This window comes from Bradyrhizobium sp. Bra64, from assembly GCF_024519875.1.
In the GTDB taxonomy this organism is placed as follows: Bacteria; Pseudomonadota; Alphaproteobacteria; order Rhizobiales; family Xanthobacteraceae; genus Bradyrhizobium; species Bradyrhizobium japonicum_G.
Map to the genome: position 1 here is coordinate 57,672 of NZ_JALJRD010000007.1, position 56,006 is coordinate 113,677.

Sequence of the window (56,006 nt, forward strand, 5' to 3'; positions counted from 1 at the left end):
GAGGAGATGATCTCGAGCAGCGCATGGAAATGCGCGCGCACGAGATCGAAGGCGGCGAGATCACCGACCCGCTCGTATAGCGCGGTCGAGCCCTTCAAATCCGTGAACAGGAAGGTCAGCGACGTGATCTGGAGCCGCTGGTCGAGACTGAGATTGTCCGCCTTGAACACATCGCGAAAGGTCTGGTTCGACAGCATCCGCTTGGCGGTAAGGAATGGCTTGCGCTTGCCGATCAGATGGTGGAGCGCCTCGGCCGCGATGAACACCGACGGCAGCACGCGCACGCCGGCCTGGTTTTCCAGCGACAGCCGCAGCGGCCCCGGCCGCATCGTCGTGGTACCCGTCGGCGCCTGCACCTTGTTGTACATGATGGCGAATTGCTGGCGGTCCTTCGTCGGCTCGCCCTGGACGTCGATGAAATGGGCGGCGTGCGTCACCGGCTCGAAGATGATGATGAAGTCGTTCGGCAGTTGCAGCGACATGGTCGCCTTCTCGCCGGCCGGCAGCTCCATCGTATCCAGCGTCACCTCGTTGGCCAGCGTCGCGAACGAATCCTTGTTGAAGTCGACGCCGGAGCTCCAGAACACCTGCTTGAAATATTCCCACACCGGAAGCGTGTCGGGATCGTGCGCGGCGATGCGCCGGACGCGCGGATTCACGGTGAATGAGACCTCGACCTGGTCGTCGACCGAGGCCTTGTAGCCGCAGGCACAGAGCGCGCAATGATAGTCGCCCGGCTTGAGCGCCTTCAGGGTCGAGTGCGCCCCCAGCACGCCGCCGCAGCCCGGGCACAGCACGTTCCAGCCGAGATCGAACAGGCCGAGCCGTGCCGAATGCAGGAAGGCGGAAATCACGCGCTCTTCGTCGAGGCCGTGCTGCCTGGCGAAGTCGAGGACATTGACGCGGTTGAGCGCGTGATCCTCGCCGTGCTCGATGAGGCGCGTAATCGCATCGACCACCTTGGCATCGGCGGTCTGCTTCAGAACGGAAAACTGGGCCTGGATGTCGCTCATGGCGCAACTCTGTCTCGGTTGATCACGCGATCGGCCAGGCGAACGCCTGTCACCGACGCGTGATGCGGAACATGGGTGAATGGTCCGGCTGGGTCGTGACGACGCCGAGCGGGATCACGGGATTTGCCGTATCGGCAAGCTCGACGCGGAACGCGCCGATCAATCGGGCCAGCGCCAGCACGGATTCGGCTTGCGCGAACGGCGCGCCGATGCAGACACGCGGACCCGCCCCGAAGGGAAGATAGGCGAACCGATCGGGCGCATCCGCCGACATGAAGCGCTTTGGAATGAACGCGTTGGGCTGATCCCACAGCTTCTCGTGCCGGTGCAGCAGCCAGGGCGCGATCATGATGATGTCGCCCTTGCCGATCTCGACGCCGGCCGCGTTGTCCTTCTCGCGCGCCGCGCGGGCGATCAGGAAGGCGGGCGGATAAAGCCGCATCGTCTCCTCGACCACCGCGCGGGTGAATTTCTGGCGATCGATGTCCGCCATGCTGTCCAGATGCTCGCCTCGGGTCTCGGACGCCACCTCCTCCTGCGTGTCCGGATCGAGCGCGAGCAGATAGAGCGCCCAGAACAACGCAGTTGCGGTGGTCTCGTGACCCGCGAGGATCATGGTCGCGACCTCGTCGACGAGCTGCTCGTCCGAAAAGCCCTTGCCGGTTTCCGGATCGCGCGCCTCGTCCATGAGATCGAACAGGTCGCGCGGCGGCGCGCCGTCCTTCTTGCCCATCGCGCGGCGCTCGGCGATCAGCACCGCGACGAATTCGGTCCAGCGCTTGCGGAAGCGCGCCCGGGCACGGTCCATCGGGGTCGGCCAGGACACGGGCAGCACCATGTCGAGGAAGTAGGGCCGGCCAAGCCGCTCGCCATATTCCATGACGAAGTTGCGCAGGGTCGGACCGTGCCGGTCCATGCCGAACGAGAACATGGTGCGCCCGGCGATCTCCAGCGTCATGCGCTGCATGATCTCACGCAAATCGACCGGCTCGCTTGTGCGCGTGTCGAGCTTCGCGATGGTTTCGTCGAGCACCGCCGTCATGTGCGGGACCAGATTTGCAGTGGCGCGCGGCGTGAAGGCAGGCGCGAGGGTGCGGCGCTGAAACGTCCAGGAATGACCTTCCGCAATCAGGAGGCCGTCGCCAAGCACGGGACGTAGCATGCGGATTCCCGCCGGCGTGCGCGTGTAATTCTCGTAATTGCTGAGCAGAACATGCCGGATCGCATCCGGCCGGTTCAGGATGAAGCTGTTGCGGAGGAAGAAGCGGCCCTTGATGATGTCTTCCTCGTAGGCGCGCTGCCCCCAGGTCGCGATCATGTTGTGCCGGAGGACAGCGAGCCGGCCGAGGAACGACATGTCGTCGGGCGCACGCGGCGGGGTCGGAGGGATGATGGGCCGACGCACGCTGGCGATGTTCATTGCTCTCTCCCGCAGATGTGACCCAGGCAAATAGCTAGTAAGTCAGCTCGGCAATCGCAATCCTGTTCTCGGAGGCGGGCCAGGCGCGCGCCACAATTCGTTCTTCGCCGAACTGAGCCACGACGTTACGCCCGACCTCGCTGGCCGGAAGCCGCAGGGTCGCTGCCGAATCCGTGGGCACGCCCGGCTTCACGTCGGCCGGCTGCTTGCCGTCGAGCAGCACCACGTCCCGCGGCAGGCCGAAATAGCCGCGCGGACGCGACATGATCACGACAGCCCCGGCGTCCTTGTCCCCGGCCCCGAGCGGGCGCGCGGCGCGCAGATGCACGACGTCGGACGAGCGCGGGAAGGGCGAGCGATAGATGTGCGTCGTCGGCGCACCCGGCGAAGCGAGGACGAGTTCGAGCGACCAGGAAGGCTCGACCTGCGCCGGCCCCCAGCGGCCGTCGGCGCCGGTCTTGGCGCTGTACACCGCATTGCCCTTGCGCTCTCCGGTTTCGGGATCGACGCGGAAGACATCGACGGTTGCGCCCGCGACCGGACGATTGGTCGGCGCGCCGCCCGGCATGCCCGTCACCAGCCCGCTCAGCCTGACGCTCTGCTCCGGCACGATCGCGATCCGCGCGGGCTCGCGGCCGGCGATGAATTTGTAGATCTCGCGGAAGGCTCGCGGGTGGAACGCCACCTCGCGATGATCGAGCGCGCCGAGCACGAGATTGGTGGCGCCCTTCAACTCCGGACCTTCAACGGTGACGCCGGTCGGGGTGCCGGGCTTGCCGATGAAGCGGCCGTCGGCCTGCGCGTATTTGTCCATGCCGTCGCTGCGCAAGGTGAGGAAGGCAACACCCGGGGTCACCTCGCTCTCGCCCTCGTTCAGGCCGCGCAAGAACGTGCCGCGGCCGTTGAACTCGCTGTTGGGCTGGTCGTCGGTCGCGAACACGCCGTGATTGGGCGTTCCGCACAGGACGGCGTGGCTGACATCGCCCGCGCCATCGCTCTTGATCACGTTGCGGATCGCATAGCCGCCGCGGGAGCTCCCGACCAGCGCCACGCGGGACGCGCCGGTGCGGCGCTTCAGATCCGCGATGGCGGCGGCGAGCTCGCGGCGCTGGTCCTCGGTCGAGGAGCGGCCCGCCTGCTCGACCTTGTCGTCGCTGCGCGCCAGCGGATCGGTGAAGTTGATCGCTGCCATGCGATCTCGGGCGATGCCATTGGATTCCATCCGCCACATCGTGGTGATCCAAAGCGCGTCGTAATCGCCATTGCCGTGGACGAACAGGATCGGGGGCGCCTCGGTCGTCTGTGCCGCGGGCGCGCTCTGGGCCAGCGCACCCATCCGCAAGCTCGCAACCGCGAAAGGCAGGCTGCCAGCACCTTGCAGGATCGTCCGTCGCGACAGCTTCATTTGTTCCTCCTCCGGCAAAACCACGTCTTTGCACCGCTTATACCGGCCTAACCACTGGACAGCGAAGGACTTTCGCGGGCATCACTGAACTTGCCGGAATCACCCAAAGACCACTTCTGCCAGCCCATTTGGAAGGGGATATGACCGAGCAGACGAACCGTCAGAAAATTGCGGCCGACGGCATCACCGCGCCGCTGCGCTACACCGTGTTCCGGCGCATCTGGCTCGCCAGCCTGCTCTCCAATCTCGGCCTGCTGATCCAGGGCGTGGGCGCCGCCTGGGCGATGACGCAGATGGCGGCCTCGGCGGACAAGGTTGCGCTGGTGCAGACCGCCCTGATGCTGCCGATCATGCTGATCTCGATGCCGGCCGGCGCCATCGCCGACATGTATGACCGCCGCATCGTCACCCTGGTCTCGCTCTCGATCGCGCTGACCGGCGCGAGCGCGCTCACGGTACTGGCCGGACTGAACCTGATCACCCCGGAAACGCTGCTCGCCTTCTGCTTCGTGGTCGGCAGCGGCAACGCGCTGTTCGGTCCGGCCTGGCAGTCCTCCGTCAGCGAGCAGGTGCCCCCCGATGCGCTGCCGTCGGCGGTCGCGCTGAACGGCATCAGCTACAACATCGCGCGCAGCTTCGGTCCGGCAGTCGGCGGCGTCATCGTCGCCGCGCTCGGCGCTGTCGCCGCCTTTGCCTGCAACGCGATCCTCTATCTGCCGCTGCTGGTGGTGCTGTTGCTGTGGCGGCGCAACACCGAGCCCTCGCGGCTGCCGCGGGAGAAGCTCAACCGCGCCATGGTCTCGGGCTTCCGCTACATCACCAATTCCCCGCCGATCAAGATCGTGCTGTTGCGCACATTGGTGATGGGCCTGATCGGCGGCGCCATCATGGCGCTGATGCCGTTGGTCGCACGCGACCTGCTGCATGGCGGCGCGCAGACCTACGGCATCATGCTCGGCGCCTTCGGCATGGGCGCCGTGGTCGGCGCGCTCAACATCCACGAATTGCGCAAGCGCATGAGCGGCGAGGCCGCGATCCGCGCCTGCACCATCACGATGGCGTTCGCGATGGCCGCCCTGGCCGTGAGCACCGAGCCGGTGCTGACGGCGGCTGCGCTGGTGCTCGCGGGCGCGGTCTGGATGGCCGCGGTCGCGCTGTTCAACATCGGCGTGCAGCTCTCGGCGCCGCGCTGGGTCGCGGGCCGCTCGCTCGCGGCGTTCCAGGCCTCTATCTCCGGCGGCATCGCGATCGGTGCCTGGGGCTGGGGCCATCTCACCGACTATGCCGGCGTCGAGGTCGCGCTGCTGACGGCCGCCGGCCTGATGCTGATCTCGCCGCTGCTCGGACTCTGGCTCACGATGCCGCGCGTCGGCGCACGCAACGAGGATGCCGATCTGCTGGCCGATCCGGAAGTCAAGCTGTCGCTCACGGCGCGCAGCGGGCCGCTGGTGGTCGAGATCGAGTACCGGGTCGCCCAGGAGAACGCGCGCGGCTTTCACAACGTGATGCAGGACGTGCAGCTCTCCCGGCAGCGCAACGGCGCCTATGGCTGGTCGATCGCGCGCGACATCGCCGATCCCGAATTGTGGACCGAGCGCTATCATTGCCCGACCTGGCTCGACTACTTGCGCCAGCGCAACCGCTCGACACAGTCCGAACGCGCACTGCATCAGGAGGCGATCGCCTTCCACATCGGTCCCGATCCGGTGCGGATCCGCCGCATGCTGGAGCGTCCGTTCGGCTCGGTGCGCTGGAAGGAGGAGACGCCGGACCAGGCGGCAAGTGAGGTGCTGCCCGTGGTCGCGAGCGCGGCGGGGAGCAGCACGTAGGTTTTGTCAAACACTCTGCCGTCGTCCCGGCGAAGACAATTACTGCCCGTTATCCGTCAGCACCTTCTCACAGCCCTTGCTCAGCCGCGGACGATTCTGCTTCAGGCAGGCGAGCACGGCCTGGTCGCCATTGTTCATCACGGCGCGGCAGAAGCGCGTGACGTCGCGCGCGCAGGCATCATGTCCAGGCTGCTGTTGCGCTGATGCGCCCGATGCGCACAGGAGCAAAGAAATAACGAAAAGAAATCTGGTCATCGCGCAATGCCTCTAACCCGGAAGATGTGCGGGCGAAGCTAGTGCGACGATCCCTTAGCCGCAACGGCTTTATTGGCAGGCTGAATGGCGCCATCGCGTGGCCCCGGCTTGTGGCCGGGGCACATCGCGAGGGGAGCTGACCGACGCAACGATTATTGTGTTGCGCGCTTACTGGCTGTCCTGGGCGTCGGCGACCTTGCGTGACGCGCCCTTGGCGAGATCCTTGTCCATCACTGCGCGGCAGCCGGCGCTCAGGTCGGAGCGATGCTTCATCATGCACGCCGTGATCTTCGGGATGTTGGGGATTTCCGACGAGCACAGGCGGAAGGCGTCGCCGGTGCACTGCTGCTGCGCCTCGGACGAGAAGGCGAAGCTCGAGGTCGTCGAAACGATCGAAACGATGGCGGCAAAGCCCAGAGCCAGGCTGGTGTCGCGGATCTTGCTACTCAGGGACTTGGTGTTCAGCGAGTTGGTCATTTGAAGCTCCCATTGGCACCGCTCGGCGGGCCCGTTGTTGATGGGACCCAAGATGCTCCAACAAACTCCTTTCCACTGTGATGATGGTCACAGGCGCTCCTGTCACTGTGACATCAGTCACACAAGCCGACCTATCTGAAATTCCTCCGTAAACGCTGTCGTGTTGGTGTCACGTTAACCGCTCCTTCGCATTAATGGCTCGTCGCGCGGGAAATTCCGCAGGTTTGGTTGCGTAATTGGAAAGAGTAGCGATGCGTAATGCGTTGGGCCTGATGTTGGCCAGTGTCCTTGCGGCGGTCGTGATCGCGGCCGGCGGTTGGTTTTATTATTCCTCGCGCGCCGATCAGGCCGCTCCCAAAACAATGGCCGCCCGTACCGCCGATCCATTGCCGGCACCGGCGAAGCTCGCCGCCAAGGACGACGTCGAGACCACCGCCGCACTCGCCGGCAAGCCGGCGGCCCCCGCTCCGGCGCCAGTGCCGGCCCCGGCCATGCCGGTGCAGCAGAAACAGGTCTGCGCCAATCCGAACGCGCTGGGCGTGTCCCGCGTGGTCGAGATCGACACCACGGGCGGACCCGGCTTCGGCTTCGACCATTTCAAGCAGTTCGACTTCCTCACCGACAAGGAGGTCGTGCTGACCTTCGACGACGGTCCCTGGCCCGTGAACACGCCCGCGGTGCTGAAGGCGCTCGCGGACGAATGCACCAAGGGCCTGTTCTTCTCGGTCGGCAAGCACGCGACCTATCATCCGGAAATCCTGCGCCAGGTGCTGGCGCAGGGCCACACGATCGGCGCCCACACCTGGTCGCACGTCAATCTGAACGGCAAGAAGATGACGGAGCAGCAGGCCCTGGACGAGGTCGAGAAAGGCTTCAGCGCCGTGAAGTTCGCGCTCGGCACCAATCCGGCGCCGTTCTTCCGCTTCCCGCAGCTTCAGCACAATCCGGCGATCGTGACCTATTTCGGCACCCGCAACGTCGCGATGTTCTCGACCGACATCGACTCCTTCGATTTCAGGAAGGGCGCCACCCCGGACAAGATCATCAGCAACGTGATGACCAAGCTCGACAAGCTCGGCAAGGGCATCATCCTGATGCACGACTTCCAGAAGCACACCGGCGAAGCCATGCCGGCGCTGCTCGCGCGCCTCAAGGCCGGCGGCTACAAGATCGTGCAGATGAAGGCCAAGACGACTTTCCAGACGCTGCCGGAATATGACGAAGCGCTGCTGAAGGAATTGAAGGTGCCGACCTCGAGCGCACGCCCGATCGGAAGCGTGGTGCAAACGGTTTCGCAGTAACGAGACCACCGCTTCAATACGCGCATGGCCGGGCTTTCGCCCGGCCGTTTGCTTTTCAAGGGGACGCGGCCTGCTTACCAATAGATGCCGTGGCGATGCAGCTCGCTGATGATGCGGCCTTCGGTCCAGGTGCGCTTGTGCTTCGGCTTGTCCGCCCTTGCGGTCTTCGCGGGCTTGGTCGTCCCGACCGGCACTGACGCGGTCGTCGTGGTCGCGGCGGGAGCTGTCGTCGCGACGGGCGCAGGGACAGGGGCAGGGACAGGAGCGGGCGCCGGGATTGCCGGCGGACGATCGACATATTTCGGAGCTTCGACGGCCGGCGCGACCTCGCTGACTTGCGTCGTCGTGGCGGCTTGCGGAGCGGCGGCACGCTCACTCGCCGCGGACAGCGACAGGCTGCGTGCGCCGTCTGCCTGGGCAGACGCGGAAGCCAGGACCATGGCGGCGATCAGAATGATCTTGCGCATATGAAATCTCCCCGTGTTGGCGTGGCCGCGACACTACGGAAGTCATGCCTGAAGTTATGTGATCGCGATCACCCGGGCCGCTGCGCGACCTCGAACGCTCCCACGGTGATACAACGGCCGCGCTCTGCGCGACCCATCTGGACCGTGCACTCGTGCGGGCTGGATGCGCCGGCAAAAACACCGGGCTTGCGAGGAGCCGCGCTTGCGAGGATCGGATGAACCTGAGTAGACGTTCGGAGCGCTGGTGCCGCAAGAGGGACTCGAACCCCCGACCCCGTCATTACGAATGACGTGCTCTACCAACTGAGCTATTGCGGCGAACCCTGCCGGGACCCAAGCAAAGCCGGTCCCGTTACGCGCGCTCCTGATATCGGGCATGGCCCGAATTGGCAAGGTGGCGCCGGCTTCGAAATGCCCCTCACGCGCCCCAGCGGGACCAGAATCCGCGCCAGCCGCCGGCCTGGGCCTTTGCAGCGTCCCTGGGCGTGCCGATTTGTTCCGTGAATTCATCGCTCGGACCCTCGTCATCGATCCCGGGATCATCCGGGGCGCGGATGATCGGGATGACGGCGGGAATCGGCGCCGGTGAGGGCTTGCCGAGGTCGGCGCGGGTCCGGAACACCGGCGTCGCCGCCACCGGCGATGATTCGGCCGGCTCGGGCGCTGGTTGGACCGGCTCGGCGGGCGTGGCCGCGGGCTCTTCCTCGGCAACGGGAGGCGAATTGTCCTGTGCCGCCGGCGCTGGATCGGGCGCCGTCGCAGGCGGTTCCGCGGGGCTTTCGATCGGAACTGCGGTCACCCGCTTCGGGGGCGGGGCCGCCAGCATGGCTTCCTCGAAGGCCGATGACTCGATAATGTCGCCCTTGCCGGACGGAAGGCTTGCGACCGGCGTCTGCCACTGGAACGCGTCGAGCCGGCCGGTGACCGGGGAGACCGGACGCCAGCGGTCACTGACATAGCCGTCCGCGGTCCAGGCCGGGTCGTGGCGGGCGCGCACCGCGCGCAAGGTCCAGGCGCGGGCGCGGCCGCTGTCGCCATGCTCGGTGCGCTCGAGCTCGGCCATCAGCAGCGCAACGCGCTGGGTCGGATCGTTGACGTAAGGCGCCAGCACCGCGCGCGCACGGGCGAACTCGGACGCATCGATCGCGGCGCGCGCGATCGCGAGCTGGCCCTCGACATGGCCGGCCCTGTCGGCAGGAACCTTGGCGGCGAGTGTCTCGACTCGCTGCAAGCGCTGCCGCGCGGAATCGCCGAGCTTCACATGCGCATAGGCATCCGCGAGATCGGGATGCGGATTGGCGAGCCAGGCGGCTTCCACCAGCTTCATGGCGCGGCGCACCTGATGCGCCTCGCTCTCGAATTTTGCGGCGAGCACTGCGGCCGGGACCAGCGTCGGCGCGAGCTTGACCGCCTCCATCACGCTCTCGCGTGCGACGTCGCGATCCATCGTTTCCAATTCCAGCGCGCGGGCGGCAAGCAGCACGCCGCGCTGGCGGCGATAGGCCTGCCTGTCGATCAGGCCCGAGGACAGATTCGAATCGAGGATCGCGAGCGCGCCGCTCCAGTCGCCGCGCGCGCAGCGGAAGCCGAGCACGGCATGCGAGGCCCAGGTCGAGGACGGCGACAGCTTGATCGCTTCCTCCGCGATCATCACGGCACCGACCGCATCGTCGGCGCGCTGCGCCTCGATGAACAGGCCGCGCAGGCCGAGCAGGCGCGTGTCCTCGCGCTCGGCCATGGCGCGGAAGACGCGCTGCGCCTCGTCGCGATTGCCCTCGAGCTGCGCGGACTGCGCATGCAGGAGCAGCGCGAGCGGATCGTTCGCGGCGAGCCGCCGCGCGGTATCGGCGTGGCGGCGGGCGAGCGCGGTGTCGCCATGGCCGATCGCGAGCAGGCCGTGGGTAATGGCGTGGCGGCCGCGGGCGTGGCGCTTGTCGTGACGGCGGCGGCGCAGGCGTCCCGGCGCACGCCAGACCATCGTCACGAGGCTCCAGACCAGCACGACCGCCGCGGCAAAGAGGCCGAGCAGGAACACGAATCTCGGAAGCGTCGTCGTGGCGCGGAAACCGCCCGCGGTCAGGACGAGCTCGCCGGGTTGATCGGCAACCCAGGCCGCGCCGGCCGCCGCCAGCGCGATCAGGACGAGGAAGAGGACGATGCGAAGCATGGCGATCCCTATACGCGCAGATTGTTGCGCGAAGCTTTATTGAGCAGGCTTGACGAGATCCGCCATGGCATCGTCGGCGAATTTGCGTGAGGCGGCGAGCGCAGCGTCGCGGGCATCGGTCTTGTCGAGCCAGGCCTGTGCCGGGGCGCGATCGGCCTCGGGCAGCGTCTTCAGCTCGCGCCGCGCCTCCACGAAATCGTTGCGGAGCGCCGCGGCCGTCACCCGTGAGACGATGGCACCGCGATCGTTGCCGACCCCGTCGGTGCGCTCGATGCGGACGAGTTTTGACGCTCCCGCCTGGAGGCGCTCGACGATGCCGGCGCCGCCGGTCTGGGCTTCCGCCGGCGGCGACAGTTTTGGCACGATGTTGAGGAGCTCGCGGCTCAGCGCGACCGGCGTCGGAATGCCTGACGACGCGAAGGTGTCGAGCGGCTTCAGTCCATCGGGTTTGGCCGCGAGCGACCGCGCCGCGGCCAGTTGCGGCCCGTAAGCGTCTCCGTGGCGAACGGCGACGTCGAGCAGGGCCGCGGCCACCACATGGCGCAGCGCCTTGTCGTCCATCGTCCTGGCGTCGGCGATCTTCTCGCTTTGCTGCGCGAGTTCGGCACGGTCGGTCTTGCTGGCGCGCTCGAGCTGCGCGATGCGATTGGCGAGATCGGCGGAAGCAGCATCGCGCGGCGCGGATTTCGCGTCGTTCAAGGCGCTCGCGGTCTTGTCGGATTGCGCGCGCAGACTGGCGATGTCGCTGCGCAGGCTGCTTGCGGATTTCTCCAGCGCGTCGATCCGCGCCAGCAGGGCCGGATCGGCAGCGGGCTTGCCAGCCTTGGCCTCGACCGCGGCAACGCGCCCGTTCAGCGCATCCACGGTTGCGCTCGTCACTTGCGGCGCGGCCGGCGGCGCCTGCACCGCCGGCCAGCCCAGCATCCAGCCGACCCCGATCACGACCGCGGCTGCAGCAGCGCCGGAGACCGGAGCGATAACCCAGGGCGAAATCGAAGGCGATACGGGCGCGGCCGCAACGGACGGCCGCTCGGAGGCCTCGGGCTGAGGTTCGGCCTTGGTCTCCTCGAACTTGGTCTCCTCGAATTTGGCCTCTTCGAATTTGGCCTGCTCATCCCCGGCCTGGCCGGTCGCCGGCTGAGCCTCCGGCTCGCCCGCAACCTCGTGCGGCTGGGTGGAGACTTCGGTTGCCTCGAGGTCGATGGTGGGCGGAGTGCGCTTGGCACGGCCGGACTCGGGAGCCAATCCTGTGTCTTCAGGCTTGTCGTCGGCCATCGTGACGGTTCCTCACACTTACATGCCCTGAGCGGACCCGATTGCGTCGGATTCGGCCCGTTCTCTTACGCCAAACGGGTCCGCAAAGCACGCTCCAAGGTCTCAAACAAGGCATTTTCGTCCGGCATCGCGGCCACCAGAACCTGCGTGGCGCCGGCCTCGCGCAGCACGCCTGCGACCGTCTCGGACAGGCAGCATTGCGGAATTGCCAGGGCCGAGATTTCGACGCCTTCGCCTCGCGCCGCATCCAGGAAGGCGCGCGCGCTGCGCCGGGAGTAATGCAGCACCGCCTCGATCCCATGGGCGGCAAAGCCCTCGCAGACCTCGCGCGGCAACAGCTTGACCGGCGCCATGCGATAGGTGGTCTGCGTGACGACGTTGAATCCCTCGGCGCCGAGCTCGCCGCCGAGATCGCGCGACAGATCCGCGCCCGCCAGATAGAGCAGCGTACTCTTCTTCTTCAGCACCTTGGCTCGCACGCTCTGCATGACCTTGTCGCGCAAGGCCGCGGCATCGCCGCCGGCGACGATCACTTCGGCAAAGCCGGCGTCGCGCGCGGCGGCGGCGGTATGCTCGCCAACCGCGAACAGCGGCAGCTGTGACAGATCGAGGTCCTGCAACTGCGGTGCGACGGCGCGGATCGCGTTGGCCGATGTCACGATGATGCCATCATAATCGGCCTCGCTTTCATCGTGGAAAGCGACCGGCTCGAACTTGAGCACCGGGGCGAGCAGCACCAGATGACCCCGCGCGCGCAGATTTTCCGCCGTCGCCTCATTGTCGGGATGCGGCCGTGTGACAAGAATGGACATCGCTTGTGTTCCCGAACCGCGTGGCGGTGACGCATTCACGAGGAGAGCTGCGCGTGACGATTGCGCAGGCCGACCCCGGAATGCTACCGGACGTACCAGAACTCTGCTTTACGAATGAGCGCAAGGCCGCAAATTGGATAACAATTCGCCAATGCTGGTATTGGGCATCGAGACCACCTGCGACGAGACCGCCGCGGCGGTGATCGAGCGCGCGCCTGACGGCAGCGGCAAGATCCTGTCCAATATCGTGCGGTCGCAGATCGAGGAACATGCCCGGTTCGGCGGCGTCGTGCCGGAGATCGCCGCGCGCGCCCATGTCGACTTGCTCGACGGCATCATCGACCGCGCCATGCAGGAGGCCGGCATCGGCTTCGCCCAGCTCAATGGCGTCGCCGCGGCTGCGGGGCCGGGGCTGATCGGCGGCGTCATTGTCGGGCTCACCACTGCGAAAGCGATCGCGATGGTGCACGACACGCCGCTGGTCGCAGTGAACCATCTTGAAGCGCACGCGCTGACGCCGCGCCTGACCGACGCACTCGAATTTCCCTATTGCCTGTTCCTCGCTTCGGGCGGCCATACCCAGATCGTCGCCGTCACCGGCGTCGGCCAGTATGTGCGCCTCGGCACCACCGTGGATGATGCGATCGGCGAGGCCTTCGACAAGGTCGCGAAGATGCTGGGCCTGCCCTATCCGGGCGGGCCGCAGGTCGAACGGGCGGCGAAGAGCGGCGATGCCACGCGCTTTGCGTTTCCGCGGCCCATGCAGGGACGCCCCGACGCGAATTTCTCGCTGTCGGGATTGAAGACGGCCGTGCGCAACGAAGCGAGCCGGCTCACTGAAATCACGCCGCAGGACGTCAGCGATCTCTGCGCGAGCTTCCAGGCCGCGGTAATGGACTCGACGGCCGACCGGCTGGGCGTCGGCCTGAAGCTTTTCCGCGAAAAGTTCGGTCCCCCCCGCGCGCTCGTTGCGGCCGGCGGCGTCGCCGCCAATCTGGCGATCCGCGGTGCCTTGCATGACGTCGCGCGACAGGCCAAGACGCAGCTCATCATGCCGCCGCCCGCACTCTGCACCGACAACGGCGCGATGATCGCCTGGGCCGGCGCCGAGCGCCTTGCGCTCGGCATGACCGACACGATGGAAGCGCAGCCCCGCGCGCGCTGGCTGCTCGATGCCAACGCCACGGCGCCGGCCGGCTACGGCAACACGCGAGCGGGATACTAGCAATGACCGCGTTCCACTCCGTCGCGGTGATCGGGGCCGGCGCCTGGGGCACGGCGCTGGCGACGGTCGCCGCGCGGGCCGGGCGCGCCGTGGCGCTGTGGGCGCGTAACGCCGAGCACGCGACGCGGATCGCATCGACCCGCGACAATCCGCGGCTGCCGGGCGTGATGCTCGCGCCGGAGATCATGGTCACGAGCGACCTGTCCCTCGCAGCGCGCGCGGACATGCTGCTGATTGCGACGCCGGCGCAGCATCTGCGCGGCGCCGTCAACATGCTGGCCTCGCATCTGGCGAAACCGGTGCCGATCGTCGCCTGCGCCAAGGGCATCGAGCACGGCACCCATAAGTTCATGACCGACGTCATCGCTGAAGCCGCGCCGCACGCGCAGCCGGCGATCCTGTCGGGCCCAAGCTTTGCCGACGATGTCGCGCGCGGCCTGCCGACGGCGGTGACGCTGGCGGCGAAGGACGAAGCCATCGCCAGCCGCCTGGTGCAGGCACTGGGCTCGGCGACGTTCCGGCCCTATCACACGACGGATGTGCGCGGCGTCGAGATCGGCGGCGCGGCCAAGAACGTGCTGGCGATTGCGGTTGGCATCGCGGTCGGGCGCAAGCTCGGTGCTTCTGCCCAGGCTGCGCTCACGACCCGCGGCTTTGCCGAGCTGACGCGCCTTGGCCGCGCGCTCGGTGGGCGCGGTGAGACGCTCATGGGTCTTTCCGGCCTCGGCGATTTGATCCTGACCTGTTCGAGCCTGCAGTCGCGCAACTTTGCACTCGGGCTGGCGCTCGGCCGCGGCGAGCAACCGCCCGCCGGCAAGCTCGCCGAGGGCGAGTTCACAGCGCCGGTGCTAATCGAACTCGCAGCTTCGCAAAACATCGAGATGCCGGTGTCAGAGGCGGTCGCGGCGATCCTGAGCGGAAAGAGCACGATCGACGCCGCGATCTCGGGGCTGCTGACGCGCCCCTTCAAGGCAGAGGAATGAACATGGCGTACTGGCTGGTGAAATCCGAACCGTCGGTGTGGTCCTGGGACCAGCAGGTGGCGAAGGGCGCCAAGGGCGAAGCCTGGACCGGCGTGCGCAATTACACCGCGCGCATCAACCTCGTGAACATGAAGAAGGGCGACAAGGCGTTCTTCTATCATTCCAACGAGGGCAAGGAGATCGTCGGCATCGCCGAGATCATCAAGGAAGCCTACCCCGACCCGACCGACAAGACCGACAAATTCGTCTGCGTCGATATCAAGGCCGACAAGCCGTTGAAGACACCGGTGACGATGGCGGCGATCAAGGCCGAGAAGAAGCTGGCCGACATGGCGCTGGTGAAATATTCGCGCCTTTCGGTGCAACCGGTGACGGCGGAGGAGTGGAAGCTCGTCTGCAAGATGGGCGGAATGTAATTCGCTCCATCTTCGCTACGCTATCCGGGCCTGCGGCTCCGGCAGCGCAAAGACCTCGCATGGCGCGGCGATGCCGCGCAGCGGATGCGGACCGAGCGCGACGAGCGGCATGTCGGTCTCGGCGGCGAGCGCGCCCGACACCAGCACGGTCCTGCCGAGCGGCTTGCACAATCCTTCGAGCCGGCTGGCGAGATTGACGGCGGGGCCGATCGCCGTGAAATCGAGCCGGTTGGCAGCGCCGATATTGCCCCACAGCATCTCGCCGAGATGAAGGGCGGCGCCGAACGCGAGCGGCGGCAGTCCCTGGGCACGGCGCTCTGCGTTGAGATACACCATTCCGGCTTCGGCCGCGCCCGCGGCGCGCAGGGCCGAATCGCAGGCGCGGCGCGGTGAAGCCTCGACCACCGGAAAGATCGCGAGCACGCCGTCGCCGATGAATTTCAGCACCTCGCCGCCGAAGGCGTGGACCGCACCGGCGATGCGGTCGAACCAGGCGTCGAGCGACGCGATGACATCGGCGGGCGGCGTGGTTTCCGACAGCAGCGTGAAGTTGCGCAAATCGGCATAGAGCAGCGCGGCCTGAATGGTCTCGCCGAGATCGCGCCGCAGGGGTGCCGCGAGCACACGCTCCGCGCTGCGCTTGCCGAGGTAGGCATCGAGCGTCGCGCGCAACGTGGCACGCGCGGCAAGCACCGCAAGAGGCGTCGCGGCGAAACGCGCGGCCTGGCGCAATTGCTCGATCTCGTCCGCGGTGAACGGACGCGGCCCGATCCAGCCGAGCAATGGACCATCGGGCCGTCCGACCGCGTCTTCGTGCACCTTGCCGTCCGCGATGTCGCGCAGCCAGCGGCGGCCGGCATCGTTGGGCGGATCGGGCGCAAGGCCCCCCGGCGCGAAGCCGAGCGCCTCGATCACGCGGCCGCCGTCTGCGCGCCACAGCCAGGTCCGCTTCGCGATCAGCGGGTGCGGCACCTCCAGCGTCAGGCTGCCCGCCGCAAGCGGCACGCCGTCGGCGAGCAGGTGCGCGCCGAGATCCGCGAGCAGGCGGTCGGCGCCGGGGCTGTCCGAGGCAGCATCGACAAGCCAGGCGAGGGTCGGGGAGAGTTGCATTGTCCGATGATGGCGAAGATGGGCCGTCTTTGTCACGGGCAATCCTTGACGGGCTGCTTTGGGGCCGCCATGTGCCAGTGTCAGCCCAGGAATGATCGCCAATGACCGAGCCGTTCGTAGTGCGTCGCGAGACCCAGATCGCAGCCCCGCGCGCCACCGTCTTCGCGTATTTGACCGATCCCGAGAAGATTCTGAGCTGGATGGGCTCCGACGCCACCACGGAGCCGCATCCGGGCGGGCTGTATCTGCTCAAGGGCATCGGCCCGCGCGGCGGCGACGCCCGCGGCGCATTCCGCGAAGTCGTGCCCGTGCATCGTCTGGCCTACACGTTCGGCTGGGAGGGCGGCCAGGAAGTGCCGCCCGGCTCGAGCCTGATCGAGATCGACCTGATCGAACGCGACGGCGGCACGCTGCTGCGCATGACCCATAGCGGGCTGCCAACCGCGGAGCAGGCTGCCGCGCACGCAACGGGATGGGCGCATTATCTGGGACGGCTCACGACTGCAGCCGCAGGCGGCGATCCCGGTCCCGACAACGGCGTTTCCACCAAGGCGCAACGACGCCCAGGCTAAACCGCCGCGGTCGCCACCACCTGCTGCAAGAGCTGCTCGCGCCTGGCCTGCGAACGCTGGCCCTTCATGGTCGCGGCGAAGCGCTCGAGGATACCATCCTCGAAGGCGGTGACGATGGTGTCGTGGACGTAGCTCTTGCGGCAGATCGCCGGCGTGTTGGAGAGCTGATCGGCCGCGGCGCGGATCGCCTCCAGCACCTGCTTCTTGCGGCCACGCTGGCTGGTCGCCGGCGTGATCCGCGACAGCGATTCCACGACGACGGCAGACGCCATTAGCGTGCGGAAATCCTTCAGCGAGATCTTGATGCCGGCGATCTCGCGCAGGAACGCGTTCACCTGCGTGGTGCTGACCGCGCGCACGATGCCGTAGGCATCGCGATACTGGAACATGCGCTTGCCGGGAACGCCGTTGAGGATGCCGATGGCGCGGACGAGCTTGGCCGCGTCGCATTCCTTGCGCACCGCCTTGCCGCCCTTGGCCTTGAACGTCAGCACGAAGCAATCGTCTTCCAGCGTGACGTTGGACTTGTGCAGCGTGGTGGCGCCGCGGGTGCCATTGAGGCGGGCATAGGACTCGTTGCCGGGACGGATCGCGGTGCGCGCGATCAATTCGATCACCGCCGAAAGCGCGAATTCACGCGTCGGCTCGTCGCCCGACAGGAACGCCGAGACCTTGCGCCGGATCTTTGGCAGTGCGCCGACGAGCTTTTCCAGCCGATGCGCCTTGCGGTGCTCGCGGACCTTCTCCCAATCGGCGTGATAGCGGTATTGCAGCCGGCCCGCGGCATCGCGTCCCACCGCCTGGAGATGCGAGCTCGGATCAGCCGAATAGCGCACCTCGCGATAGGCCGGCGGTACCGCCATGGCGTGCAGCCGGCGGATGGTGCGGGCATCGCGGATGTGGGCGCCGTTGGGCCGCACGAAGGAATAGCCCTTGCCGCGCCTGATGCGGCGGATGGTCAGCTCGTTCTGGTCGCCGAGCCGCAGGCCCAGCTCCTTGGCAAGGGCCTCGACCGTCGCCGCAGGCGCCGTATCGAACAGTTTTTTCGGGCTGGGACGGACGGAACCGGCCCGTTTCGGCCATTGTCCGAGGGCCTTGGCCAGCGCGACGGCAGCAGGATCGGCCGAAGCGGGCCGCATCGTCCCGAGATTCTGCTGATCCATCATAGTCTTAAGCCTTGGCCCTATCTGTTACCGTTCAATGCCGCTGTTCTGATTTTTGTTCCAAGGGGTCGCTTGGACGGTCTCTTGGGACCCGGGTTAGCCACTTAGGGTGTTCCGAACCGCATTGCGAGTCCCGAATCGGTGAGAAGCGGTTTCTAAATACCGCCTGCGACGCATGGGCGCCCTGCACGGGCCTATTCCCAAGATCTGGGTAAAGAGCCGAAGACCGCCTCCCAGCCTGTTTCAGATTTGCGACAGCCAGCCTTTGCACCTTGATCCTCCGCATGGCCGGCGGCTCGCCGAAGGTCCAGCTTGTGCACCTTGTCGGGCCCGGTTAGCCCGACGCATAATCGATCAACGATCAAGTCGGCTCGCCGGTGACCTGCGCTCGGCTTGCCGTATCTGGAGGGAAACATGTCCGAGAAGATCTACGACGTCCCCGCGGAATGGGCCAAGCGTGCCTGGGTCGACCAGGCCAAGTACAAGGACATGTACGCCCGCTCGATCTCGGACCCGAATGCGTTCTGGGCGGAGCAGGCCAAGCGCATCGACTGGATGCACGCGCCGACGAAGATCGAGAACGTCTCTTTCGCGCCCGGTAACATCTCGATCAAATGGTTCGAGGACGGCGTCCTCAACGTCGCCCACAATTGCATCGACCGGCATCTCCACAAGCGCGCCAACCAGACCGCGATCATCTGGGAAGGTGACGATCCCTCGCAGTCGAAGCACATCACCTACAAGGAGCTGCACGACGAGGTCTGCCGGATGGCGAACATCCTGCGCACCCGCAATGTCAAGAAGGGCGACCGCGTCACCATCTACCTGCCGATGATTCCGGAAGCGGCCTATGCGATGCTGGCCTGCGCGCGGATCGGCGCGATCCACTCCGTGGTGTTCGCCGGCTTCTCGCCCGACAGTCTCGCCCAACGCATCAACGACTGCCAATCCAGGGTGATCATCACCGCCGACGAAGGCCTGCGCGGCGGCAAGAAGGTGCCGCTCAAGGCCAATGTCGACGCGGCGCTCGCCAAGGCCGACGGCGTCGACTGGGTCGTCGTGGTCAAGCGCACCGGCGGCAAGATCGACATGAACCCGACGCGCGACCTCTGGTATCACGAGGCGGCGGCGATGGTGACGACGGAATGCCCGGTCGAGCACATGCATGCCGAGGATCCGCTCTTCATCCTCTACACCTCCGGCTCGACCGGCCAGCCCAAGGGCGTGTTGCACACCTCCGCCGGCTATCTCGTGTTCGCCGCGATGACGCATCAATACGTCTTCGACTATCACGACGGCGACATCTACTGGTGCACCGCCGACGTCGGCTGGGTCACCGGCCACAGCTACATTCTCTACGGGCCGCTCGCCAACGGCGCGACCACGCTGATGTTCGAGGGCGTGCCGAATTATCCGGATAATTCGAGGTTCTGGAACGTCATCGACAAGCACAAGGTCAACATCTTCTACACCGCGCCAACCGCGATCCGCGCGCTGATGCAGAGCGGCGACGAGCCGGTGAAGAAGACTTCGCGCGCTTCGCTCCGCCTGCTCGGCTCGGTCGGCGAGCCGATCAACCCGGAAGCCTGGGAATGGTATCACCGCGTCGTCGGTGACGACCGCTGCCCGATCGTCGACACCTGGTGGCAGACCGAGACCGGCGGCATCCTGATCACGCCGCTGCCGGGCGCGACCAGATTGAAGCCGGGCTCGGCGACGCAGCCGTTCTTCGGCGTGGTGCCCGAGATCGTCGATGCCGACGGCAAGGTGCTGGACGGCGAGACCACGGGCAATCTCTGCCTGACGCGGTCATGGCCCGGCCAGATGCGCACGGTCTATGGCGATCACGCCCGCTTCGAGCAGACCTATTTCTCGACCTACAAGGGCAAATATTTCACCGGTGACGGCTGCCGGCGCGACGCCGACGGCTATTACTGGATCACCGGCCGCGTCGACGACGTCATCAACGTCTCCGGCCACCGCATGGGTACGGCCGAGGTCGAGAGCGCGCTGGTGGCGCACGAGAAAGTGTCGGAGGCCGCGGTGGTCGGGTTCCCACACGACATCAAGGGCCAGGGCATCTACGCCTATGTCACCCTGATGGCCGGCATCGAGCCGAGTGAGGAGCTACGCAAGGAGCTCGTCACCTGGGTGCGCAAGGAGATCGGCCCGATCGCTTCTCCCGACCAGATCCAGTTCGCGCCCGGTCTGCCAAAGACCCGCTCCGGCAAGATCATGCGCCGCATCCTGCGCAAGATCGCCGAGGACGAACCGGGCAGCCTCGGCGACACCTCGACGCTCGCCGATCCCGCCGTGGTCGATGATCTCGTCAAGAACCGGCAGAACAAGAAGTCGGCGTAGCAGGACTCTCGTGCCCCGGACGCAGCGCAACGCTCCTTGAGCGGTGCGCTGCACCTGCCTTGCGCGTCGAAGACTCGCGTAAACGCGCCTACGGCGCTGCCCCGCGTCCGGGACACGAAATCGCATCCCCGCCAAAGCCCCCGAGACAACGGCCGTTCACATCCTCACGCATTCGTCAGAGCGCTCTGCGGCACGCCTGCATCTTTCCGGCCGAGTGTTGTTTTCTTGTCATTTACTTTATTTCGAACATTTCCTTTGTTCCCTCTGCTGGCTGGCCCTTGGCGGCCGTGCGTGGAAACCATCCGGTTAACAGGCGCGGTTAAGAATATCGGGGCGCGGCGCCAATTGCCGGGTTTTGCGTAATTTTGGACGGTCCGTTCGGGGCAAGGGGAAAATCGATGTCAATGAGGATTGCTGTGGCGGTCGCCGCCACCGTTTCGGCAGGGGTCTTGATGTCGACGGCGGCGCAGGCGCGGCCGGAAATGGTGGGGGCGCACCTGGCCGATTATTCGCCGGGCACCATCGTGGTCAAAACCAACGAGCGTCGGCTTTATCTGATCCTCGATAACGGCCACGCCGTGCGCTATCCGGTTGGTGTCGGCAAGTCCGGCAAGCAATGGGCCGGCACCACCCGCATCGACGGCAAGTACCGCAATCCGGCCTGGTCGCCGCCCGCCGAGGTGAAGCGCGACAAGCCGACCATCCCCGACGTCATTCCGGGCGGCTCGCCGCGCAATCCGATGGGTGTTGCGGCGATGACGCTGGCCGGCGGCGAATACGCGATTCACGGCACCAACGTGCCGGGCTCGATCGGCGGCTTCGTCTCCTATGGCTGCATCCGCATGCTCAACGACGACATCACCGATCTCTATGGCCGCGTCTCCGTCGGCACCACGGTGGTCGTGACGCGCTGATCTCTGGAATCAACAAGCCGAGACACCAGAGCCGCGTCTTTCGACGCGGCTTTTTCGTTACCAGAAGCGCCAGCTGCGCGCGCACCAGCCATCGCGGTGGCCGCCATTGTAGCTCCGCGCGTAACCGCCGGCGAGCATCGCCGCAGATACGTCGGCCGTACGCTTCGTTGCGACGTTAGCGAGGATGCGCCCATATTTGTCGGGGCCGAGGTTGGTGATCGTGACATCGCCCTGGCGGAGCAGATCGCGCAGCGCAGCGCTCGCCGCTTCGGCCTTGTCGAGTTCTTCCCGGCATGAGGCCTTCATTTCCGGCGCATCGATGCCGCGCAGGCGAACGCGCGCGGCAAGAACGCGTCCATCGCGCTGGCGCACGCGGGCAAGGAAGGTATCGCCGTCGATCGTGCGAATGACATCGACCGGCTGACGAATTTTCGGATCGGCCTGCAGAATGATTTCGGCATCCCGCGATTGACCATCGGTCGCATGCGGGAAGGGCCAGTTCATCCCGTGCCGGAACGCGAACACCACGGCCACCACGATTCCGACCACGAACATCCACGGCAACAGCCCTGAGAACCGGCGGCCAAACGGCGAGCCGCTATACGAAGGCCGATAGGGATGGCTGGGGTCGAAACGCGACATCCGCGCACGCTAGGGCTGAGTCGGGCAGTCCGGCAAGACAGCTCAACAGCAAGCTTCAGAAATCCGAGGCGATGCCTTTGCGCTCCCAATCGCCGTAGCGGGTCGGTTCGGGTCCCTTCGGTCCCTGCAATTCCTTCGGCGCCGACTTGGCGCCGTCCCTGGCATGCGCAGCCGCGGCCTGCCGGCGCGCCTCGGCTTCGGCCAGCGCGCGCTGGGCGGCCGGCGTGAGCTGCTTGCGATCGGGAACGGAGGGCTGGTCACTCATCGTGTGGGTTCCTAGCGCAGGATCGGAACGCGCGCGACGTCCAATAAAGCATTGCTGAAATGGTCGTGACGGGATGTAAACGCCAGAGACCATTCTTACATTTGGCATATTCGCGTGCCAGAGATCGATTTGTCTAGGCATGCGCCCCTTCGGCGGAACTGCCGCTCGCTAAGAACCTTAAGCCGCATGCCATCTCAACGTTTCGCCCCTCCGTCCGAAGTGCCTGGTCTTGCGGCGCGGCGGATCGCCGCCGATATCGTCGACAGCGTGCTGCACAAGCACCGCACGCTCGATGAGCAGCTCGACGGCGCTGGCGCCCATCCCGGATTGAAGACGCTCGCCGATCGCGACCGTGCGCTGATGCGCCGCCTGGTTGCGACTGTGCTGCGCCGGCTCGGCACGCTCGGCCATGTGCTGTCCCGCCTGCTCGACAAGGGCATTCCCTCCGACGCGCCGCGGGCGCAGAGCGCACTGCTGATCGGAGCCGCGCAGATCCTCTGGATGGACGTCCCCGATCACGCCGCCGTCGATCTCTCCGTTCGCCTCGTGCAATCCGACCGGCGCGCCGCGCGCTATGCTGGCCTCGTCAATGCCGTGCTGCGCCGCTGCGCGCGCGAGGGCCAGGCGCTGGTCGAAGAAGTCGCCGCGCAATCGCTGGACCTGCCGCCATGGCTGCTTGCGCGCTGGAGCGCGCATTATGGCGAGGCGACCGCAAGGGACATGGCGCTGGCGCTCGGCCACGAGCCGTCGCTCGATCTCACCGTGAAATCGGACCCCGCGCAATGGGCGAGCCGCCTGCACGGCGAGACACTGCCGACCGGGACGGTGCGGATGCTGCTGCATGGGTCGGTGACCATGCTGCCCGGCTTTGCCGAAGGACAATGGTGGGTGCAGGACGCCGCCGCCGCGCTGCCGGCCCGGCTGTTCGGCGACATCAAGGGCAAGTCCATTGCCGATCTCTGCGCCGCCCCCGGCGGCAAGGCCGCGCAACTGGCGCAGGCCGGCGCGCATGTCACGGCGATCGACCGCTCGCCCGCCCGGGTGGCGCGGCTGCGCGAGAATCTGGCGCGTTTGTCGCTCCAGGCCGAGACCGTCGTCGCCGACGCCGCGGAATGGGCCGGCCCTGCCGAAGGTTTTGATGGTATCCTGATCGACGCGCCCTGCACCTCGACCGGCACGATCCGCCGTCATCCCGACGTGGCCTGGCTACGGCAGGAGTCCGACATCGCCGCCCTGACCACGCTCCAGCAGCGGCTGCTGAAGAAATCCGTCTCGCTGCTCAAGCCGGGCGGGACGCTGGTCTACTGCACCTGTTCGCTGGAACCCGAAGAGGGCGAGCAGGCGATCGCCGCGCTGCTGGCCGCGGAGCCCGCGCTTCGCCGGGTCCCGGTCGAGGCTTCCGAGGTGTCGGGGCTGAACGAGATCGTCACCGCCGAGGGCGATTTGCGTACCCTGCCCAGCCATCTGCCGAACGCCGATCCCAAGCTCGGCGGGCTCGACGGATTTTTCGCGGCCCGGCTCGTTAAATCCTGATTTTGCACCGGATTTTCCCGCCCCGTCGCTGATTCGCGCCGTTCAAGGTGGTGTCAGCCGTCCGATTTTGGGATTAATAAGGATTCGTCGGAATCCTCTCCCCCTTCAAGGCAAGGCGTGTCGGTCGCTCAACGCAGACGTATCTCGACGCTGGTGATGAACCGCTTCGCGCGGAACATGCTCGCGCGCGCGAGCGGCGGTTCCGTTGCGCTGTCGCGGGTCTGGCCCGGCCGCACCGACCGACTGATCATAGCGCCGCATGATCTTCGCACCGCGGATGCGACCCGCGCCGCCGAGATCTATGCCGGCCGCTTCGTCTTCGCCGGCAAGATCGTCAATTGTCACGGCCGCTCGATCTTCGATCTCGAGCCGCCGTCGGAGGATTGGGAGGTTGCGCTGCTCGGCTTCGGCTGGCTGCGCCATCTGCGTGCCGCCGACACCGCGCTGACGCGCGCCAATGCGCGCGCGCTGGTCGAGGACTGGATCGCCAACCCCGCCAACAAGCGTCGTGCCGTCGCCCGGCGCGCCGACGTGCTGGCGCGACGCGTGATCTCGCTGCTGTCGCAGGCGCCGCTGGTGCTCAACGACACCGACAACAAATTCTACCGCCGTTACTTGCGCGCCCTCGCGCGCGAGATCCGCTTCCTGCGCTACACCATGGTCAACATCCCGGACGGGGTGCCGAAGCTCCAGGTGCTGATCGCGTTGTGCTACGCGGCGCTGTGCCTTGCCAACCAGGCGCGCCAGATCCGCAGCGCCTCGAAAAAGCTGTCGGACGAATTGCAGCGACAGATCCTGCCGGACGGCGGCCACATCTCCCGCAACCCGGGCGCGCTGATCGAGCTCCTGATCGACCTGCTGCCGCTGCGGCAGACCTTTGCCGCGCGCAACATCGCGCCGCCGCCGGCGCTGCTCAACGCGATCGACCGCATGATGCCGATGCTGCGCTTCTTCCGGCACGGCGACGGCAATTTCGCGCTATTCAACGGCATGAGCGCGACGCCATCGGACCTGCTCGCCACGCTGCTCGCCTATGACGACACCCACGGCGCGCCGATGGCTAACATGCCGCATACCGGCTTCCAGCGCCTCGACGCCGGCCAGACCACCGTGATCATCGACACCGGCCCGCCGCCGCCGGCCGGTGTCAGCCACGACGCCCATGCCGGCTGCCTGTCGTTCGAACTCTCATCCGGCATCAGCCGCATCGTCACCAATTGCGGCATGCCGACCACCGGCCGCGACAATTGGCGGCCGTTCGCGCGCGGCACCCCGGCGCATTCGACGCTGACCTATCACGACACCTCGTCATGCCAGTTCGTGGAGATGTCGGCGATGAAGCGGCTGTTGCACGGCGCGCCCGTCACCAGCGGCCCCGTCGAGGTCGAGAGCTATCGCGAAATCGTGCAGAACGGCACGCTGCTCACGACCTCGCATGACGGCTACTTGGCCAAGTTCGGCGCGATCCATCGCCGCGCACTGATGATCGCCAATGACGGCGCGCGCATCGACGGAGAGGACACGCTGTCGCCGCCGCAAGGCGGGCGCTTCAAGGGTGCCGACGCCGATTTCGCAGTGCGCTTCCATTTGCATCCGGCGGTGAAGGCGAGCCGGCTGTCCGATGCCCGCGGCGTCATGCTGGTGCTGCCGAACCGCGACGTCTGGACCTTCGAGGCCTTGGACGACAAGGTCGACCTCGAGGACAGCGTGTTCCTGGCCGGCAATGACGGGCCCCGCCGCACCGCGCAGATCGTGATCCGCCAGGATGCGCGCCAGGCGCCCTCGATCCGCTGGAGCTTCGTGCGCTCCACCGCCTCGCCCGCAGTCACCAATGCCCGCAGGAATGCGCGTCGGGAGCCGGAACTTCCGCTGTAAACGCGCACGATTCGGCCCCATCTCGTCGTTGTGAAAGCGGGCGAAAACTGCTATCGAGCCCTCGCTCGCGCGACTGGCGACCTTGGATGGAGCACCATCGGGAAGCGCGGGACATAGAAGCCGCGCGCCTGGGCATAGACACTCCTTAAGACAGAGGATCTTGCTCATGACTGACCACCCCCGCCGCGTCACCCGCGCTCTTCTCTCCGTCTCCGACAAAACCGGCCTGATCGAGTTCGCCAAGGCGCTTGCCGCGCATGGCGTCGAACTGGTTTCGACCGGCGGCACCGCCAAGGCAATCGCCGCCGCCGGGCTGAAGGTGAAAGACGTCTCGGAGCTGACCGGCTTCCCCGAGATGATGGACGGCCGGGTCAAGACGCTGCATCCGAAGGTGCATGGCGGCCTGCTCGCGATCCGCGACAACAAGGACCACACGGAGGCGATGAAGGCGCACGGCATCGCGCCGATCGATCTCCTCGTCGTCAACCTCTATCCGTTCGAGGCGACCGTCGACAAGGGCGCCGGCTTCGAGGATTGCATCGAGAACATCGACATCGGCGGTCCCGCGATGATCCGCGCCGCCGCGAAGAACCATGACGACGTCGCCGTCGTGGTCGAGGCGCAGGACTATCAGGCCGTGCTCGACGAGCTCGCCGCCAACGACGGCGCGACCACGCTGAAGCTGCGCCGGCGCCTTGCCGCAAAGGCCTATGCGCGCACCGGCGCCTACGATGCCGCGATCTCGAACTGGTTCAACCGCCAGCTCGAGATCGACGCGCCCGACTTCCGCGCTTTCGGCGGCAGGCTGATCCAGTCGCTGCGCTATGGCGAGAACCCGCACCAGACTGCCGCGTTCTATGCGACACCCGACAAGCGCCCGGGCGTTTCGACCGCGCGGCAGTTGCAGGGCAAGGAGCTCTCCTACAACAACATCAACGACACCGATGCGGCCTATGAATGCATCGGCGAGTTCGACGCCAAGCGCACCGCGGCCTGCGTCATCGTCAAGCACGCCAACCCCTGCGGCGTCGCCGAGGGATCCGACCTCGTCAGCGCCTATCGCAAGGCGCTAGCCTGCGATTCCACCTCCGCCTTCGGCGGCATCATCGCGATGAATCGCGCGCTCGACGCCGACACCGCGCGCGAGATCACGAAGATCTTCACCGAGGTGATCATCGCGCCCGACGCCAGCGAGGAGGCGATCGCCATCATCGGCGCGCGCAAGAATCTGCGCCTGCTGCTCGCCGGCAGCCTGCCCGACCCGCGCGCCCCCGGCCTCACCGCCAAGACCGTGGCGGGCGGTCTGCTCGTGCAGAGCCGCGACAACGCCGTCGTCGACGACATGACCTTCAAGGTCGTGACCAAGCGCGCCCCTGATGATGCCGAGATGCGCGATCTCAAGTTCGCGTTCCGTGTCGCAAAGCACGTCAAGTCCAACACCATCATCTACGCCAAGGATCTCGCCACCGTCGGCATCGGCGCGGGCCAGATGAGCCGGGTGGATTCAGCGCGCATCGCAGCGCGTAAGGCCCAGGATGCGGCGGCCGAGCTGAAGCTCGCCGAGCCGCTCACCAGGGGCTCGGTGGTGGCGTCGGACGCGTTCTTCCCGTTCGCCGACGGCATGCTCGCCTGCATCGAGGCCGGCGCCACCGCCGTGGTGCAGCCCGGCGGCTCCATGCGCGACGACGAGGTGATAAAGGCCGCCGACGAGCACGGCATCGCCATGGTGTTCACGGGAACGCGGCACTTCAGGCACTGATTGATCAGCGGTAGCCCGGATTCGCTTCGCGAAATCCGGGCTACGAAGCGCGGCTACTCTCGCACCCGCATCAACAGCCCCAGCCCCGCGACGAAGAACACGACCAGCACGGCCATGCCGGCCTTCTGGCTCGCCGTCACCGCGGTGATCATGCCGACCAGCAACGGACCGATGAAGGACGTGACTTTTCCCGTCAACGCGAACAGACCGAAATACTGCGCGATGCGGTCCTTCGGCGCCAGACGAATGAGAAGTGTGCGTGAAGCCGCCTGGAGCGGACCGCCGGCCGCGCCGATCAGGCAGCCCAGCACGAGATAGGCGCGCTCTGCGGCGCTCGAGAACAGAGGCGCGCCCGGCTGGGGGGCTGCGACCTTGACGAACAGCACGCTGTCCTTGTCGACCAGAAGGATCGCCGCCACCGCGAGCAGGAGGAGCAGCAGGCTGCCGGCAATGACGCGCTTCGGGCCCAGGGAATCGTCAAGCTTGCCGCCAAGCCATGCGCCGAACGTGCCCGCGATTGCGAGCATGATGCCGAAGGTGCCGATCTGGATCGTGTGCCAGCCGAACGTGCCCGCGGCATAGATGCCGCCAAAGGCAAACAGCGACACCAGGCCGTCGGTGTAGATCATGTTGGCGAGCAGAAATGCCGCAAGCGATTGCTGCTTCGGCAGGCTTCTGATCGATTGCTTCAGCTCCGACAGACCCTCGTGCAGCGCCTCGCGCACCGGGCGCTTCGCCGGATAATCCGGCGTGAAAAGAAACATCGGGGTCACGAAGATGATGAACCAGAGCCCGGTCAACGGTCCGGCAGCGCGGTCGCCCTGATGGCTGGCGGGATCGAGTCCGAACAGCGGCGTGAGGCCGAGCAGCGTGCGGCCGGTTTCGGGATTGGCGGCGAGCAGGCCGAGCACGATGATCAGGCTGACGATACCGCCGATATATCCGGTCGCCCAGCCGGTGCCGGAGAGCCGGCCGATCCGCTCCGGCGGCACCAGGGTCGGCATCATCGCGTTATTGAAAACGGTGGCGAATTCGGCGCCGACGCTGGCGAGCGCGACAGCGGTGAGCAGCGGCGGAATGATCGAGGGATCGCCGGGCCTGCCGATCCATAGCATGCAGGACGCGAGCACCAGCACCGCACCGAATCCCGCGATCCACGGCTTCCTGCGGCCAGAGGCATCGGCGATGGCGCCCAGCACCGGCGACATCAGCGCGATCGCAAGGCCCGCGGCGGCCATCGCAAAGCCCCACAGCGATTGGCCGGTCGCCGGATTGGGCGCAATGCTGGTGGCGAAATACGGCGCGAACACGAAGGTCGTGATCAGCGTGAAATAAGGCTGCGCGGCCCAGTCGAAGAAGATCCAGCTGACGACGGCGGCGCGCGGCGGATAGGTCCGCTCGGTGCCAGCCACGCGCGTGTCCGAGGCGATCGTCGTCACCATTGATGTCCCATCACAAACAGTTTTGCCCCTCTTGGCGCAAACGGTATAGCATTATGGCGACGCGTGTGAATTGCCGGGGCCACGACGGAAGTTTGATGATGTCGTCATTTTCGACACGGCGGACATTTCTCGCCTTCATTGCCACTCTGGCGTTCGCTGTTCCGGCCGCGACCGCGCAGGATGCGCGGCGGGCCTATGTGCCGCCCGCACTCGATACAGTGCACGCCGTTCCCGCCGAGCACGGCATGGTGGTGGCGCAGGAGAATATCTCTGCGCAGGTCGGCGCCGATATCCTGCGGCGTGGCGGCAATGCGGTCGATGCCGCGGTCGCCACCGGCTTCGCCATGGCAGTGACCTATCCGCGCGCCGGCAATATCGGCGGCGGCGGCTTCATGGTGATCCATTCCGCCGAGCGCAACGAGGACATCGCGATCGACTATCGCGAGACCGCGCCGGCTGCGACCACGCCGCAGATCTTCCTCGGCGCTGACGGCAAGCCCGACGCTGCCAAATCGCGAGATTCCGCGCTCGGCGTCGGCGTGCCCGGAACCGTCGCAGGTCTTGCGCTGGCTCTTGAAAAATATGGCTCGGGCCAGTTCACGCTGGCGCAATTGCTCGAGCCCGCGATCGCGCTTGCCCGCGATGGCTTCGTCGTCAGCGACGACATCGCCGACACTTTGCCGGGCTGGCACCGGCGACTGGCACGCTGGCCTTCTTCGGCCAAGATATTCTCGCGGCCTGATGGTACGCCGCTCGGCGAAGGCGACCGGCTGGTGCAGACCGATCTTGCCGAAACGCTGTCGGCCATCGCCACACAGGGCCCGCGCGGCTTTTATGACGGCGCGGTCGCGGACAAGCTTGTCAGGGCCATCTCCGACGCCGGCGGCATCATGACGTTGGCCGATCTGAAGACCTATCAGCCGGTGATCCGCGCGCCGGTGCGCGGCACTTATCGGGGCTATGACATCGTGTCGATGCCGTTGCCATCGTCCGGCGGCGTGGTGCTGGTGGAGACGCTCAACATCCTCGAAGGTTTCCAGCTCGCCGATTTGAAGCAGGGCTCGCCGGCCTCGCTGCATCTGCTGATCGAGGCCATGAAGCGCGCCTATGCGGACCGCGCGCGCTATCTCGGCGATCCTGCCTTCGTCAACGCTCCGATCGAGACGCTCACCGCCAAGGACTACGCCGCCAAGCTGCGGGCAACCATCTCCGCCGATCGCGCCACGCCGTCGAAGGAGCTCGTTTCCGCCGCCGCCGCGCCGCGCGAGGGCAGCAATACCACGCATTTTTCCATCGTCGACAGCCGCGGCAACGCCGTCAGCAACACCTATACGCTGAACTTCAGCTACGGCGTTGGTCTCGTCGCCGAGGGCACCGGCGTGCTGCTCAACAACGAGCTCGACGATTTCACTGCGGCGGTCGGCGCTTCCAATGCCTACGGCCTCGTCGGTTACGAGGCCAATTTGCCCGGGCCCGGCAAGCGGCCGCTCTCGTCGATGTCGCCGACGATCGTGCTGAAGGACGGCAAGCCGGTGCTAGTGACGGGCTCGCCCGGCGGCAGCCGCATCATCTCGACCGTGCTCCAGGTGATCGTCAACGTGCTCGATTACAAGATGGACGTCGCGGCCGCCGTGGCCGCGCCACGGCTGCATCACCAATGGCTGCCCGACGAGGTGCGAGTCGAGCGCGGCTTTCCCGACCCTGTCCTGTTCGAGCTAAAGGCGATGGGTCATCTCGTGGTCGAGCCGATGGGGCAGACATCGGCCAATTCGATCGCGGTGACGCCGAACGGTCCGCTCGGCGCGCCCGATCCGCGCACCCGCGGCGCGGAGGCGGCGGGACAATAGCACCTGAGCCGGGCGCCGGGCTTTTGAGACAGGCTGCGGCGTGATATCGACGCAGCCTCCGATTTCATGACGAGCTTCCATGAAACGTTTCTTTCGTATCTCAGCCGCGCTCGTTGCGCTGGCGCTGCTGACAGCCGTCGCGCTCAACTTCATCTACCGGCCGGGCGACGCGATCCGGGTCGCGACCGGCTTCGTCGCGCACAACGTTTGCAGCAAGACCTTCGTCTCCGGCCTCGACCCGCAGGCCGTGTTCGCGGAGACGACCGAGCGCGACGGCATACGCCGCCTGCGCCCGCTGATGCGGCTTGATCTCGATCGCGCAGCGAAGACGGCCGACGTCACCGTGCTCGGAGGCTTTCGCAGCCACGCGATCTTTCGCGACGGCTTTGGTTGCGTGCTGCAGCATGGGACGACCATGCCCTATCTGCCGAAGATCGACCTCGTCGCGGCGAAGACGCCGAAGGCACCACCGCTGCTGCCCGACATCGCCGACGATGCCGTGGTCGAGCCCGGCGATCCCGCGCTCAAGGCCGCGCTCGACCATGCCTTCGAGGAGCCGGCGACGCCACCGTTCCGGCGCACCAAGGCCGTGGTCGTGGTGCGCGACGGCCGGGTGATCGCCGAGCGCTATGCCGCGGGCATCGGCGTCGAAACCCAGCTGCTCGGCTTCTCCATGACGAAGTCCGTCATCAACGCGCTTATCGGCATCATGACACAGCGGGGCCAGACCAGCCCGTCGATACCGGCGCCCGTGCCGGAATGGCGCAGCGCCTCCGATCCCCGCCGCGAGATCGAGGTCGAGCATCTCATGCGGATGACGACGGGTCTCGCGCTGGACGAGACCAACAGCGGCTTCGATCCATCGAGCCAGATGATTTATCTGCACGACGACATGGCGGGGTTCGCGGTACAGGCTGCGCTGATCGCGCCGGTCGGCCGTCGCTGGCACTATTCGAGCGGCACCACGCAGATTCTCGCGCGCATCGTCCGCGACGGCACCGGAGGCGTCGAGCGGAGCCTCGCCTTCGCCTGGCGCGAATTGTTCAATCCGCTCGGCATGCGCCACGTGACGCTGGAGCTCGACGGTACCGGCACGATCCAGGGCACCACCTACATGCTGGCGAGCGCACGGGACTGGGCCCGCTTCGGCCTGCTCTATCTCGACGATGGCGTGATCGCTGGCAGGCGCATCCTGCCCGAGGAATGGGTAGATTTTTGCGCGGCGGCCACGCTCGACGCCGACTATGGCGCCGGCTTCTGGACCAACCGCAGCGAACACGAACATGCGAAGGGCCGGGTCCGCGCCGGCATTCCGCGCGATGCGTTCTTCGCCTCCGGCGATCTCGGCCAGCGCGTCATCATCATCCCCTCGCAGCGCATGGTGGTCGTGCGACTTGGCGATTCCGTCGATCCAAGCGGGGACATCCGCGGCGTGGCACGGCTGATCAAGGAAGTGATCGAGGCCGTGCGATAGGCCTTACCGCCCCACCTGGTACGGCCCGCCCTTTTCCAGCGCTCTGGCGTAGGCCGGCCGCGCATGGATGCGCTCAAGGAACGCCATCGCCTTGGGATGGCCGAGCTCGAGCCCGCCCCGCGCCTGGGCAGCTTCGAGCGGAAAGCTCATCTGGATATCGGCGGCGGTGAACTCGTTGCCGGCGAACCACTCGGTCTTTCCGAGCTCGCCTTCCCAATAATCCATGTGCTGCTTCAGCTGCGGATTGACCATCGCGGTGAGCGCCTGGTTCGAGACCTTGCGCACCAGCGGACGAAGCAGCGCCGGCGCGCGCTTCGGCATCAGCGTGAACAGCAGCTTGAGCAGCAGCGGCTGCATCGCCGAGCCCTCCGCATAATGCAGCCAGTAGGTGAAGCGCAGCCGCTCCGGCGTGTTCGGCGGCGGGATCAGCCGGCCGTTGCCGTAAGTGGCGATGAGATATTCGATGATCGCGCCTGATTCGGCGATGGTGTTGCCGTTGTCGGTGATGACGGGCGACTTGCCGAGCGGGTGGATGGCGCGCAGCTCCTTCGGTGCGCGCATGTCGGGCTGGCGCTGATAGCGCACGATCTCATAGGGCACACCCAACTCTTCGAGCAGCCACAGCACGCGCTGCGAGCGGGAATTGTTGAGGTGGTGAACGGTCAGCATCGCGCGGTCCTTGGGGCTGGGCGTGGTCGGTCGGCCGCGCCGTTCGTGCCAGCCCGGGACCGCAATGTCGAGCCATCCGGTCGGATATTTTAACCCGGGTATATTGACGTTGATAATTTACCCGGATATTAAATGGGCCAAAGGTCAACAAAGATGGCAATGATTTCGATGCAAAGGACTTTCACCGCCTTCCAGGGCACGCGCCGCCTGGCGTCCGGGCCGGCAGGAGAAGTCGCGCTGGTGGTCAAGCGGATGGCACCGCGGCCGGACGAGCCCATCATCATCTTCGAGGACGGCACGGGCCGATCGATCGACTTCGATCTGCGCGGCGGGGATCGCGAGGTGCTGGCGCGGCTGGCAAAGCTCGTCCCGCCTCCGGTGGAGGAGACCGCAGCACCGAGCGAACCGCGCGGGCGCGGCCGGCCGAAGCTCGGCGTGGTCGCGCGCGAGGTGACGCTGTTGCCGCGGCACTGGGAGTGGCTCAGCGCACAACCGGGCGGCGCCTCAGTCGCACTGCGAAAACTCGTCGACGAAGCGCGCCGCGCAAGCGGCGACAAGGACCGCGAGCGGCAGGCGCGCGATGCGGCCTATCACTTCATGTCGACCATGGCCGGCAACCTGCCGCAGTTCGAGGAGGCGTCGCGGGCGCTGTTCGCGGACGACCGGCGGCGTTTCACCGGACTGATCGCGGACTGGCCCACTGACATCCGCGACCACATCGTCAAGCTCGCCTACAGCGACTGCGCCTAGGCGCACCGCTCTTTCTCTACCCCATCGACGGCCGAGCCGCGCCTTGTGCGGCAACGGCTTCGCTCGCCCTGTTGAAAGGCCAATCCATGTCCGCCGCCACGCCGCTCTGGAAAACATTCTTCCGCTTCCTCGCACCGCTGATGCTGAGCAACGCGCTGCAATCGCTGTTCGGGACGATCAGCAACGTCTATCTCGGCCAGATGATCGGCGTCGACGCGCTGGCGGCGGTCTCGGTGTTCTTCCCCATCATGTTCTTCCTGTTCGCCTTCGTCATGGGGCTGAGCACCGGCGCCACGGTCCTCATCGGCCAGGCCTTTGGCGCGGGCGAGCGCGGCAGGATCAAGGTCGTCGTGGGCACGACGCTCGCGATCGGCCTGCTGCTCTCGATATCCGTCGCGCTCGTCGGCGGCCTGTTCAGCCGGCAATTGATGACGGCGCTCGCCACGCCCGCGGACATTCTCGACCAGGCCAGCGCCTATGCCCGCGTCATGCTGCTCACGATGCCGCTCGGCTTCGTCTTCCTGCTGATGACGGCAATGATCCGTGGCGTCGGCGATGCGCTCACGCCGCTGCTGGCGCTGGCGTTGTCGACCGCAATCGGCCTGATCCTGACGCCGATGCTGATCCGCGGTTCGTTCGGGCTGCCGGTGACCGGCATCACCAGCCCGGCATGGGCAGCCGCGATTGCCAACGCGCTGACGCTGATCGCGCTGGCGATCCATCTGCTGCGGAAGAAACATGCGCTAGCCCCGGACGCGGCAATGCTGCGTCATCTGCGGCTCGATCGCGCCATGCTCGGAAAGATCCTCGGCGTCGGGCTGCCGAGCGCCATCGGCATGGTGGTGATGGCGATCGCCGAGCTGGTGCTGCTCGGCCTCGTCAACGGCTTCGGCTCGAACGCCACCGCCGCCTACGGCGCCGTCAACCAGGTGATGGGCTACACGCAGTTCACGGCGATGTCGATTTCGATCGCAGTCTCGATCCTCGGCGCGCAGGCGGTCGGCGGCGGCGACAGGGCGCGGCTCGACGGTATCGTGCGCACCGGCCTCGGGTTCAACATCGTCCTGACCGGCGGCCTGGTGACGCTGATCTATCTCGCGCCGCGCGCCGTGCTCGGCATCTTCATCACCGACGATGCCGTGCTCGAACTGGCGAAAGGCCTGCTTCGCATCGCGCTGTGGAGCTCGGTGCCGTTCGGCCTCGCGACGGTGTTTTCAGGCGCGATGCGCGCGGCCGGCGTGGCGCTGACCCCGATGCTGCTCGCGATCTTCGCCATCGTGGCGATCGAGCTGCCGGCCGCGGTGATTCTCAGCCGCACCATCGGCCTTCAGGGTGTGTGGGCCGCCTATCCGATCGTGTTCTGCGCCATGTTCCTTTTGCAGATGGGCTATTACCTTCTGGTGTGGCGCAAGCGGACGATCCGGCGTCTGATCTGACGGGATCATCAAGGTATTATGACCATCATTAAACGGTGGACCTGTGGCGCGCGCTGCGCCACAATGGATCAAAAGCGTCGTCAGGGAGAACGATTTTGACCCGCACAGCCCCGCAGTTCCTGTTCGATTTCGGCAGCCCGAACGCCTATCTCAGCCATCTGGCGATCCCGGCGATCGAGCAGCGCATCGGAGTCAAATTCGAGTACGTTCCGATCCTGCTCGGCGGCATCTTCAAATCGACCAACAACAAGTCACCGGCCGAGACGCTCGCCGGCGTCAAGAACAAGCGCGAATTCCAGGCGGTCGAGACCGAGCGGTTCATCAAGCGCTTCAAGGTCCAGCCCTACGTCTTCAATCCCAACTTCCCCGTCAACACGCTGAACCTGATGCGCGCCGCGATCGCGGCACAGCTTGAGGGCGTGTTCGAAAAATACGTCGAGGCCGCCTTCCACCACATGTGGCGCGAGCCGAAGAAGATGGACGATCCGGACGTCGCGGCGAAGGCGCTGGCGTCCTCCGGTCTCGATGCCCAAAAGCTGTTCGCCCGCGCCCAGGAGCCCGAGGTCAAGGGCAGGCTGATCAAGAACACCGAGGAGGCGGTCGCGCGCGGCGCGTTCGGCTCGCCGACCTTCTTCGTCGGCAACGAGATGTTCTTCGGCAAGGAGCAGTTGCGCGAGGTCGAGGAGATGGTGTCGGGGAAATAGCCACTCATTCCCCAGCGACAGAATGTGACCGCGGCAGCATTCTGGATTGCTTCGCTTCGCTCGCAATGACGACTATGATAGACCGCCAATAGCAATAGCAATAACAAGGACAATCCCATGCGCATCCTCGTGGTCGGCGCCGGCGCCATCGGCGGCTATTTTGGTGGCAGGCTGTTGCAGGCCGGCCGCGACGTAACCTTCCTGGTCCGGCCGCGCCGCGCCGCCGAACTTGCGAGCGCCGGCCTCGTCATCAAGAGCCCGAACGGCGACGTGACCTTGAAAAATCCGCCGACCGTTCAGGCCGACAAGCTCAGGGACAAGTTCGACATCGTGCTGCTCAGCTGCAAGGCGTTCGACCTCGATGACGCCATCAATTCGTTCGCTGCGGCGGTCGGGCCTGATACAGCGATCATTCCGATGCTCAACGGCATGAAGCATCTCGAGATCCTCGACCGGAAATTCGGCGTCGAGCGCGTGCTCGGCGGTCTGTGCGCCATCGCCGCGACGCTGAACGAGAAGCGCGAGGTGGTGCAGCTGCAGCCGATGCAATCGATCAATTACGGCGAGCGCGACGGCAAGCTGTCGGATCGGGTCAAGGCGATCGACGAGGCGTTCAAGAGCGGCATCAATGGCGCCACCGCCAGCCAGAACATCATGCAGGACATGTGGGAAAAGTGGGTGTTCCTGTCCTCGCTCGCAGCGTCCACAAGCCTGATGCGCACCTCGGTCGGCAACATTCTCGCTGCCCCCGGCGGCAGGGATTTTCTGCTCGGCATGCTGGACGAGACCAGCGCAATCGCCACCGCGTCGGGCTACACGCCGGGAGGGCCGTTCTTCGAGCGCGTGAAGGGCAATCTCACCACCGAGGGCTCGCCGATGACGGCCTCGATGTTCCGCGACATCAAGGCTGGCCTGCCGGTCGAAGCCGATCACGTCATCGGCGACCTGATCGCGCGCGCCGATGCCGCCAAGGTGCCGGTGCCGAAGCTGCGCATCGCCTATACGCATTTGAAGGCGTATGAGAAGCAGCGGGCGGGGTAGGTCGTAACCCCGCACTCCGCATTATTTGAAGTACGCGAGATAGTGCGAGACGGCGGTGATTTCCTCGTCGCTCATGTGATAGGCGACGTCGGCCATCGCAGCGCCGCCGCCGCCGACGCGTTGACTGCTCTTGTAATCATGCAGTGCCTTGACGAGGTATTCCTCGCGCTGGCCCGCGAGCCGCGCGACGGCCTTGGTGCCGGCGAAGCTATCCGTATGACATGAGGCGCAGCGGCGGCCGACGGCCACTTGCGCGCCCTTTTTCGACAGGTCCGGATCCTTGTCCTCCGCCGCTGTCGGCGGCGCCATCGCCGCGAAATAGGCGCCGAGATTGCGGACGTCCTCGTTGGTGATTTGCTCGGCGATCGGCTGCATCTGCTCGTTCTTGCGCGAGCCGGCGCGGAAGAACACGAGCTGCCACTGGATGAATTGATCCGGCTGGCCGGCGAGCGAGGGAATGTTCTCGGTCTGCGAGATGCCGTTCTCGCCATGGCAGCCGGCGCAGACCGCGGCCTTCTCCTTGATCGCGGCGTTGTCCGCGGCGTGAGAAGCCGGCGTGAGCAGAAGCGCCGCCGACAGCAGTCCGAACCGAACAATCCGCATCGATGATTTCTCCCGACTGTCGTTGCCGGGCGCAGGCCCGGCAATCCATCCCATATTCAAGGAGTTTTCTTGTTTGATGGATGCCCGGATCAAGTCCGGGCATGACGAACGTGTTCCACTACAAGCCTGCCGCACGGCGTGAAAAAGGCTGCGGCGCCAGTCGGCCACCGCAGCCTCTTTCTTACGTCGCCCTACTTCTTGCTGTAGCTGATGCGGTAGATCGCGCCGGCCCAGTCGTCGGCGACGAGGATCGAGCCGTCCTTGGCAAGGATGATGTCGTCAGGACGGCCGAGATAGCCCTGGTCGCCCTCGATCCAGCCGGAGGCGAACACCTCCTGCTTGGCGTTCTTGCCGTCGGGCCCGACGATCACGCGCATGATGCGACCGCCCTGGTACTTGTGGCGATTCCAGGAGCCGTGCTCGGCGATCAGGATGTTGTTCTTGTACTCGGCGGGGAATTGGTCGCCGGTATAGAACTTCATGCCGAGCGGAGCGACATGTGCGCCGAGGTTCAGCACGGGCGGCGTGAACTCGGAGCATTTGTGACCCATCGCGAACTTCGGATCGGGCAGGTCACCCTGGTGGCAATAGGGATAGCCGAAATGCTCACCCAACTTCGAGATCATGTTCAGCTTGTCGCTGGGCAGATCATCGCTGACCCAATCGCGCGCGTTCTCGGTGAACCAGTACTTGCCGGTGCGCGGATCGACGTCGCCGCCGACCGAGTTGCGGACGCCGAGCGCGTAGATTTCCGCATTGCCGGTCTTGGGATCGACGCGGCGGATCTGCGACACGCTGGTCGGGGGGACGCCGATGTTGAAGGGCGGTCCGAACGGAATGTAGAACCAGCCTTCCTTGTCGACCGCGATGTACTTCCAGCCATGCGCGGCATAGGACGGCATGTCGTCATAGACGACCTTGCCGTCGCCGAGCTTGTCCAGATTGGCTTCCGCGTTGTCGTAACGGATCAGCTTGTCGACGGCGATCACGTAGAGCGCACCGTCCTTGAAGGCGAGACCGGTGGGCATGTTCAGGCCCTTGAGGATGGTCTTGACCTCTTTCTTCCCGTTGTTGTCCTTGATGGCGTAGACGTTGCCGAGGCCGAACGAGCCGACGAACAGCGTGCCCTTGTCACCCCAGGCCATCTGCCGCGCCGCCAGCACGCCGGAGGCGTAGACCTCCATCTTGAAGCCTGCCGGCAGCTTCACCTTCTTGACGATGTTGGCGAGCTCGGCGTCGGACGCGCCGGTGGGCGGGCCCGAGGGCGGCGCGAGGCCCTTCTGCGCCTCGGTCTCGTCGCCGAGGAACCAGTCATCCGGCGGATGGGTCCAGAATTCCTTGGTGCCGGATTCGTACTTCTTCAGCGGTTTGCTTTTGTCCTGGGCATTGACGGTGCTGGTTCCCGCAAGAAGGGCAACCGCTGCAAGCGCCAACACGGATCGATGGATCATCGATTTCATCGCGTCACTCCCCTAAGGCAGCCGTCAGGGCTGCACATTATTTTGTTATGGCTAGTCGAGAGGCGAAGTATGGGTCTGCCCGACAGGCAGACGCAAAAAGGTTAGCACATCTGCGAGCGCTGAGAAGCGCGCCCCGTGCACTGCGGTTGCGCTCAATAAAAGTTGAGACGGATTTGCTTCAGGCGCGAGGCAGCCGACGGCAAAATGCTCTCGCTGCAACGCGGAATCGAAATGGCCCGTGGCTCATTTGCGGGCAGCCGGGGCCGGCTCGCACAAAAAATGCGAAAACAACCCCATGCACAGTAGAACGGCTCGGGCCGAGTTGCGCGCGGTGACGGCGGCCAGTCGTCTGATGCGTCGGGCAAAACGGCAATCAAGGCGCTTACGTGGCGACGGGGTAGGGCCCGCTCGCGAACACCGTGTCATGATAACCCTTCGACCCGACCTCGCGCGCCAGTGCGCTGCGAAAGTCGGTCCGCTCACGCAGGCTGTTCAGAACATGCGCGTAGTCGAACTCGGGCCGCCAGCCCAATTCGCGCCGCGCCCGCGCGTTGACATAGACGCGGTCGATCTCGGGGAATAGCCGCCAGCCACGCGCCGCATAGAGCTGCACACACTCCGGATAGAGCCCGCGCACGACACCGGCCGCGTCGCGCGCAACCGCGGCAAGATGGCGCGGCTCGAACGGGCTGGTGGCGGAGATGATGTAACGCGCAAAGCCGAGCTGCGGCGCGCGATCGACGGCAAGCAGATGGGCGCTCACCGCGTCCGCTATGTCCAGCCGGCGATAGAGCAGCTCGTTGGCCTGCGCGTTGTCCAGCGGGTAAGCCGTCCGCATCGCCGGATCGTCGTCCTCCTCCGGAAAGAAGCGCGAAGTCCTCAACACCACGACGGGCAGCCCGCGTTCGCGAAAGAACAGCTCGCACAAATTCTCCGCCATCAGCTTGGTCGTGCCGTAGATGTTCTTCGGGATCGGCGGCAAATCCTCGGTGACCCACACCGCGGCCTGTCCCGCCTCCGGCCGGAGCCGCGAGCCGAATGCGCTGGTGGTGCTGGTGAAGACAAGACTGCGCACGCCGGCCGCCGTGGCCGACTCGAGCAGATTGAGCGTGCCGGTGACGTTGGTGTCGATGAAGTCCTGCTTGCTGTGGGTCGCCACATGCGGCTTGTGCAGCGTCGCGGTGTGGATCACGGCCGTGACGCCCTCCATCTGGCGCCGCACGAAGTCGGGGTCGACGATCGAGCCAACGGCATCGGTGAAGAGCGATGGTTTCAGATCGACCCCGCGCACCGGCGACCCGCGCCCGCGCAGCGTGCGGAGAAGGGCCTCCCCGAGATGGCCTGCGCTACCGGTGACCAGAATTGTCATGTGGGATCCAACACAGCTGCCAGCAGCGTGAAAAACCACGATTCCGTCCAGATCGGCTGGATGCTCTGGCAAAAATTGGAGCGGGCGAAGGGGCTCGAACCCTCGACCCCGACCTTGGCAAGGTCGTGCTCTACCACTGAGCTACACCCGCATCCTGTGTCGGTCGCATGACTGCGCCGGCAACGGCTGTCGTATGCCAAAAGCGGAGGGCGAATGCAACAGCTACCGGCGGCATAGATTCGCATCTTCCGGCCCATATGAGGGCCCGAACCCGGCCGAATCGATCAAAAAAGCCTGGGAACCGCCGAATCGGCTGCGATGGATTGAAATTCGGCCGCCCCGGCCCAATTTTAGGGCCGACAGCGAAGCATATGAATTGGCGACGTGCTAAAGACCCGCCATTCCAGACAGACGAGGGGATCCCGTGACGATCATCGACCAGGGTAACGGAGCGGCGGGCCCGGCTGCGACCGATCTGATCAAGGACACCACCACCCAGACCTTCGTGAAGGACGTCATCGAGGAATCGAAGCGCCAGCCGGTGCTGATCGATTTCTGGGCGGAGTGGTGCGGCCCCTGCAAGCAGCTCACCCCCGTGCTTGAAAAGGCGGTCAAGGCGGCCAAGGGCAAGGTCAAGCTGGTCAAGATGAATATCGACCAGCATCCGGCGATCCCGGGCCAGATGGGCATCCAGTCGATTCCGGCGGTGATCGCCTTCGTCAACGGCCAGCCGGCCGATGGCTTCATGGGCGCTGTGCCGGAGAGCCAGCTCAACGCCTTCATCGACAAGCTCACCAAGGGCGTGACCGCGCCGGGCGAGCCGAACGTCGCCGAAATCCTGCAAGAGGCCGAGGCTGTGCTCGCCGAGGGCGATGCCGCCGCGGCCGCCCAGATCTACGCTGAAGTGCTGCAGCATGAATCGACCAATGTCGCGGCCCTTGCCGGGCTTGCGAAGTGCTACGCCGTCTCCGGCGCGATGGAGCAGGCCAAGCAGACGCTGGCCATGGTGCCGGAATCCAAGCGCAACGACCCCGCGGTGAAAGCGGTGCAGACCGCGATCGATCTCGCCGAGCAGGCGGAGCAGCTCGGGCCCGTCGCCGAGCTGGAACAGAAAGTCGCCGCAGACCCGCTCGATCATCAGGCACGATTCGACCTCGCCACCGCTCTCAACGCGCAAGGCAACCGCGCAGCCGCCACCGAGCAGCTGCTCGAGATCGTCAGGCGCGACCGCAAATGGAACGACGACGGCGCCCGCAAGCAGCTCGTGCAGTTCTTCGAGGCCTGGGGCGGCATGGATGATGCAACCGTCGACGGACGCAAGCGCTTGTCGACGATCCTGTTTTCGTAGGGCGGGGTTATTGCTGGAGCATGATCTTGTCGGAAAACCGCTGCACAGTTTGCGCCAACGCGGTCCTTCGAATCCGGATCATGCTCTAGCAGAGTCAGCGGGGGACCAGATGCCGATCAACATCGAATATCGCGGGCCCGCCGACCTTCCGGAGATCATTCCGCTGTTTCCGCTGCCGGGCGCGCTGCTGCTGCCGCGCGGCCAGATGCCGCTCAACATCTTCGAGCCGCGCTATCTTTCGATGGTCGATGATTCCTTGCGCGACGGCCATCGACTGATCGGCATGATCCAGCCCGACGCGGCGCACTCGCCGAAGAATTCCGACAAGCCGGCGCTGTTCCGGGTCGGTTGCGTCGGCCGCATCACCCAGCTCGCCGAATCCGGCGACGGCCGCTACATCCTCGAGCTCACCGGCGTCTCGCGCTTCAAGGTGGTCGAGGAACTGGAAGTGCTGACCGCCTACCGGCAATGCAAGGCGGATTTCTTCGCCTTCGTCGACGACTTCACCGCCCGCATGGGCGAGGACGAGGTCGATCGCGAGGCGCTGCTGGTGGTGCTGGCGGACTTCCTGAAAGCCAACAATCTCAAGGTCGACTGGGAAGGCGTCGAGAGCGCGCCCAACGAGGCGCTGGTCAACGCGCTGGCGATGATGTCGCCCTATGGCCCCGCGGAGAAGCAGGCCATGCTGGAAGCGCCCGACCTGAAGACCCGCGCCGAGATCTTGATCGCGGTCACCGAGATGGATCTCGCCAAGAAGCGCACCAGCGGCGATCCGCCGCTGCAGTAAGGGCCTGAACGCTCAGGCAGCGCGGACGGCTGCTCCGGCACCTCGCCGCAGCATTCTGGCGATGTCGGATGCAGGCATCGGCCGGCTGAAATAGTAGCCTTGCGTTTCTACGCACCCTTCCTCACAGAGGATATCCAGCTGCTCCTTCGTTTCAACGCCTTCGGCGGTCGTCGTCTTGCCGAGGCTGACTGCGAAACGAAGCACCGCTCGCGCGAGATGGCGCGCCTCTACCCTCGCGCTGGACAGTTCGTTGACGAAGCTGCGGTCGATCTTGATCTTGTCGAACGGGAACTTTTGCAGAAAGCTCAGCGATGAATAGCCGGTGCCGAAATCGTCCAGGGCGATTCGCACACCGAGCTCGCGTAATTGGCCGAGTACCGCGAAAACCGCTTCGCTGTCATGCATGATCACCGTCTCTGTGACCTCGATCTCAAGTCTGTGCGGCGCAACTCCCGAACTCGACAGCGCACCGATAACGACCGGAACAATCTCCGTGCTCCTGAATTGGGCGGGAGACAGGTTAACCGCGATCCTGACATGCGCAGGCCATTTGGCGGCTTCCGCACAGGCGGTTCTCAAAACCCATTCTCCCAGCGGCACGATCAAGCCGGTCTCCTCCGCAAGCGGGATGAATTCGCTCGGCATGACCAGACCTTGCTGCGGGTGATGCCAGCGTAGCAAGGCCTCGAAACCATTGACCTTGCCGGTCACGGGACTGACGAACGGCTGGTAATGGAGCTCGAACTGGCGGCCGGCAATCGCATTCCGCATGTCACGCTCCAGGTTGCGCCGCGCATGCATGAGCGCGTCGAGTTCCGGCTCGAAGAAACGGAATGCGCCACGTCCACCACTCTTGGCCGAGTAGAGAGCGAGATCGGCGCTCTTCATGATCACGTCGGGATCGTTGCCATCGCGTGGCGCGATGGCGATGCCGATGCTGGTGCCCACCGTGACCCGGTGATCGCCGAGATCGAACGGTTCGCAAAGCGCCTTTCTGATGTTCTCGGCAAGGGCGGCGGCCTCCACGGCCGGGTTGGTCACGTAATCAATCACCGCGAACTCGTCGCCGCCCAGCCGGGCAATCAACGCGGTTTCCGCGGTGCATTCGCGCAGACGCGCAGAAACGGCGCGCAACAGGGAATCACCCGCCGGATGTCCTAGCGTGTCGTTGACTTCCTTGAAGCGATCGAGATCGAGCATGAGTACAGCCAGATCGAGGCCGCCATTGCGCGTAACTGCAATGGCATGCTCCATCCGCTCCCTGAGCAGCACGCGATTTGGCAGATCGGTCAACGCATCGTGTTGTGCCATATGAGCGATCTTGGCCTCGGACCGGCGTTGCTCGGTGACGTCAAGATGCGTGGCCACCCACCCGCCGCCGGCCATGGGCTGTCGCGTCACGCAGATCAACCGACCATCCGCGAACTCGTCGATTCTGCTCGAGACTGCATCGAACGGCAACGCGGCCAGTTTCGAGAGGAATTGCACCGCAGCGCCTTCGCTGGTGTCGCTCTTGAGGATGCCAGTCACGACGCGATGCCTGATGATGTCGACGTGCGGCGTCCCCGCTCTCAGAAGCTCTGGTGGCAGCCGATAGAGCCGGGCATAGCGCTCGTTGCAGACGACAAGTCGCTTCTCCGCATCGAACATGCACAGGGCCTCGACCATGTTGTTGATGGCTGTATCGAGCCTGAGTTTCTGGTCCTGGATTTCCTGTTGCGAATCTTCCACCTGTTGCCTGGCGAGCGAGAGTTCGCTGATGATTTGCTCGAACCTGCTGGTTCGGGTCGCAAGGCGGCGATCCGCCAGCACGCCGACGAAGCTCATCCCGAGCACAGATAGGGCCACGCCAGCAATAGCCGCGGCGAGGAAGGCCGGAGAAAGCGACAATGTATCGTTTGCCAGCGTAGGGTCTGGAACGATCTGGACGGCCCCCATGGCCGTGAAATGGTGCGACACGATGGCGAGCGTCAGCAGCAGCGCCGCAGCAAAGGTCCCCCACTTGTCCTTGCGGCCCAGGGCAACCGCGAGCGCAGCGTACCCCAGGACCATGCCGAGGACGATCGAGATCAACACCAGCCCTGGCGACCAGGTCACACGACCCGGCACCTCGAGGGCCCACATGCCGATATAATGCATGCTTGCAATGCCGGCGCCGATAATGCCGCCACCGGCAGCTGCGCGCCACCGGCCGGAATTGGCGACCGCAACGCCAAAACCGCCTGAAGTCAGGATCATCGCCGCGGCGAGCGACAGCGCTGTCAGAACGAGGCCGTAATTGGTCGAGACGCCGGGCTCCTAGGCGAGCATTGCGACAAAATGCGTTGCCCAGATTCCGTAGCCGATGGCGGCGCCGGCAATCGCGATCCAGATCAACCGCGCCCAGGCTCGCGAGGCGATCGCACGATGAAAGATGCTGACCGCAACAATACTTGCAATGAAGCATACCAAGCCAGCAAGTACGACGAGTCGCCAATCGTGCTCGGCCGTAACGCAGGAAAAAACGCGGAACATCAAAATAGCGCTCCCTCGTCAATATCGTCGATGGTGAACGGGCTAAACATTCATCGCGTTAATTTTGTGCAACGCCTGATTGCATGCTTACCGGTGCGTTAACGCTGCTTGTCCAATTTGATTTGCGAAAATTTGCGCTCGAGGTGTAGCGCCATCGACGGCCGTCGAACGCGCAGTGATCGGCAACGAACGTCTAGAGGGGATTGCGAATGCGCTTGCGTCCGGTGATCATCGCGCGGATCAAGTTCTCGCGCTGGAGCAGCCCCATCAACAGCACGCCCAGCACGTGCAGCACGACCAGGACGATGACCGCGTCGGATGAATAATGGTGGGTGTCCTCGACCCACCAGACGCCGAAGAAGGTCACGGTCACCGACATCGCGCCCGTGATCGTCGAGACGGCGAGCGAGGCCAGCAGCGCCACCAGCATCAACGTGCCGGCGGGATTGAGCCCGATATAGCGGCCGGTGATGCCGCGGCGGAGATTCCAGAGGTAGCGCGGCGCGGCACGAAGCCTGACGCCGACCATGCGGAAACGCGAATAGCGGCTTCCCCGGAAACCCCAGACCAGTCGGAAAGCGAGAAGCCCGATCACGGTGTAGCCGACGATGCGGTGAAGGCCGTCATGGACGGTGGGCGTGAACCAGGCGGCCAGAATGCCGGCTGCGAGCGCCCAGTGCCAGAGGCGAAGCGGGAGGTCCCAGACCGCGACCGTCCGCGAGGTGGTTCGATCCGCGGGGGTCCGGCTGGACTCCCCGCGCGCGTCCGGTCCCGCTTCTTCGATCAAGCCCGCATCCCAGGACGTCACTTGACGCAATTCAATTGGCGATTCACTTGGCGATCGTGTGCTTCAGGCTGAGATCTTCGGGGCTGTAGAACAGCTCGTACAGCTTGCCTTCCTTGACGCCATAGACCTCGTAGCACGAGCCTTCGATCTTGGAGCGCCGCACCTCGTAACCGAGCGCCTTGGCCTTGGCTTCGGCTTCGCTCGCCGGCTTCCACGCCGCCTTGTCGAGCTTGGTGCAGTTCTTGAAACCGTCGGCCATCGCCGCCGATCCCGTGCCAATCCCGATCGTCAACGCAATGGCAACAACACGAATGACCTTCACGAACGTCTCCTCTTCTGTCGTGGACGCTACGCCTGGCGCGAAGCGGGACCGAAGGAAGCAAAGCACATGATGAAGTCAATCCGGTTCGGGGCCTGCAGGCTTTAGAGATATTCTAACGATCCGAAAAAGATCAGCGCTCTCCGTAAGCAGCATGCATTTGAAGGATCGATGCGGCCTTACGTCTCATGGGCTCGATGACGGCTCAATTTGGCGACGTCTCACCTAGTAGCCCGCAACGGCCATGGCGACGACGGCGCTGAGCGCCATCCAGCCGAAGTGCCGGCCGCGCGTGGCCCATGCGTTGGCGGCGGCGGAGAAGCCGAACACGACGGCCATGGTGGCGACGATCCAGTGGCGCGCCGGCTCCGAATCCATCCAGGGCACCGCGATCAGGAGCACGCCACCGCCGATCCAGGCGACGGTCGAGGCCTGCCAGACCAGGCGGATCAGGGTGCGGAGCCGCTCCGGCTCGATGCGGGCGCGGGCGAAGACCTTGGTCTCGCCGAGAATGCCATGGATGAGGGCCACGGCAATGGTCAGGACGCCGGCGCATTGGAGCAAGAGATCGCGCATCGTCGGAACTCCTCGAAATTTCACATCCATACACTTATGTATGGTGAGATAGGCGCTGGTGCGCCGCCTGTCAATACACTAGTGTATGGTCAGATTTCGGGAACCGGACATGACCGAACAGCTCTCCGCAGACGACTGGATCAGGGAGGGGCTCAAGGCACTCGCCAGGAGCGGCTTCGTTGCGCTGAAGGCCGATCCGCTGGCGAAAGCCATGGGCGTTTCGCGCGGCAGCTTCTACTGGCATTTCGTGGATCTCGGCGCGTTCCACGCCGCCGTGCTCAAGCGCTGGCGCGAGATCGCAGCCGAGCAGATCATTGCCGACGTCGAGGCCGCCACGGACGAGCCGCTGAAGGCCCTGCTCCGAAGATCGTTCGGCGCGCGGCTCGACCTCGAGCGCGCGGTCCGGAACTGGGCGGCGTTCGATGCGGCGGCGCAAGCGGCGGTCCGCGCCATCGACCGGCGCAGGCTCGACTATATCGAAGCGCTGCTGGCGAAGCGGGGGCTGGCCGCCGCGGCGGCGCAGGCCCGCGCGCAAATCCTGTACTGGACCTTTCTCGGCTTCGCGCTGTCCGGCGCACCGGTCCCGGCGGCGCGGCTCCAGGCCCTGCTCGACGAGGTCCTGCGGATGGTCTCCGCCTGAGCCCGCGGTGGGCGGATGCGGATTTCCATGCTAGAGGCAACCGACTGCCGGAGACACCCATGAACGCGCCCACCGAACGTCCCGAAGCCAGCGTCGATCCCAAATTGCTGGAGATCCTGGTCTGCCCGCTGACCAAGGGCCCGCTGGAGTTCGATTCCGCGAAGCAGGAGCTGATCTCGCGCAGCGCCAAGCTCGCTTATCCGATCCGCGACGGCATCCCCATCATGCTGCCGGAAGAGGCGCGCAAGATCGATTGATCCGATAGCCCTCATGGTGAGGAGGCGCGGCAGCGCCGTCTCGAACCATGAAAACCCTATTCTCACCTCGGCCTTCATCCTTCGAGACGCGCGCAAGCGCGCTCCTCAGGATGAGGGGCCAAGGCTTGCGCGATTGCTACAGCGCCTCGCCCTTCAGCAACCGCGGTATCTCGCCGGTCAGACCCGCGGCCTGGCGGATGAAGAGATTCTTGAGCGGCGGAGCGCGGTCGACGAGGCCGAGGCCGATGTCGCGAACGGTGCGCAGCAGCGTCGACTGGTTGGAGAACAGGAAGTTCAGCGAGTTGGTGGCAACGCCCATCGCCATGGTGTCGAAGCGGCGCCAGCGCTGGTAGCGCTCGAGCACGTCCGCTGCGCCGAGATCCATGCCGAGCCGCGCAGAATCGACGACGACCTCGGCCAGCGCCGCGACGTCCTTCAGCCCCATGTTGAGGCCCTGGCCCGCAATGGGGTGGATGACGTGCGCGGAATCGCCGACCAGCGCGAGGCGCTCGGCGATGAAGGAGCGTGCGACGAAATAGGACAGCGGAAACGCGCGCGGCTTGTCGAGCGCCTTCACCTCGCCGAGATGCAGGCCAAAGCGCTGCTCGAGCTCGGCGTGAAATTCCTCCTCGCTCAATGCGACGATGCGCGCAGCTTCGCTGCGCCGCTCGGTCCAGACCAGCGAGGAGCGCTTGCCGGATAGCGGCAGGATCGCGAACGGGCCCGCGGGCAAGAAGTGCTCTTCGGCGCGGCCTTCGTGATCGCGCTCGTGGCCGACGGTGACGACGATGCCGGACTGGTCATATTCCCAGCCATGGGTGGCGATGCCGGCGCGCTCGCGCAGCTTCGACCTTGCACCATCGGCGGCTACCAGCAGGCTCGCGGCAATGACGCTGCCGTCGCCGAGCGTCACGTCGATGCCTTCGCTGCGCGAATCGTAGGACGACACGGTGGTCGCGCGCAGATCGATGCCCTCGGCCTCGGCGCGCACCACCAGCGCATCGATCAGGCGGCGGTTCTCGACCATATGCGCGAAGGGCTCGCCCGGCGCGACGTCGCCGGCGAAATTCAGGAACACCGGACGGGTGGCGTCCTCCAGCTTGGAATCGGTGACGACCATGTCGAGGATCGGCTGCGCCTCGCCCCGGACGTCGTCCCAGGCGCCGATCGCCTCGAACAGGCGGCGGCAGGCGGCCACGATTGCGGTCGCGCGCGGGTCCCGGCTCGGGCGCGTGCCGAGCGCCGGATCGGCGACGATGACGGGAATCTCGGGCCCGAGCCCCTGGCGCAGCGCCAGCGCAAGCGCGAGGCCCGCAAATGCGCCGCCGCCAATGACAATGCTACCCTGTACCGACATACCCAGTTCCCGGCTAACGCTTCGCCTTTTCTTGGTCTTGCTAGCAGACTTGAGGTGGGCGAAACAGTGCGGTGAAACAAGGGCGGAAGGCCCTATTGTGTCATTCCGGAGCAGCGAATCCGGGACGGCAAGGGGAAAGCTCAATTCCATGTCCAAAAGCCTGATCGACCTGATCTCGATTCTCGACCTCGAACAGCTCGAGGTGAATCTGTTTCGCGGCAACAGTCCGAAGACGAGCTGGCAGCGGGTGTTCGGCGGCCAGGTGATCGGGCAGGCGATGGTCGCGGCGTGCCGCACCGTCGAGGGCCGGCTGCCGCATTCGCTGCATTGCTATTTCATCCTGCCGGGCGATCCGCAGATCCCGATCATCTACCAGGTCGAGCGCCTGCGCGACGGCAAGAGCTACTCGACGCGCCGCGTCACCGCGATCCAGCACGGTAACGCGATCTTCTCGATCATGGTGTCGTTCCATGCCGAGGAGGAGAGCGCGTTCGATCATCAGGACAGGATGCCCGACGTGCCGCCGCCGGAAAAGCTGACGGCGGAGGAAATAGCGAAGCAGCCGATGTTCAAGGAGATGCCGGAGTTCATCCGCCGCTACTATGAATCCGACCGTCCGATCGAGCTGCGCCCGGTCGAGCTCGGCCGCTATTTCGGCCAGAAGATCGAGGACGGCCGCATTCATGTCTGGATCAAGACCGCGGCAACGCTGCCGGACGATCCGGCGCTGCACATGTGCGCGCTGGCCTATGCGTCGGACTTCTCGCTGCTCGATGCGATCATGGCGCGCTACGGCCGCACGCTGTTCGACAAGCGCATGATGCCGGCGAGCCTCGATCACGCGATGTGGTTTCACCGCCCGTTCCGCGCCGACGAATGGCTGCTCTACGCGCAGGATTCGCCGAGCGCGCGAAGCGGCCGCGGCTTGACCCGTGGCTCGATCTTCAAGCCCGACGGCACGCTCGTGGCCTCCGTCGCGCAGGAAGGCTCCGTGCGCGAGCGCAGATGATCAGAAGCCGCGAGCGGCAGCCCCGCGGTCGACGAGTCCGAATTGCGACACGTACCAGCGGCCGTACCAGCGCAGCATCCACGGAATCGGGATGATCAAGCTACAGGCCAGCGAGAACACCACCGTACGCCACAGGACCTGCCAGCCAGTGCCGTTGAACACGATCTCGCGCCGCGTGCCCTCGGTATTGCGGCAGATCCAGCGCATCCAGAACACCAGCACCCAGGCCCAACCGATGATGGTGATGGTCGAGATGAGCATCAGCAGATACCAGCCGACATAGCCGATCGCACTACCCTGGAACGAGATCGGCAACCGCTCGCCGTTGGAGGAGAGATTGGCCACGATCCAGCGGAGGATCACCCAGGCGAGGAAGGCATTGATCACCGTCGCAACGAGCGGCGCGTACGAAATGCCGGTGGCGCCGGCATAGGTCAGGAGCGCGTTGGCCATCAACGCCCACCAGATGTCCATCGGCTGACCCGCGAAATCGAAATTCGGGCGGCCCGGCACCTGAATGTGCGACGTTATATATTTGTAGAACCAGACCGCGACCCACGGCGCCGGAATGACCAGGATCATGCCGATGACGAACACGATGGCCCGCCCAAGCAGACCGAACACGCTGAAATCAGCCGTCAGCGGTCCTTCGCCACCGGCGCCACCATAACCAGCGCGCCCCATCATCGGCGGACCGCCGGTCGGCACCATCGGAGGCGCGCCGCCGCCGATCAGTCCGGGAATTTCGGCGGCCTTCTGCCAGCCGGCCATGCCCTCCGACCACACCAGCGTATCCGGGCGCACAATTCCTTGCGCGATCAAGTCGCGGAATTGCCCTTCCGGGTAAGGCCCCTGCTGCTTGCCCTCGGATGCGTAGAACCAACTCGCCATGAAGCGTCCCCCCAAACATACTTTTGTACCGGCCGGGACGCTTCGGTTCACCGCATCCATGCCAAAAATGCATTGTGGAGGATGAACGGATGCCCTGTACAGAGGCGGCCGTTCACATGGCCAAACGTTTTTCCGCTTCAATCTGCAAGTTTTTTATGCCATTTGCCCGGAAAGATGCCAGATTGACGCGGCGCCGGGGACATACGGCGCGGCGCATCCCGGGGAATAGGCCTGACCATGAAACTCGTCGTCGCGATCATCAAACCCTTCAAGCTCGATGAAGTCCGCCAGGCGCTGACCGCGATCGGCGTCCACGGCATGACCGTGACCGAGGTGAAGGGCTATGGCCGCCAGAAGGGTCATACCGAGATCTATCGCGGCGCCGAATATGTCGTGAACTTCCTGCCCAAGCTGCGGATCGAGATCGCGGTCGCCTCCGATGTCGCCGACAAGGCGGTCGCGGTGATCACCGCGACGGCACGCACCGGGCAAATCGGCGACGGCAAGATCTTCGTCACGCCGATCGATCACGCGCTGCGCATCCGCACCGGCGAAACCGACAGCGACGCGCTCTAACTCGAACTACTTCGATCGCACCGGGCAACGACGCCACAGCGTGCGACGCAATCAATATGCTGGGGGAAACGACATGGCGGGATTGTTGCGCCGCGCGGCCGTTATGGCTGCGCCGATCGGATTTGCGTCGGTCATTGCCGCACCTGCCCATGCCGCGGAGTCCCAGATCAACACCGCCGACACCGCCTGGATGATCGTCGCCACCGCGCTGGTGCTGATGATGACGATCCCGGGCCTCGCGCTGTTCTACTCCGGCATGGTGCGCAAGAAGAACGTGCTCGCCACCATGGCGCAGAGCCTCGCCGCGGTGACGATGATCTCGATTCTCTGGGTCGCGTTCGGCTATTCGCTGTGCTTCGTCGGCGACGGCCCGTGGATCGGCACGCTCGACCGCTGGTTCCTCGCCGGCATGACCATGGACAGCGTCAATCCGGCGGCGAAGACGATCCCGGAAGCACTGTTCATGCTCTACCAGATGACGTTTGCGATCATCACCGTGGCGCTGGTCGCGGGCTCGGTTGCCGACCGGATGCGCTTCTCCGCCTATCTGCTGTTCTCCGTCGCCTGGTTCATCTTCGTCTACATTCCGCTGGCGCATTGGGTGTGGGGCGGCGGCTTCCTCGCCAGCATGGGCGTGCTGGATTTCGCCGGCGGCCTCGTGGTGCATCTGTCGGCCGGCACCGCCGGCCTCGTCGCCGCCAAGGTGATGGGACGCCGTCATGGCTACGGCACCGAAAATCTCTCGCCGTTCGATCTGTCGCTCGCCGTGATGGGCACCGGCCTGTTGTGGGTCGGCTGGTTCGGCTTCAACGGCGGCTCGGCGGGTGCGGCCAATTCGCGCGCGGTGCTGGCGATCATCGCGACCCATCTCGCAGCCTGCTCCGGCGCGCTGACCTGGGGCGCGATCGAATGGTCGACGCGGCGCAAGCCTTCAGTGCTCGGCATGATCTCCGGCGCGGTGGCCGGCCTCGGCACCATTACACCGGCCTCGGGATTCGTGGCCCCCTGGCACGGCATCGTCATCGGCATGATCGCGGGCCTCGTCTGCTACTGGGCCTGCACCTGGCTGAAGCACCGCTTCGACTATGACGATTCGCTCGACGTGTTCGGCGTCCACGGCATCGGCGGGCTGACCGGCACCCTGCTGGCCGGCGTGTTCGCCACCAGCGCGATCGGCGGCACCGCTGGCCTGTTCGAAGGCCATCCGCAGCAGCTCCTGATCCAGCTCTATGGGGTCGCCGTCACTTTCGTCTGGTCGGCAGGCGTGAGCTTCCTCCTGTTGAGGCTGGTCGGCCTGTTCGTGCCCTTGCGCGTATCCCGCGAGCACGAGCTCGAGGGCCTCGATATTTCGCAGCACGGCGAGGCGCTGCAATAGGCTGCAAACCAGCAGCGCGAAGCGCTAGACAGCCTGAGATCGCTTCGGGCTTGCATGACACATAAGTGTATGCTTATGTCTCGTCATGATCGAGGCAGACATCTTCAAGGCGCTGGCCGACCCGACGCGCCGCAAGGTCTTCGAAAAGCTCGCTGGCGGAAGCCTGAATGCCAGCGCCTTGCGCGATGGATTGGAGATCAGCCAGCCGGCGATGTCGCAGCATCTCGCGGTGCTGCGTGCGGCAGGCCTGGTGCGTGAACAGCGGCAGGGCCGCTTTGTGAACTACGAGGTCGATCCGGACGGGATCGCCACCATCGGGACATGGCTTGCGCGCTACCGCGCCTACTGGCCGAAACGCATGGAAGCTCTCGCCGATCTCTTGAAGGATATGGATCAATAAGGATCTGGATCAATGAGCGACGCAGTGAAGCCTGATCACCCCGACGCAGACTTGGTACTCGAAACAGACTTGGTGCTCGAATACGACCTCGATGCGCCGCCCGCAAAGGTCTGGCGCGCGGTGACCATTCCGGCCCTGCGCGAGCGCTGGCTGCCGGATTCCGACGTTGTGGGCATCGAGCCCGAATCATCGATCGTGGGCGAAGAGGTGCGCTACCGGCTTCGCGATTCCGAGCCGCCGTTTCGCGAAAGCCACGTCATCTTCCGGATCGAACCGAACGAAGCCGGCGGCACCCGCTTTCGCATCATCCAGCAAGCCTGCGACGACCATGCCAAGCTGCCGCAGGCGGCCAACAGCAATCGCTGCATGATGCGCGCGGCGGCCTGACCACAAACAGACTTTCATCACCTGCAAAAATGGAGGTCGCCGATGCGCGACATGCTTCAGCTCGTCCCTATGGTCGTCGAACAATCCGCCCGCGGCGAACGATCCTTCGACATCTACTCGCGGCTTCTGCGCGAGCGCATCATCTTCCTCAACGGCGAGGTCAACGATGCGATGTCCGGACTGGTCTGCGCGCAGCTGCTGTTCCTGGAGGCGGAGAATCCGAACAGGCCGATCAATCTCTACATCAATTCCTATGGCGGCGTGGTCACCAGCGGATTGGCGATGTACGACACCATGCAGTTCATCAAGGCGCCGGTCCATACGCTGTGCATGGGGACCGCGCGCTCCATGGGCTCGTTCCTGCTGATGGCCGGCGAACCCGGTCACCGCGCCGCGCTGCCCAATGCAAGCCTTCACGTGCATCAGCCGCTCGGCGGCTACCAGGGCCAGGCGTCCGACATCCTGATCCACGCCACCGAAATGCAGGAAACCAAGCGGCGCCTGATCCGGCTCTATGCGCAGCATTGCCGGCGCCCCGAGGAGGAGGTGGAACGGACCCTGGACCGCGACCACTTCATGACCGCGCAGCAAGGGGTCGAATGGGGACTGATCGACAGGGTTTTTGCCGAGCGCGACGCCGCCTGACGGGTCCAGCAATGGCCCTCAGCCGGATACCGGCTGAGCCTCGTTCTGCTCAAGCTGAACGAACGGTGTCGCGCATCTCGTGAGCAGAGACGCGGACGATCTCGGTATTTCGCGTCACGCCGAGGTACCGCTCCATATTCAGATACCATTCGACTGCCCGACACATGAGCAACAATGTGACGACAGCCTGTCGTGCCTGTTTTTTGACCAGGCATGACCACGGATTGAGCGCGACGTAATAGCGCACTGCACCGCAATACCCGCCAAACGCGAAAATGCCCGTTTTCATAGTCCGTTAGGCAACGCGCCCGATCTGGCACGGCATTTGATTCTAAGGGTCTCGGCTGTGCCCGCGTAGTGAACTTCTCCGTGGCGAACCAGTCGAGAAACGCCCGGCCACGTCCGGACCGGGCCCAAGCGGGGATAGGACCCATGAAAATTGTTATGGCGATTATCAAGCCATTCAAGCTGGAAGAAGTCCGTGACGCCCTGACCGCCATCGGCGTTCACGGTCTCACGGTGACGGAAGTCAAGGGATATGGCCGCCAGAAGGGCCATACGGAAATCTATCGCGGCGCCGAATATGCCGTGAGCTTCCTGCCCAAGATCAAGATCGAGGTGGCTGTCGCCTCCGACCAGGTCGACAAGACCATCGACGCCATCACGTCCGCCGCGAAAACCGGACAGATCGGCGACGGCAAGATCTTCGTCATCAATCTCGACCATGCGGTTCGCATCCGCACCGGCGAGGCCGATGCCGCGGCCCTCTGATTTCGCGCTCAACCTTATCCAATCAGGAGTGAATAAAATGACGTTCAAGCGTCCCTATGGCGCGGGATTGGCGGCTCTCGCAGTCGGCCTGTTCGCTGCGACCGCAGCCTATGCCGAGCCAACGGTCAACAAGGGAGACAACGCCTGGATGCTGACATCGACAGTGCTCGTGCTGTTGATGACGATCCCCGGCCTCGCGCTGTTCTACGGCGGCCTCGTCCGTTCCAAGAACATGCTCTCCGTCCTGATGCAGGTGTTCTACACCGTCTGCGTCGTCACCGTGATCTGGGCCGTGTACGGCTACAGCCTCGCCTTCACCGGCGGCTCCGACTTCATCGGCGGCTTCTCCAAGGCCTTCATGATGGGCGTCACCACCGATTCGAAGGCTGCGACCTTCTCGGTCGACGCCAACATCTCGGAGCTCATCTACATGTGCTTCCAGATGACCTTCGCGGCGATCACGCCCGCCCTCATCGTCGGCGCCTTCGCCGAGCGCATGAAGTTCTCGGCGATCGCTCTCTTCATCCCGCTCTGGGTCACGCTGATCTACTTCCCGATCGCGCACATGGTCTGGTACTGGCCCGGCCCGGACATGATCCAGGACGCTGCCAAGGCTCTGGCTGCTGCCACTGACGCTGCAGCGAAGACCGCGGCGCAGGCCAAGCTCGACGAGATCAACGCCGACGCCGGCTGGATCTTCAAGAAGGGCGCGATCGACTTCGCGGGCGGCACGGTGGTGCACATCAACGCCGGCATCGCAGGTCTCGTCGGCGCTCTCCTGATCGGCAAGCGCACCGGCTACGGCAAGGAGCTGATGGCTCCGCACTCGCTGACCATGTCGATGATCGGCGCCTCGCTGCTCTGGGTCGGCTGGTTCGGCTTCAACGCCGGCTCCAACCTCGAAGCCAACGGCGGCGCAGCCCTCGCCATGACCAACTCCTTCGTCGCCACCGCAGCCGCCGCGCTGTCGTGGATGTTCGCGGAGTGGATCATCAAGGGTCATCCGTCGGTACTCGGCGTCATCTCCGGCGCAGTCGCGGGCCTCGTGGCCGTCACGCCTGCCGCCGGCTTCTCCGGCGTGATGGGTGCGATCGTCCTCGGCCTCGTTGTCGGCGTGGTCTGCCTGTTCTTCTGCACCGTCGTGAAGAACGCGCTCGGCTACGACGACTCCCTCGATGTGTTCGGCGTGCACTGCGTCGGCGGCATCATCGGCGCCCTCGGCACCGGCATCCTGGTCAACCCGGCTCTCGGCGGCGCGGGCATCATCGACTACACCGCGATCCCGCCGAAGGTTGCCGATTACGACTTCACGGCGCAGATGATCTCCCAGATC

At 65.4% G+C, this 56,006-nt stretch carries 52 protein-coding genes, 2 tRNA genes, 1 pseudogene and 1 riboswitch (2 of these 56 cut by a window edge); of the genes and pseudogenes, 29 read left to right on the plus strand and 26 right to left on the minus strand.

Going from position 1 to position 56,006, the window contains the following annotated elements; genetic code table 11:
- The 3 genes in view from NR187_RS20930 to NR187_RS20940 are tightly spaced (at most 49 nt apart) and all read right to left on the minus strand, a layout consistent with a single transcriptional unit that may run on beyond the window.
- Nucleotides 1–1,013 carry the 5' portion of an adenylate/guanylate cyclase domain-containing protein gene (locus tag NR187_RS20930; RefSeq protein ID WP_256807437.1) on the minus strand. 397 nt of this gene lie to the left of the window's left edge, so only the first 1,013 of its 1,410 coding nucleotides appear in the window; its start codon is at nucleotides 1,011–1,013; its stop codon lies beyond the left edge, outside the window.
- A gap of 49 nt (nucleotides 1,014–1,062) precedes the next feature.
- Nucleotides 1,063–2,433, minus strand: coding sequence for a cytochrome P450 (locus NR187_RS20935; RefSeq protein WP_211383701.1), 1,371 nt, complete (start codon nucleotides 2,431–2,433; stop codon nucleotides 1,063–1,065).
- A gap of 34 nt (nucleotides 2,434–2,467) precedes the next feature.
- Nucleotides 2,468–3,838, minus strand: coding sequence for a hydrolase (locus tag NR187_RS20940; protein WP_256807438.1), 1,371 nt, complete (start codon nucleotides 3,836–3,838; stop codon nucleotides 2,468–2,470).
- Nucleotides 3,839–3,978: 140 nt separating this feature from the next.
- Here NR187_RS20940 and NR187_RS20945 point away from each other — a divergent pair, with 140 nt between their 5' ends.
- Nucleotides 3,979–5,667, plus strand: coding sequence for an MFS transporter (locus tag NR187_RS20945; protein WP_256807439.1), 1,689 nt, complete (start codon nucleotides 3,979–3,981; stop codon nucleotides 5,665–5,667).
- Between the two features lie 39 nt (nucleotides 5,668–5,706).
- On the opposite strand, the gene NR187_RS20950 is transcribed toward NR187_RS20945, so the two are convergent.
- The gene (locus NR187_RS20950) at nucleotides 5,707–5,922 is read right to left on the minus strand and encodes a hypothetical protein (RefSeq protein ID WP_211383704.1); all 216 of its coding nucleotides are present in this window, start codon (nucleotides 5,920–5,922) and stop codon (nucleotides 5,707–5,709) included.
- Nucleotides 5,923–6,090: 168 nt separating this feature from the next.
- Nucleotides 6,091–6,399, minus strand: coding sequence for a hypothetical protein (locus NR187_RS20955; RefSeq protein ID WP_211383705.1), 309 nt, complete (start codon nucleotides 6,397–6,399; stop codon nucleotides 6,091–6,093).
- Between the two features lie 251 nt (nucleotides 6,400–6,650).
- Between NR187_RS20955 and NR187_RS20960 the strand changes: the two genes are divergently transcribed.
- The gene (locus tag NR187_RS20960) at nucleotides 6,651–7,700 is read left to right on the plus strand and encodes a polysaccharide deacetylase family protein (RefSeq protein ID WP_211383706.1); all 1,050 of its coding nucleotides are present in this window, start codon (nucleotides 6,651–6,653) and stop codon (nucleotides 7,698–7,700) included.
- A 74-nt stretch (nucleotides 7,701–7,774) separates the two neighbouring features.
- Here the strand turns inward: NR187_RS20960 and NR187_RS20965 are convergent, their stop codons facing one another.
- From NR187_RS20965 to NR187_RS20985, 5 genes are all read right to left on the minus strand, one after another.
- Nucleotides 7,775–8,167, minus strand: coding sequence for a hypothetical protein (locus tag NR187_RS20965; RefSeq protein ID WP_256807440.1), 393 nt, complete (start codon nucleotides 8,165–8,167; stop codon nucleotides 7,775–7,777).
- 242 nt (nucleotides 8,168–8,409) lie between these two features.
- Nucleotides 8,410–8,485 (minus strand) — tRNA-Thr (locus NR187_RS20970).
- Between the two features lie 100 nt (nucleotides 8,486–8,585).
- Entirely contained in the window at nucleotides 8,586–10,334 is a 1,749-nt protein-coding gene (locus NR187_RS20975) for a heme biosynthesis protein HemY (RefSeq protein WP_256807441.1), read from the minus strand.
- Between the two features lie 36 nt (nucleotides 10,335–10,370).
- Entirely contained in the window at nucleotides 10,371–11,609 is a 1,239-nt protein-coding gene (locus NR187_RS20980) for a COG4223 family protein (RefSeq protein ID WP_256807442.1), read from the minus strand.
- A gap of 65 nt (nucleotides 11,610–11,674) precedes the next feature.
- The gene (locus NR187_RS20985) at nucleotides 11,675–12,421 is read right to left on the minus strand and encodes a uroporphyrinogen-III synthase (protein ID WP_256807443.1); all 747 of its coding nucleotides are present in this window, start codon (nucleotides 12,419–12,421) and stop codon (nucleotides 11,675–11,677) included.
- Nucleotides 12,422–12,572: 151 nt separating this feature from the next.
- Between NR187_RS20985 and tsaD the strand changes: the two genes are divergently transcribed.
- Genes tsaD through NR187_RS21000 form a run of 3 tightly spaced genes read left to right on the plus strand, consistent with a single transcriptional unit; the run spans nucleotide 12,573 to nucleotide 15,045 of the window.
- Nucleotides 12,573–13,646 carry a tRNA (adenosine(37)-N6)-threonylcarbamoyltransferase complex transferase subunit TsaD gene (gene tsaD, locus NR187_RS20990; protein ID WP_256807445.1) on the plus strand — a complete coding sequence of 358 codons (1,074 nt, stop codon included), beginning with the start codon at nucleotides 12,573–12,575 and terminating at the stop codon, nucleotides 13,644–13,646.
- Nucleotides 13,647–13,648: 2 nt separating this feature from the next.
- The gene (locus NR187_RS20995; RefSeq protein WP_211383712.1) at nucleotides 13,649–14,629 is read left to right on the plus strand and encodes an NAD(P)H-dependent glycerol-3-phosphate dehydrogenase; all 981 of its coding nucleotides are present in this window, start codon (nucleotides 13,649–13,651) and stop codon (nucleotides 14,627–14,629) included.
- Between the two features lie 2 nt (nucleotides 14,630–14,631).
- Nucleotides 14,632–15,045, plus strand: coding sequence for an EVE domain-containing protein (locus tag NR187_RS21000; RefSeq protein ID WP_256807446.1), 414 nt, complete (start codon nucleotides 14,632–14,634; stop codon nucleotides 15,043–15,045).
- Between the two features lie 15 nt (nucleotides 15,046–15,060).
- Here NR187_RS21000 and NR187_RS21005 read toward each other — a convergent pair whose 3' ends face one another.
- Nucleotides 15,061–16,155, minus strand: coding sequence for an adenylate/guanylate cyclase domain-containing protein (locus tag NR187_RS21005; RefSeq protein WP_211383714.1), 1,095 nt, complete (start codon nucleotides 16,153–16,155; stop codon nucleotides 15,061–15,063).
- Nucleotides 16,156–16,256: 101 nt separating this feature from the next.
- On the opposite strand from NR187_RS21005, the gene NR187_RS21010 reads away from it, so the two are divergent.
- Nucleotides 16,257–16,727 (plus strand): SRPBCC domain-containing protein, encoded by a 471-nt coding sequence (locus NR187_RS21010; protein ID WP_211383715.1) that lies wholly within the window; start codon nucleotides 16,257–16,259, stop codon nucleotides 16,725–16,727.
- Here the strand turns inward: NR187_RS21010 and NR187_RS21015 are convergent.
- Nucleotides 16,724–17,893, minus strand: coding sequence for a DNA topoisomerase IB (locus NR187_RS21015; RefSeq protein ID WP_211383716.1), 1,170 nt, complete (start codon nucleotides 17,891–17,893; stop codon nucleotides 16,724–16,726). The two genes, NR187_RS21010 and NR187_RS21015, sit on opposite strands and share 4 nt — an antisense overlap.
- Nucleotides 17,894–18,304: 411 nt before the next feature.
- Here NR187_RS21015 and acs point away from each other — a divergent pair, with 411 nt between their 5' ends.
- Together acs and NR187_RS21025 are read left to right on the plus strand one after the other, a co-directional pair.
- Nucleotides 18,305–20,251, plus strand: a complete 1,947-nt coding sequence (gene acs, locus NR187_RS21020) for an acetate--CoA ligase (RefSeq protein ID WP_211383717.1) — start codon at nucleotides 18,305–18,307, stop codon at nucleotides 20,249–20,251.
- 398 nt (nucleotides 20,252–20,649) lie between these two features.
- Nucleotides 20,650–21,165, plus strand: a complete 516-nt coding sequence (locus NR187_RS21025) for a L,D-transpeptidase (protein WP_211383718.1) — start codon at nucleotides 20,650–20,652, stop codon at nucleotides 21,163–21,165.
- A gap of 57 nt (nucleotides 21,166–21,222) precedes the next feature.
- On the opposite strand, the gene NR187_RS21030 is transcribed toward NR187_RS21025, so the two are convergent.
- Nucleotides 21,223–21,807 carry a thermonuclease family protein gene (locus NR187_RS21030; RefSeq protein WP_211383719.1) on the minus strand — a complete coding sequence of 195 codons (585 nt, stop codon included), beginning with the start codon at nucleotides 21,805–21,807 and terminating at the stop codon, nucleotides 21,223–21,225.
- A 55-nt stretch (nucleotides 21,808–21,862) separates the two neighbouring features.
- The gene (locus NR187_RS21035; RefSeq protein WP_211383720.1) at nucleotides 21,863–22,072 is read right to left on the minus strand and encodes a DUF1674 domain-containing protein; all 210 of its coding nucleotides are present in this window, start codon (nucleotides 22,070–22,072) and stop codon (nucleotides 21,863–21,865) included.
- A 186-nt stretch (nucleotides 22,073–22,258) separates the two neighbouring features.
- On the opposite strand from NR187_RS21035, the gene NR187_RS21040 reads away from it, so the two are divergent.
- From NR187_RS21040 to purH, 3 genes are all read left to right on the plus strand, one after another.
- The gene (locus NR187_RS21040) at nucleotides 22,259–23,605 is read left to right on the plus strand and encodes an RsmB/NOP family class I SAM-dependent RNA methyltransferase (RefSeq protein WP_256807450.1); all 1,347 of its coding nucleotides are present in this window, start codon (nucleotides 22,259–22,261) and stop codon (nucleotides 23,603–23,605) included.
- 156 nt (nucleotides 23,606–23,761) lie between these two features.
- The gene (locus tag NR187_RS21045) at nucleotides 23,762–25,480 is read left to right on the plus strand and encodes a heparinase II/III family protein (protein WP_211384208.1); all 1,719 of its coding nucleotides are present in this window, start codon (nucleotides 23,762–23,764) and stop codon (nucleotides 25,478–25,480) included.
- Between the two features lie 59 nt (nucleotides 25,481–25,539).
- Nucleotides 25,540–25,621: riboswitch (ZMP/ZTP riboswitch) on the plus strand.
- Between the two features lie 25 nt (nucleotides 25,622–25,646).
- Nucleotides 25,647–27,239, plus strand: a complete 1,593-nt coding sequence (purH, locus tag NR187_RS21050) for a bifunctional phosphoribosylaminoimidazolecarboxamide formyltransferase/IMP cyclohydrolase (protein ID WP_211383722.1) — start codon at nucleotides 25,647–25,649, stop codon at nucleotides 27,237–27,239.
- A gap of 53 nt (nucleotides 27,240–27,292) precedes the next feature.
- Here purH and NR187_RS21055 read toward each other — a convergent pair whose 3' ends face one another.
- Nucleotides 27,293–28,678, minus strand: a complete 1,386-nt coding sequence (locus NR187_RS21055; protein WP_211384209.1) for an MFS transporter — start codon at nucleotides 28,676–28,678, stop codon at nucleotides 27,293–27,295.
- 98 nt (nucleotides 28,679–28,776) lie between these two features.
- Between NR187_RS21055 and ggt the strand changes: the two genes are divergently transcribed.
- Nucleotides 28,777–30,528 carry a gamma-glutamyltransferase gene (gene ggt / locus NR187_RS21060; RefSeq protein WP_256807452.1) on the plus strand — a complete coding sequence of 584 codons (1,752 nt, stop codon included), beginning with the start codon at nucleotides 28,777–28,779 and terminating at the stop codon, nucleotides 30,526–30,528.
- A 79-nt stretch (nucleotides 30,529–30,607) separates the two neighbouring features.
- Nucleotides 30,608–32,002 carry a serine hydrolase gene (locus NR187_RS21065; RefSeq protein ID WP_256807453.1) on the plus strand — a complete coding sequence of 465 codons (1,395 nt, stop codon included), beginning with the start codon at nucleotides 30,608–30,610 and terminating at the stop codon, nucleotides 32,000–32,002.
- Nucleotides 32,003–32,005: 3 nt separating this feature from the next.
- Here NR187_RS21065 and NR187_RS21070 read toward each other — a convergent pair whose 3' ends face one another.
- Nucleotides 32,006–32,671, minus strand: coding sequence for a glutathione S-transferase family protein (locus NR187_RS21070; RefSeq protein WP_256807454.1), 666 nt, complete (start codon nucleotides 32,669–32,671; stop codon nucleotides 32,006–32,008).
- Nucleotides 32,672–32,824: 153 nt separating this feature from the next.
- Here NR187_RS21070 and NR187_RS21075 point away from each other — a divergent pair, with 153 nt between their 5' ends.
- From NR187_RS21075 to panE, 4 genes are all read left to right on the plus strand, one after another.
- Nucleotides 32,825–33,421, plus strand: coding sequence for a DUF2239 family protein (locus tag NR187_RS21075; RefSeq protein WP_256807455.1), 597 nt, complete (start codon nucleotides 32,825–32,827; stop codon nucleotides 33,419–33,421).
- An 86-nt stretch (nucleotides 33,422–33,507) separates the two neighbouring features.
- On the plus strand, nucleotides 33,508–34,857 hold the full coding sequence (locus NR187_RS21080; RefSeq protein WP_256807457.1) for an MATE family efflux transporter: 1,350 nt from the start codon (nucleotides 33,508–33,510) through the stop codon (nucleotides 34,855–34,857).
- Nucleotides 34,858–34,952: 95 nt separating this feature from the next.
- Complete coding sequence (locus NR187_RS21085) at nucleotides 34,953–35,561, plus strand: 2-hydroxychromene-2-carboxylate isomerase (RefSeq protein WP_211383728.1); 609 nt, start codon at nucleotides 34,953–34,955, stop codon at nucleotides 35,559–35,561.
- A gap of 117 nt (nucleotides 35,562–35,678) precedes the next feature.
- Nucleotides 35,679–36,602 (plus strand): 2-dehydropantoate 2-reductase, encoded by a 924-nt coding sequence (panE, locus tag NR187_RS21090; protein ID WP_211383729.1) that lies wholly within the window; start codon nucleotides 35,679–35,681, stop codon nucleotides 36,600–36,602.
- Nucleotides 36,603–36,623: 21 nt separating this feature from the next.
- Here the strand turns inward: panE and NR187_RS21095 are convergent, their stop codons facing one another.
- From NR187_RS21095 to NR187_RS21110, 4 genes are all read right to left on the minus strand, one after another.
- A complete protein-coding gene (locus tag NR187_RS21095; protein ID WP_256807458.1) occupies nucleotides 36,624–37,205 on the minus strand; it encodes a cytochrome c in 582 nt (193 codons plus the stop codon).
- Nucleotides 37,206–37,396: 191 nt separating this feature from the next.
- On the minus strand, nucleotides 37,397–38,665 hold the full coding sequence (locus NR187_RS21100; RefSeq protein WP_211383731.1) for a sorbosone dehydrogenase family protein: 1,269 nt from the start codon (nucleotides 38,663–38,665) through the stop codon (nucleotides 37,397–37,399).
- A gap of 382 nt (nucleotides 38,666–39,047) precedes the next feature.
- Nucleotides 39,048–40,034 (minus strand): NAD(P)-dependent oxidoreductase, encoded by a 987-nt coding sequence (locus tag NR187_RS21105; RefSeq protein WP_211383732.1) that lies wholly within the window; start codon nucleotides 40,032–40,034, stop codon nucleotides 39,048–39,050.
- Nucleotides 40,035–40,110: 76 nt separating this feature from the next.
- Nucleotides 40,111–40,185 (minus strand) — tRNA-Gly (locus NR187_RS21110).
- 273 nt (nucleotides 40,186–40,458) lie between these two features.
- On the opposite strand from NR187_RS21110, the gene trxA reads away from it, so the two are divergent.
- Both trxA and NR187_RS21120 read left to right on the plus strand, forming a co-directional pair.
- Entirely contained in the window at nucleotides 40,459–41,382 is a 924-nt protein-coding gene (gene trxA / locus NR187_RS21115; protein ID WP_211383733.1) for a thioredoxin, read from the plus strand.
- A 109-nt stretch (nucleotides 41,383–41,491) separates the two neighbouring features.
- Nucleotides 41,492–42,169, plus strand: coding sequence for an LON peptidase substrate-binding domain-containing protein (locus NR187_RS21120; protein ID WP_211383734.1), 678 nt, complete (start codon nucleotides 41,492–41,494; stop codon nucleotides 42,167–42,169).
- Between the two features lie 12 nt (nucleotides 42,170–42,181).
- Here NR187_RS21120 and NR187_RS21125 read toward each other — a convergent pair.
- The 4 genes and pseudogenes from NR187_RS21125 to NR187_RS21140 all read right to left on the minus strand — a co-directional run bounded on the left by NR187_RS21125 (nucleotide 42,182) and on the right by NR187_RS21140 (nucleotide 46,365).
- A pseudogene (locus tag NR187_RS21125) lies at nucleotides 42,182–44,683 on the minus strand (EAL domain-containing protein).
- Nucleotides 44,684–44,876: 193 nt separating this feature from the next.
- Nucleotides 44,877–45,470, minus strand: coding sequence for a cytochrome b/b6 domain-containing protein (locus tag NR187_RS21130; protein WP_256807459.1), 594 nt, complete (start codon nucleotides 45,468–45,470; stop codon nucleotides 44,877–44,879).
- A 43-nt stretch (nucleotides 45,471–45,513) separates the two neighbouring features.
- A complete protein-coding gene (locus tag NR187_RS21135) occupies nucleotides 45,514–45,792 on the minus strand; it encodes a PepSY domain-containing protein (protein WP_211383737.1) in 279 nt (92 codons plus the stop codon).
- A 222-nt stretch (nucleotides 45,793–46,014) separates the two neighbouring features.
- A complete protein-coding gene (locus NR187_RS21140) occupies nucleotides 46,015–46,365 on the minus strand; it encodes a hypothetical protein (RefSeq protein WP_211383738.1) in 351 nt (116 codons plus the stop codon).
- 109 nt (nucleotides 46,366–46,474) lie between these two features.
- Here NR187_RS21140 and NR187_RS21145 point away from each other — a divergent pair, with 109 nt between their 5' ends.
- A complete protein-coding gene (locus NR187_RS21145; RefSeq protein WP_211383739.1) occupies nucleotides 46,475–47,005 on the plus strand; it encodes a TetR/AcrR family transcriptional regulator in 531 nt (176 codons plus the stop codon).
- 59 nt (nucleotides 47,006–47,064) lie between these two features.
- Entirely contained in the window at nucleotides 47,065–47,262 is a 198-nt protein-coding gene (locus NR187_RS21150; protein ID WP_007598651.1) for a Trm112 family protein, read from the plus strand.
- Between the two features lie 136 nt (nucleotides 47,263–47,398).
- Here NR187_RS21150 and NR187_RS21155 read toward each other — a convergent pair whose 3' ends face one another.
- Entirely contained in the window at nucleotides 47,399–48,619 is a 1,221-nt protein-coding gene (locus NR187_RS21155) for a ubiquinone biosynthesis hydroxylase (RefSeq protein ID WP_211383740.1), read from the minus strand.
- A gap of 148 nt (nucleotides 48,620–48,767) precedes the next feature.
- Between NR187_RS21155 and tesB the strand changes: the two genes are divergently transcribed.
- On the plus strand, nucleotides 48,768–49,628 hold the full coding sequence (gene tesB / locus NR187_RS21160; protein WP_211383741.1) for an acyl-CoA thioesterase II: 861 nt from the start codon (nucleotides 48,768–48,770) through the stop codon (nucleotides 49,626–49,628).
- Here the strand turns inward: tesB and NR187_RS21165 are convergent, their stop codons facing one another.
- On the minus strand, nucleotides 49,629–50,519 hold the full coding sequence (locus NR187_RS21165; protein WP_211383742.1) for a DUF4339 domain-containing protein: 891 nt from the start codon (nucleotides 50,517–50,519) through the stop codon (nucleotides 49,629–49,631).
- A gap of 237 nt (nucleotides 50,520–50,756) precedes the next feature.
- Here NR187_RS21165 and NR187_RS21170 point away from each other — a divergent pair, with 237 nt between their 5' ends.
- From NR187_RS21170 to NR187_RS21200, 7 genes are all read left to right on the plus strand, one after another.
- Entirely contained in the window at nucleotides 50,757–51,095 is a 339-nt protein-coding gene (locus NR187_RS21170; protein ID WP_008142802.1) for a P-II family nitrogen regulator, read from the plus strand.
- Between the two features lie 73 nt (nucleotides 51,096–51,168).
- Nucleotides 51,169–52,470: an ammonium transporter gene (locus tag NR187_RS21175; protein ID WP_256807461.1), complete on the plus strand. Its 1,302-nt coding sequence runs from the start codon at nucleotides 51,169–51,171 to the stop codon at nucleotides 52,468–52,470.
- A gap of 85 nt (nucleotides 52,471–52,555) precedes the next feature.
- Complete coding sequence (locus NR187_RS21180) at nucleotides 52,556–52,870, plus strand: helix-turn-helix transcriptional regulator (protein WP_211383744.1); 315 nt, start codon at nucleotides 52,556–52,558, stop codon at nucleotides 52,868–52,870.
- A 12-nt stretch (nucleotides 52,871–52,882) separates the two neighbouring features.
- Entirely contained in the window at nucleotides 52,883–53,257 is a 375-nt protein-coding gene (locus NR187_RS21185) for an SRPBCC domain-containing protein (RefSeq protein ID WP_211383745.1), read from the plus strand.
- Between the two features lie 42 nt (nucleotides 53,258–53,299).
- Nucleotides 53,300–53,902, plus strand: coding sequence for an ATP-dependent Clp protease proteolytic subunit (locus NR187_RS21190; protein ID WP_211383746.1), 603 nt, complete (start codon nucleotides 53,300–53,302; stop codon nucleotides 53,900–53,902).
- A gap of 432 nt (nucleotides 53,903–54,334) precedes the next feature.
- Nucleotides 54,335–54,673 carry a P-II family nitrogen regulator gene (locus NR187_RS21195; RefSeq protein ID WP_008142813.1) on the plus strand — a complete coding sequence of 113 codons (339 nt, stop codon included), beginning with the start codon at nucleotides 54,335–54,337 and terminating at the stop codon, nucleotides 54,671–54,673.
- Nucleotides 54,674–54,710: 37 nt separating this feature from the next.
- Nucleotides 54,711–56,006, plus strand: the 5' portion of a protein-coding gene (locus NR187_RS21200; protein ID WP_211383747.1) for an ammonium transporter. The gene runs 153 nt beyond the window's last position; 1,296 of the gene's 1,449 nt are visible here — the first part of the coding sequence; it begins with the start codon at nucleotides 54,711–54,713; the stop codon falls past the right edge of the window.

Coding starts and splice junctions, on each gene's coding strand:
- NR187_RS20935 (WP_211383701.1), bottom strand. CDS start 2,433: ATGAACATCGCCAGCGTGCGTCGGCCCATCATCCCTCCGACCCCGCCG.
- NR187_RS20940 (WP_256807438.1), bottom strand. CDS start 3,838: ATGAAGCTGTCGCGACGGACGATCCTGCAAGGTGCTGGCAGCCTGCCT.
- NR187_RS20945 (WP_256807439.1), top strand. CDS start 3,979: ATGACCGAGCAGACGAACCGTCAGAAAATTGCGGCCGACGGCATCACC.
- NR187_RS20950 (WP_211383704.1), bottom strand. CDS start 5,922: ATGACCAGATTTCTTTTCGTTATTTCTTTGCTCCTGTGCGCATCGGGC.
- NR187_RS20955 (WP_211383705.1), bottom strand. CDS start 6,399: ATGACCAACTCGCTGAACACCAAGTCCCTGAGTAGCAAGATCCGCGAC.
- NR187_RS20960 (WP_211383706.1), top strand. CDS start 6,651: ATGCGTAATGCGTTGGGCCTGATGTTGGCCAGTGTCCTTGCGGCGGTC.
- NR187_RS20965 (WP_256807440.1), bottom strand. CDS start 8,167: ATGCGCAAGATCATTCTGATCGCCGCCATGGTCCTGGCTTCCGCGTCT.
- NR187_RS20975 (WP_256807441.1), bottom strand. CDS start 10,334: ATGCTTCGCATCGTCCTCTTCCTCGTCCTGATCGCGCTGGCGGCGGCC.
- NR187_RS20980 (WP_256807442.1), bottom strand. CDS start 11,609: ATGGCCGACGACAAGCCTGAAGACACAGGATTGGCTCCCGAGTCCGGC.
- NR187_RS20985 (WP_256807443.1), bottom strand. CDS start 12,421: ATGTCCATTCTTGTCACACGGCCGCATCCCGACAATGAGGCGACGGCG.
- tsaD (WP_256807445.1), top strand. CDS start 12,573: ATGCTGGTATTGGGCATCGAGACCACCTGCGACGAGACCGCCGCGGCG.
- NR187_RS20995 (WP_211383712.1), top strand. CDS start 13,649: ATGACCGCGTTCCACTCCGTCGCGGTGATCGGGGCCGGCGCCTGGGGC.
- NR187_RS21000 (WP_256807446.1), top strand. CDS start 14,632: ATGGCGTACTGGCTGGTGAAATCCGAACCGTCGGTGTGGTCCTGGGAC.
- NR187_RS21005 (WP_211383714.1), bottom strand. CDS start 16,155: ATGCAACTCTCCCCGACCCTCGCCTGGCTTGTCGATGCTGCCTCGGAC.
- NR187_RS21010 (WP_211383715.1), top strand. CDS start 16,257: ATGACCGAGCCGTTCGTAGTGCGTCGCGAGACCCAGATCGCAGCCCCG.
- NR187_RS21015 (WP_211383716.1), bottom strand. CDS start 17,893: ATGATGGATCAGCAGAATCTCGGGACGATGCGGCCCGCTTCGGCCGAT.
- acs (WP_211383717.1), top strand. CDS start 18,305: ATGTCCGAGAAGATCTACGACGTCCCCGCGGAATGGGCCAAGCGTGCC.
- NR187_RS21025 (WP_211383718.1), top strand. CDS start 20,650: ATGTCAATGAGGATTGCTGTGGCGGTCGCCGCCACCGTTTCGGCAGGG.
- NR187_RS21030 (WP_211383719.1), bottom strand. CDS start 21,807: ATGTCGCGTTTCGACCCCAGCCATCCCTATCGGCCTTCGTATAGCGGC.
- NR187_RS21035 (WP_211383720.1), bottom strand. CDS start 22,072: ATGAGTGACCAGCCCTCCGTTCCCGATCGCAAGCAGCTCACGCCGGCC.
- NR187_RS21040 (WP_256807450.1), top strand. CDS start 22,259: ATGCCATCTCAACGTTTCGCCCCTCCGTCCGAAGTGCCTGGTCTTGCG.
- NR187_RS21045 (WP_211384208.1), top strand. CDS start 23,762: ATGAACCGCTTCGCGCGGAACATGCTCGCGCGCGCGAGCGGCGGTTCC.
- purH (WP_211383722.1), top strand. CDS start 25,647: ATGACTGACCACCCCCGCCGCGTCACCCGCGCTCTTCTCTCCGTCTCC.
- ggt (WP_256807452.1), top strand. CDS start 28,777: ATGATGTCGTCATTTTCGACACGGCGGACATTTCTCGCCTTCATTGCC.
- NR187_RS21065 (WP_256807453.1), top strand. CDS start 30,608: ATGAAACGTTTCTTTCGTATCTCAGCCGCGCTCGTTGCGCTGGCGCTG.
- NR187_RS21070 (WP_256807454.1), bottom strand. CDS start 32,671: ATGCTGACCGTTCACCACCTCAACAATTCCCGCTCGCAGCGCGTGCTG.
- NR187_RS21075 (WP_256807455.1), top strand. CDS start 32,825: ATGGCAATGATTTCGATGCAAAGGACTTTCACCGCCTTCCAGGGCACG.
- NR187_RS21080 (WP_256807457.1), top strand. CDS start 33,508: ATGTCCGCCGCCACGCCGCTCTGGAAAACATTCTTCCGCTTCCTCGCA.
- panE (WP_211383729.1), top strand. CDS start 35,679: ATGCGCATCCTCGTGGTCGGCGCCGGCGCCATCGGCGGCTATTTTGGT.
- NR187_RS21095 (WP_256807458.1), bottom strand. CDS start 37,205: ATGCGGATTGTTCGGTTCGGACTGCTGTCGGCGGCGCTTCTGCTCACG.
- NR187_RS21100 (WP_211383731.1), bottom strand. CDS start 38,665: ATGAAATCGATGATCCATCGATCCGTGTTGGCGCTTGCAGCGGTTGCC.
- NR187_RS21105 (WP_211383732.1), bottom strand. CDS start 40,034: ATGACAATTCTGGTCACCGGTAGCGCAGGCCATCTCGGGGAGGCCCTT.
- NR187_RS21120 (WP_211383734.1), top strand. CDS start 41,492: ATGCCGATCAACATCGAATATCGCGGGCCCGCCGACCTTCCGGAGATC.
- NR187_RS21140 (WP_211383738.1), bottom strand. CDS start 46,365: ATGCGCGATCTCTTGCTCCAATGCGCCGGCGTCCTGACCATTGCCGTG.
- NR187_RS21145 (WP_211383739.1), top strand. CDS start 46,475: ATGACCGAACAGCTCTCCGCAGACGACTGGATCAGGGAGGGGCTCAAG.
- NR187_RS21150 (WP_007598651.1), top strand. CDS start 47,065: ATGAACGCGCCCACCGAACGTCCCGAAGCCAGCGTCGATCCCAAATTG.
- NR187_RS21155 (WP_211383740.1), bottom strand. CDS start 48,619: ATGTCGGTACAGGGTAGCATTGTCATTGGCGGCGGCGCATTTGCGGGC.
- tesB (WP_211383741.1), top strand. CDS start 48,768: ATGTCCAAAAGCCTGATCGACCTGATCTCGATTCTCGACCTCGAACAG.
- NR187_RS21165 (WP_211383742.1), bottom strand. CDS start 50,519: ATGGCGAGTTGGTTCTACGCATCCGAGGGCAAGCAGCAGGGGCCTTAC.
- NR187_RS21170 (WP_008142802.1), top strand. CDS start 50,757: ATGAAACTCGTCGTCGCGATCATCAAACCCTTCAAGCTCGATGAAGTC.
- NR187_RS21175 (WP_256807461.1), top strand. CDS start 51,169: ATGGCGGGATTGTTGCGCCGCGCGGCCGTTATGGCTGCGCCGATCGGA.
- NR187_RS21180 (WP_211383744.1), top strand. CDS start 52,556: ATGATCGAGGCAGACATCTTCAAGGCGCTGGCCGACCCGACGCGCCGC.
- NR187_RS21185 (WP_211383745.1), top strand. CDS start 52,883: ATGAGCGACGCAGTGAAGCCTGATCACCCCGACGCAGACTTGGTACTC.
- NR187_RS21190 (WP_211383746.1), top strand. CDS start 53,300: ATGCGCGACATGCTTCAGCTCGTCCCTATGGTCGTCGAACAATCCGCC.
- NR187_RS21195 (WP_008142813.1), top strand. CDS start 54,335: ATGAAAATTGTTATGGCGATTATCAAGCCATTCAAGCTGGAAGAAGTC.